This is a genomic window from Streptomyces sp. NPDC057271 (genome assembly GCF_042668715.1).
Lineage (GTDB): Bacteria > Actinomycetota > Actinomycetes > Streptomycetales > Streptomycetaceae > Streptomyces.
Map to the genome: position 1 here is coordinate 60,864 of NZ_JBHUYJ010000015.1, position 43,194 is coordinate 104,057.

41 protein-coding genes and 1 pseudogene are annotated in these 43,194 nt (G+C 71.6%); 30 read left to right on the forward strand and 12 right to left on the reverse strand.

What is annotated here, in order from left to right; genetic code table 11:
• Positions 1 to 250: 250 nt before the first annotated feature.
• The 5 genes from dop to prcA all read left to right on the forward strand — a co-directional run bounded on the left by dop (position 251) and on the right by prcA (position 4,343).
• Positions 251 to 1,762 (forward strand): depupylase/deamidase Dop, encoded by a 1,512-nt coding sequence (gene dop, locus ACFUJR_RS10395; RefSeq protein WP_383169260.1) that lies wholly within the window; start codon positions 251 to 253, stop codon positions 1,760 to 1,762.
• 136 nt (positions 1,763 to 1,898) lie between these two features.
• On the forward strand, positions 1,899 to 2,111 hold the full coding sequence (locus ACFUJR_RS10400) for a ubiquitin-like protein Pup (protein WP_383169262.1): 213 nt from the start codon (positions 1,899 to 1,901) through the stop codon (positions 2,109 to 2,111).
• Positions 2,112 to 2,511: 400 nt separating this feature from the next.
• Positions 2,512 to 2,745 (forward strand): endonuclease VII domain-containing protein, encoded by a 234-nt coding sequence (locus ACFUJR_RS10405; RefSeq protein WP_383169264.1) that lies wholly within the window; start codon positions 2,512 to 2,514, stop codon positions 2,743 to 2,745.
• The gene (gene prcB, locus ACFUJR_RS10410; protein ID WP_383169266.1) at positions 2,697 to 3,536 is read left to right on the forward strand and encodes a proteasome subunit beta; all 840 of its coding nucleotides are present in this window, start codon (positions 2,697 to 2,699) and stop codon (positions 3,534 to 3,536) included. Before ACFUJR_RS10405 ends, prcB begins: the two co-directional genes overlap by 49 nt.
• Before the next feature lie 45 nt (positions 3,537 to 3,581).
• Positions 3,582 to 4,343: a proteasome subunit alpha gene (gene prcA / locus ACFUJR_RS10415; protein WP_383169268.1), complete on the forward strand. Its 762-nt coding sequence runs from the start codon at positions 3,582 to 3,584 to the stop codon at positions 4,341 to 4,343.
• A gap of 260 nt (positions 4,344 to 4,603) precedes the next feature.
• On the opposite strand, the gene ACFUJR_RS10420 is transcribed toward prcA, so the two are convergent.
• Positions 4,604 to 5,620 (reverse strand): LacI family DNA-binding transcriptional regulator, encoded by a 1,017-nt coding sequence (locus ACFUJR_RS10420; RefSeq protein WP_383169270.1) that lies wholly within the window; start codon positions 5,618 to 5,620, stop codon positions 4,604 to 4,606.
• 125 nt (positions 5,621 to 5,745) lie between these two features.
• Here ACFUJR_RS10420 and ACFUJR_RS10425 point away from each other — a divergent pair, with 125 nt between their 5' ends.
• The 14 genes and pseudogenes from ACFUJR_RS10425 to ACFUJR_RS10490 all read left to right on the forward strand — a co-directional run bounded on the left by ACFUJR_RS10425 (position 5,746) and on the right by ACFUJR_RS10490 (position 20,911).
• Positions 5,746 to 7,068, forward strand: coding sequence for an MFS transporter (locus ACFUJR_RS10425; RefSeq protein ID WP_383169272.1), 1,323 nt, complete (start codon positions 5,746 to 5,748; stop codon positions 7,066 to 7,068).
• A gap of 9 nt (positions 7,069 to 7,077) precedes the next feature.
• Complete coding sequence (gene pafA / locus ACFUJR_RS10430; protein WP_383169274.1) at positions 7,078 to 8,439, forward strand: Pup--protein ligase; 1,362 nt, start codon at positions 7,078 to 7,080, stop codon at positions 8,437 to 8,439.
• A gap of 118 nt (positions 8,440 to 8,557) precedes the next feature.
• Positions 8,558 to 9,496, forward strand: a complete 939-nt coding sequence (locus ACFUJR_RS10435) for an FKBP-type peptidyl-prolyl cis-trans isomerase (RefSeq protein ID WP_383169276.1) — start codon at positions 8,558 to 8,560, stop codon at positions 9,494 to 9,496.
• A 60-nt stretch (positions 9,497 to 9,556) separates the two neighbouring features.
• Positions 9,557 to 9,937 (forward strand): FKBP-type peptidyl-prolyl cis-trans isomerase, encoded by a 381-nt coding sequence (locus tag ACFUJR_RS10440; RefSeq protein WP_383169278.1) that lies wholly within the window; start codon positions 9,557 to 9,559, stop codon positions 9,935 to 9,937.
• A 127-nt stretch (positions 9,938 to 10,064) separates the two neighbouring features.
• Positions 10,065 to 11,021 (forward strand): helix-turn-helix transcriptional regulator, encoded by a 957-nt coding sequence (locus ACFUJR_RS10445; RefSeq protein WP_383169280.1) that lies wholly within the window; start codon positions 10,065 to 10,067, stop codon positions 11,019 to 11,021.
• A gap of 17 nt (positions 11,022 to 11,038) precedes the next feature.
• On the forward strand, positions 11,039 to 11,995 hold the full coding sequence (locus ACFUJR_RS10450) for a helix-turn-helix transcriptional regulator (protein WP_383169282.1): 957 nt from the start codon (positions 11,039 to 11,041) through the stop codon (positions 11,993 to 11,995).
• A 143-nt stretch (positions 11,996 to 12,138) separates the two neighbouring features.
• Entirely contained in the window at positions 12,139 to 12,378 is a 240-nt protein-coding gene (locus tag ACFUJR_RS10455) for a hypothetical protein (RefSeq protein ID WP_383169284.1), read from the forward strand.
• Between the two features lie 70 nt (positions 12,379 to 12,448).
• Positions 12,449 to 12,646: a hypothetical protein gene (locus tag ACFUJR_RS10460; RefSeq protein WP_383169286.1), complete on the forward strand. Its 198-nt coding sequence runs from the start codon at positions 12,449 to 12,451 to the stop codon at positions 12,644 to 12,646.
• Between the two features lie 254 nt (positions 12,647 to 12,900).
• A complete protein-coding gene (tatA, locus tag ACFUJR_RS10465; protein ID WP_383169288.1) occupies positions 12,901 to 13,182 on the forward strand; it encodes a Sec-independent protein translocase subunit TatA in 282 nt (93 codons plus the stop codon).
• A 107-nt stretch (positions 13,183 to 13,289) separates the two neighbouring features.
• The gene (gene tatC / locus ACFUJR_RS10470; protein WP_383169331.1) at positions 13,290 to 14,201 is read left to right on the forward strand and encodes a twin-arginine translocase subunit TatC; all 912 of its coding nucleotides are present in this window, start codon (positions 13,290 to 13,292) and stop codon (positions 14,199 to 14,201) included.
• Between the two features lie 43 nt (positions 14,202 to 14,244).
• Positions 14,245 to 15,159: a diacylglycerol kinase gene (locus tag ACFUJR_RS10475; RefSeq protein ID WP_383169290.1), complete on the forward strand. Its 915-nt coding sequence runs from the start codon at positions 14,245 to 14,247 to the stop codon at positions 15,157 to 15,159.
• Between the two features lie 44 nt (positions 15,160 to 15,203).
• Positions 15,204 to 18,032, forward strand: a complete 2,829-nt coding sequence (locus ACFUJR_RS10480; RefSeq protein ID WP_383169292.1) for a DEAD/DEAH box helicase — start codon at positions 15,204 to 15,206, stop codon at positions 18,030 to 18,032.
• Positions 18,033 to 18,358: 326 nt separating this feature from the next.
• Complete coding sequence (locus tag ACFUJR_RS10485; RefSeq protein ID WP_383169294.1) at positions 18,359 to 19,750, forward strand: cytochrome P450; 1,392 nt, start codon at positions 18,359 to 18,361, stop codon at positions 19,748 to 19,750.
• Between the two features lie 19 nt (positions 19,751 to 19,769).
• Positions 19,770 to 20,911, forward strand: a pseudogene (locus tag ACFUJR_RS10490) (winged helix DNA-binding domain-containing protein).
• A 13-nt stretch (positions 20,912 to 20,924) separates the two neighbouring features.
• On the opposite strand, the gene ACFUJR_RS10495 reads toward ACFUJR_RS10490, so the two are convergent.
• The 3 genes from ACFUJR_RS10495 to ACFUJR_RS10505 are packed head-to-tail and all read right to left on the reverse strand — an operon-like array spanning position 20,925 to position 23,278.
• Positions 20,925 to 21,869, reverse strand: coding sequence for an ADP-ribosylglycohydrolase family protein (locus tag ACFUJR_RS10495; protein ID WP_383169296.1), 945 nt, complete (start codon positions 21,867 to 21,869; stop codon positions 20,925 to 20,927).
• A 60-nt stretch (positions 21,870 to 21,929) separates the two neighbouring features.
• A complete protein-coding gene (locus ACFUJR_RS10500) occupies positions 21,930 to 22,379 on the reverse strand; it encodes an ABA4-like family protein (RefSeq protein ID WP_383169298.1) in 450 nt (149 codons plus the stop codon).
• Positions 22,376 to 23,278: a hypothetical protein gene (locus ACFUJR_RS10505; protein ID WP_383169333.1), complete on the reverse strand. Its 903-nt coding sequence runs from the start codon at positions 23,276 to 23,278 to the stop codon at positions 22,376 to 22,378. The genes ACFUJR_RS10500 and ACFUJR_RS10505 overlap by 4 nt, the downstream gene beginning before the upstream one ends.
• A gap of 177 nt (positions 23,279 to 23,455) precedes the next feature.
• Between ACFUJR_RS10505 and ACFUJR_RS10510 the strand changes: the two genes are divergently transcribed.
• Entirely contained in the window at positions 23,456 to 24,088 is a 633-nt protein-coding gene (locus ACFUJR_RS10510) for a MerR family transcriptional regulator (RefSeq protein WP_383169300.1), read from the forward strand.
• Positions 24,089 to 24,260: 172 nt separating this feature from the next.
• On the opposite strand, the gene ACFUJR_RS10515 is transcribed toward ACFUJR_RS10510, so the two are convergent.
• Together ACFUJR_RS10515 and ACFUJR_RS10520 are read right to left on the reverse strand one after the other, a co-directional pair.
• Positions 24,261 to 25,097: a siderophore-interacting protein gene (locus tag ACFUJR_RS10515; protein ID WP_383169302.1), complete on the reverse strand. Its 837-nt coding sequence runs from the start codon at positions 25,095 to 25,097 to the stop codon at positions 24,261 to 24,263.
• 73 nt (positions 25,098 to 25,170) lie between these two features.
• Positions 25,171 to 26,076, reverse strand: a complete 906-nt coding sequence (locus ACFUJR_RS10520) for a 5'-3' exonuclease H3TH domain-containing protein (RefSeq protein WP_383169335.1) — start codon at positions 26,074 to 26,076, stop codon at positions 25,171 to 25,173.
• 340 nt (positions 26,077 to 26,416) lie between these two features.
• Here ACFUJR_RS10520 and ACFUJR_RS10525 point away from each other — a divergent pair, with 340 nt between their 5' ends.
• From ACFUJR_RS10525 to ACFUJR_RS10540, 4 genes are all read left to right on the forward strand, one after another.
• Positions 26,417 to 27,490: a glycine betaine/L-proline ABC transporter ATP-binding protein gene (locus ACFUJR_RS10525; protein ID WP_383169304.1), complete on the forward strand. Its 1,074-nt coding sequence runs from the start codon at positions 26,417 to 26,419 to the stop codon at positions 27,488 to 27,490.
• Positions 27,483 to 29,288: an ABC transporter permease/substrate binding protein gene (locus tag ACFUJR_RS10530; protein WP_383169306.1), complete on the forward strand. Its 1,806-nt coding sequence runs from the start codon at positions 27,483 to 27,485 to the stop codon at positions 29,286 to 29,288. The genes ACFUJR_RS10525 and ACFUJR_RS10530 overlap by 8 nt, the downstream gene beginning before the upstream one ends.
• A gap of 203 nt (positions 29,289 to 29,491) precedes the next feature.
• Positions 29,492 to 30,043: a helix-turn-helix domain-containing protein gene (locus ACFUJR_RS10535; protein ID WP_383169308.1), complete on the forward strand. Its 552-nt coding sequence runs from the start codon at positions 29,492 to 29,494 to the stop codon at positions 30,041 to 30,043.
• Positions 30,040 to 30,771 (forward strand): helical backbone metal receptor, encoded by a 732-nt coding sequence (locus ACFUJR_RS10540; protein WP_383169310.1) that lies wholly within the window; start codon positions 30,040 to 30,042, stop codon positions 30,769 to 30,771. Before ACFUJR_RS10535 ends, ACFUJR_RS10540 begins: the two co-directional genes overlap by 4 nt.
• Here the strand turns inward: ACFUJR_RS10540 and ACFUJR_RS10545 are convergent.
• Positions 30,698 to 31,855 (reverse strand): TDT family transporter, encoded by a 1,158-nt coding sequence (locus ACFUJR_RS10545; RefSeq protein ID WP_383169312.1) that lies wholly within the window; start codon positions 31,853 to 31,855, stop codon positions 30,698 to 30,700. The genes ACFUJR_RS10540 and ACFUJR_RS10545 overlap by 74 nt on opposite strands.
• 70 nt (positions 31,856 to 31,925) lie before the next feature.
• Here ACFUJR_RS10545 and ACFUJR_RS10550 point away from each other — a divergent pair, with 70 nt between their 5' ends.
• Together ACFUJR_RS10550 and ACFUJR_RS10555 are read left to right on the forward strand one after the other, a co-directional pair.
• Positions 31,926 to 32,861 carry a LysR family transcriptional regulator gene (locus ACFUJR_RS10550; protein WP_383169314.1) on the forward strand — a complete coding sequence of 312 codons (936 nt, stop codon included), beginning with the start codon at positions 31,926 to 31,928 and terminating at the stop codon, positions 32,859 to 32,861.
• Positions 32,862 to 33,011: 150 nt separating this feature from the next.
• A complete protein-coding gene (locus ACFUJR_RS10555; RefSeq protein ID WP_383169316.1) occupies positions 33,012 to 33,629 on the forward strand; it encodes a DUF1707 domain-containing protein in 618 nt (205 codons plus the stop codon).
• A 96-nt stretch (positions 33,630 to 33,725) separates the two neighbouring features.
• On the opposite strand, the gene ACFUJR_RS10560 is transcribed toward ACFUJR_RS10555, so the two are convergent.
• The 3 genes from ACFUJR_RS10560 to ACFUJR_RS10570 form a co-directional block, all read right to left on the reverse strand.
• Positions 33,726 to 34,406 (reverse strand): gamma-glutamyl-gamma-aminobutyrate hydrolase family protein, encoded by a 681-nt coding sequence (locus ACFUJR_RS10560; RefSeq protein WP_383169318.1) that lies wholly within the window; start codon positions 34,404 to 34,406, stop codon positions 33,726 to 33,728.
• Between the two features lie 28 nt (positions 34,407 to 34,434).
• Positions 34,435 to 35,877 (reverse strand): ethanolamine permease, encoded by a 1,443-nt coding sequence (gene eat, locus ACFUJR_RS10565; protein ID WP_383169320.1) that lies wholly within the window; start codon positions 35,875 to 35,877, stop codon positions 34,435 to 34,437.
• A gap of 149 nt (positions 35,878 to 36,026) precedes the next feature.
• Positions 36,027 to 36,755, reverse strand: coding sequence for a FadR/GntR family transcriptional regulator (locus tag ACFUJR_RS10570; RefSeq protein ID WP_383169321.1), 729 nt, complete (start codon positions 36,753 to 36,755; stop codon positions 36,027 to 36,029).
• Positions 36,756 to 36,834: 79 nt separating this feature from the next.
• Here ACFUJR_RS10570 and ACFUJR_RS10575 point away from each other — a divergent pair, with 79 nt between their 5' ends.
• From ACFUJR_RS10575 to ACFUJR_RS10590, 4 genes are read left to right on the forward strand one after another with little or no spacing between them, the layout of a single operon-like run.
• Positions 36,835 to 38,199: a glutamine synthetase family protein gene (locus ACFUJR_RS10575; protein WP_383169323.1), complete on the forward strand. Its 1,365-nt coding sequence runs from the start codon at positions 36,835 to 36,837 to the stop codon at positions 38,197 to 38,199.
• On the forward strand, positions 38,166 to 39,581 hold the full coding sequence (locus ACFUJR_RS10580) for an aldehyde dehydrogenase family protein (RefSeq protein WP_383169336.1): 1,416 nt from the start codon (positions 38,166 to 38,168) through the stop codon (positions 39,579 to 39,581). The genes ACFUJR_RS10575 and ACFUJR_RS10580 overlap by 34 nt, the downstream gene beginning before the upstream one ends.
• Positions 39,578 to 40,360 carry a 3-oxoacyl-ACP reductase gene (locus tag ACFUJR_RS10585; RefSeq protein ID WP_383169325.1) on the forward strand — a complete coding sequence of 261 codons (783 nt, stop codon included), beginning with the start codon at positions 39,578 to 39,580 and terminating at the stop codon, positions 40,358 to 40,360. Before ACFUJR_RS10580 ends, ACFUJR_RS10585 begins: the two co-directional genes overlap by 4 nt.
• Positions 40,361 to 40,390: 30 nt before the next feature.
• Positions 40,391 to 41,308 (forward strand): DUF2510 domain-containing protein, encoded by a 918-nt coding sequence (locus ACFUJR_RS10590; protein WP_383169327.1) that lies wholly within the window; start codon positions 40,391 to 40,393, stop codon positions 41,306 to 41,308.
• A gap of 162 nt (positions 41,309 to 41,470) precedes the next feature.
• Here ACFUJR_RS10590 and ACFUJR_RS10595 read toward each other — a convergent pair whose 3' ends face one another.
• The gene (locus ACFUJR_RS10595; protein WP_383169329.1) at positions 41,471 to 42,673 is read right to left on the reverse strand and encodes an amino acid deaminase/aldolase; all 1,203 of its coding nucleotides are present in this window, start codon (positions 42,671 to 42,673) and stop codon (positions 41,471 to 41,473) included.
• A gap of 333 nt (positions 42,674 to 43,006) precedes the next feature.
• On the reverse strand, positions 43,007 to 43,194 hold a 188-nt coding region (locus tag ACFUJR_RS10600; protein ID WP_383450310.1), incomplete at its 5' end, for a hypothetical protein.

Consider the following 43,194-nt stretch of genomic DNA (forward strand, 5'->3'; position numbering starts at 1 on the left):
GCCACAGAAAAGGGGGGCGAGGACCGCGAACGCTCCATCGAAATGGGGACAAAAACGGGGCGTGCCTTTGGCCCCACCCCCTGGTGGCGGGGACCAGGCCCCAAGGCCCCCAACAGCCGGACGCTTTTCCCCGCATTTTCTCCGCAGGAATGACGTAATCGATCTCCCCACCGGCGTGGAGTCGCTCTAGGCTCGTCGGTACTTGTAGCGCCGCACCCGATGGGGAGCGCCGCCGGGCAAGGAGGGCCGCATGACCGTACGGCGAGTAATGGGCATCGAGACGGAGTACGGGATCTCCGTTCCGGGCCACCCGAACGCCAATGCCATGCTCACCTCGTCCCAGATCGTCAACGCCTACGCGGCGGCGATGCACCGGGCGCGCCGCGCCCGCTGGGATTTCGAGGAGGAGAATCCGCTGCGGGACGCCCGCGGCTTCGACCTCGCCCGCGAGGCCGCCGACTCCAGTCAGCTCACCGACGAGGACATCGGCCTGGCCAATGTGATCCTCACCAACGGAGCCAGGCTCTACGTCGACCACGCCCACCCCGAGTACAGCGCCCCCGAGGTCACCAACCCGCGCGACGCCGTCCTCTGGGACAAGGCCGGCGAACGGATCATGGCGGAGGCCGCCGAGCGGGCCGCCCAGCTCCCCGGCGCCCAGCCCATCCACCTGTACAAGAACAACACCGACAACAAGGGCGCCTCCTACGGCACCCACGAGAACTACCTGATGAAGCGGGAGACGCCCTTCTCGGACATCGTTCGCCACCTCACCCCGTTCTTCGTCTCCCGGCAGGTGGTCACCGGTGCGGGACGGGTCGGCATCGGCCAGGACGGCCGCGAGCACGGCTTCCAGATCAGCCAGCGCGCCGACTACTTCGAGGTCGAGGTCGGCCTGGAGACGACCCTGAAGCGGCCCATCATCAACACCCGCGACGAGCCCCACGCGGACGCCGAGAAGTACCGCCGGCTCCATGTGATCATCGGCGACGCGAACCTCTCGGAGATCTCCACCTACCTCAAGCTGGGCACGACGGCGCTGGTCCTCTCCATGATCGAGGACTCGTTCATCAACGTGGACCTCGCCGTCGACCAGCCCGTCCGCACCCTCCACCAGGTCTCCCACGACCCCGGCCTCCAGTACCTCGTCACGCTGCGCAGCGGCCGGACACTCACCGCGGTCCAGCTCCAGATGGAGTACTTCGAGCTGGCCAGGAAGTACGTGGAGGAGCGCTACGGCGTGGACGCCGACGAGCAGACCAAGGACGTCCTGGTCCGCTGGGAGGACACCCTCAACCGGCTCGAGAACGATCCGATGAGTCTGGCCGGCGAGCTGGACTGGATCGCCAAGCGCGAGGTCATGGAGGGCTACCGGCGGCGTGACGGCCTCGACTGGGACGCGGCGCGGCTGCACCTCGTGGACCTGCAGTACGCCGACGTGCGCCCCGAGAAGGGCCTGTACAACCGCCTGGTGGCCCGGGGGCGCATGAAGCGGCTCCTGGACGAGACCGAGGTCGAGAGGGCGGAGACCAAGCCTCCGGAGGACACCAGGGCCTACTTCCGGGGCCGGTGCCTGGAGCAGTACGCGGACGACGTGGCGGCCGCGTCCTGGGACTCCGTGATCTTCGACCTCCCCGGCCGTGACTCACTTCAGCGGGTGCCGACGCTGGAGCCCCTGCGGGGCACCAGGAACCACGTGAAGGAGCTGCTCGACCGGTGCAGGACGGCGGAGGAACTGGTCCGTGTCCTGTCGGGCGCCTGAAATGGCCGGGCACTGGGAATCATGGGACTAGTGCCCGGACGTTGTAGCAAACTGCGGGGCCGATGTCAGACCTGGCTTGTAGGGTCTGATCTTGAGAGACCCAACCGAGCGGGCCGATTCGAGCGGGGTGAGGGATATGGCGACCAAGGACACCGGCGGCGGACAGCAGAAGGCGACGCGTTCCACGGAGGAGGTCGAGGAGACGACCGCGGAGGGGAGCTCCGACCTCCAGGAACGCCAGGAGAAGCTGAGCGAGGACGTGGACTCCGTCCTGGACGAGATCGACGACGTCCTGGAGGAGAACGCTGAGGATTTCGTGAGGTCGTTCGTTCAGAAGGGTGGACAGTAAAGGTCGATTCCCTTCGAATCGAAGGGCCGGGGTGGGGCGAGTGGCGGAAGGCGTCGAGGCGAAGCGCTGTTCGCGGTGCAAGGAGCACAAACCGCGGGCAGCCTTCGCCGGTAATCGGTCCACGTCCGACGGGCTCCAGGCGTATTGCAAGGAATGCGCTGCCGCTTACTACCGTCAGCGGCAGGAGGCCATGGGACGGGCAGTGCGGGTGAAGGTACCCGTGCCGCAAGGACACAAACGGTGCCCGGACTGTGAGGAGATCAAGCCTCACAGTGAATGGGAGCGCAACAGGACCTCGTCGGACGGATGGTCCAGCTACTGTCGCGATTGCCGTGCAGAGCGGAATCGCATCAGCTATTTCAGGCGCAAGTATGGCCTCAGCCCGACGGAGTTGGATGCGATGATCAAGGAGCAGGTCGGCGTCTGCTGTATCTGCCTCGCCGCTCCTGCCGAGCATGTGGATCACTGTCACGAGACGGGTAGGGTCCGTGGCGTACTGTGCTTCAGCTGCAATGCAGCCCTGGGGCAGTTCAAGGATCGGCCCGACGCCATGAGGCGGGCCGCCGCATACGTGGAGGGACACGCGTGGAAGCCAACACTCGTAGCACCGGGCGTCTACCAGCTGCCTTCCTGACGCCGGGCTCGTCCTCGTTCATCGACTTCCTCTCCGCCCACTCGCCGGAGATGCTCCCGGGCAACCGGCAGCTGCCGGAGGGTGTCGTCGAGGCGCCGCACGGCACGACGATCGTCGCCGTGACCTTCCCCGGTGGAGTCGTGCTCGCCGGTGACCGGCGGGCGACCATGGGCAACATGATCGCGCAGCGCGACATCGAGAAGGTGTTCCCGGCCGACGAGTACTCGGCCGTCGGCATCGCCGGAACCGCCGGTCTCGCCGTCGAGATGGTCAAGCTGTTCCAGCTGGAGCTGGAGCACTTCGAGAAGGTGGAGGGCGCGACGCTCTCCCTGGAGGGCAAGGCGAACCGTCTGTCCACCATGATCCGCGGCAACCTCGGCATGGCCATGCAGGGTCTGGCCGTCGTGCCGCTCTTCGCCGGCTGGGACGAGGGCAAGGAGAAGGGCCGCATCTTCTCCTACGACGTGACCGGCGGCCGCTCCGAGGAGCACGGCTTCGCCGCCACGGGCTCCGGTTCGGTCTTCGCCCGGGGTTCGATGAAGAAGCTGTACCGCCCCGATCTCACGGAGGAGCAGGCCACCACGCTGGTCGTCCAGGCGCTGTACGACGCTGCCGACGACGACTCGGCGACCGGCGGCCCGGACCTGTACCGCCGTATCTTCCCGATCGTCACCGTCATCACCGACGAGGGCTTCCGCAGGCTCACCGAGGAGGAGTCCTCCTCGCTCGCCCGCTCGGTCACCGATCGGCGCCTGGAGCAGCCCGACGGCCCGCGCGCGGCCCTGCTCTGACCACTCGTCGTCCGTAGAATCCCAGAAGAAAGGGACGGGTAGCCGGTGTCGACTCCGTTCTATGTCTCACCCCAGCAGGCCATGGCCGACCGGGCGGAGTACGCCCGCAAGGGCATCGCCCGAGGCCGCAGTCTGGTCGTCCTGCAGTACACCGACGGCATCGTGTTCGTCGGTGAGAACCCGTCCCGCGCGCTGCACAAGTTCAGCGAGATCTACGACCGGATCGGCTTCGCTGCGGCGGGCAAGTACAACGAGTACGAGAACCTCCGCATCGGCGGTGTGCGCTACGCCGATCTGCGGGGCTACACCTACGACCGTGACGATGTGACGGCCCGGGGCCTGGCGAACGTGTACGCCCAGACGCTGGGCACGATCTTCTCCAGCGCCGGCGAGAAGCCGTACGAGGTGGAGCTGGTCGTCGCCGAGGTCGGCGAGGAGCCCGAGGGCGACCAGATCTACCGGCTGCCGCACGACGGCTCGATCGTGGACGAGCACGGCTCGGTCGCGGTCGGCGGCAACGCGGAGCAGATCAGCAGCTTCCTCGACCAGCGGCACCGTGACGGCATGTCGCTCGCCGAGGCGCTGAAGCTGGCCGTGCAGGCCCTCTCGCGGGACACCAACGGCAGCGAGCGGGAGATCCCCGCGGAGCGTCTGGAGGTGGCGGTCCTCGACCGCAAGCGTCCGCAGCAGCGCAAGTTCAAGCGGATCGTCGGGCGTCAGCTGGCGCGCCTCCTGGACGCGGACAACGCGGCGAGTGCCAAGACGGACGAGCCGTCCGACGAGATCGCGGAGGACTCGGAGGGGTAGAACTCCGGAAGAGCACGACGAGACGAAGGCCCCTGGAAACCGCCCCGCCGAGAGCGGCCCGGGGCCTTCGTCGCGCCCGCACCGGGCCGGTCCGGACCGCCCGGCTGGGGCCCGGACCGGCCGTCGTGCCTCGGACCGGCCGGTGGTCGGGATCGGCCGTGCGCGCTCCGGCAGGCCGGCGCGGCCCGGACCGGCCGTCGTGCCCCGGACCGGGCCCGCTTCGACGCCGCTTCGGCTCCGCTCCGGCAGGGCCTGGCCGTTCAGGCTGGGGCGGGGCCGGAGGAGGCTCGGGGGATCAGGGTCACCGGGAGGTCGCCGGGGTCGGGGCTGTCGCCCGCCAGGACGGCCAGGAGGGCGGCCATGCCGCGTTCGCCGATGTGCTCGGCGGGCAGCCGTACGGTCGTGAGTTCCGGCTCCACGGCGGTGGCGAGCGCCAGATCGTCGAAGCCGGTGACCGAGACGTCCTCGGGGACGCGCAGGCCGAGTCGGCGCGCGGCCTTGCAGGCGCCGGCGGCGAGGACGTCGTCGTCGCAGATCAGGGCCGTGGGGTGCGGTCCCGGGCCGGTGAGGGCGCGTTCGGCGGCGGCGCGGGCGCCGTCCACGTCGAGGGGTGCGCGGACCGTCCGTACGTCGGCGTCGCCCAGCGCGTCGGTGAGGGCCGCCGCGCGGACGTCGAACGTCCAGGACGGCACCGCCGAGGCCAGATGGACGAAGCGGCGGTGGCCCAGGGCGCTGAGGTGGGCGGCGACCTGACGCATGCCGTCGGCGATGTCGAGGTTGACGTGGGCGGCCGCGCCGGTGTCGGAGGGGTCGCTGTCGAGCATGACCAGCGGCAGGTCGGTGCCGTGGAAGGCCTTCAGGGCGTCGGCGGCCATGGAAGAGGCGATGATCCCGTCGAGCGCGGCCCGCGCGGAGGCGAAGGGGTCCTTGGCCGGGCCGACGCCGTCGGGGGAGGGGTAGAGCACGACGCCGAAGCCGTGGCGGGCGGCGACCGTGGCGGCGCCGGTGTAGACCCGGGCGAAGAACTCGTTGGTGAGCGCCGGGACGACCAGAAGCGCGGTCCTCGTGCGGCCGAGGCGGAGGTTCCGAGCGGCGAGATTCAGCCGGTATCCGAGCGTGCGGGCGGCCTCGCGCACGGCCTCGGCGGTGCGCTCCGAGACCCGGCCCCGCCACTTGTCGCCGAGGACCAGGGAGACGGTCGCCTGCGACACCCCGGCGGCCCTGGCGACGTCCCGACTGGTGGGTCGCGCCGAGCCGGGGGACTCTGGGGTCTGCACTCGTGCCTCCGCGAGAGGTGGTCCGCTGCCCTCGGGGTGGACCCGTGGGATCCCGCCATGGTACGTATGACCCCGGACGTTATACGTAAAACCTCGGGGGTGGGCACCGGGGGAGAGGAGACGACATGGCCACCGAGGCCAAGGAGAGCCGCGGATATCGCGACATCCTCAGGGCGCCGCACGCGCTGCGGCTGCTCACCGGCACGCTCGTCGGCCGGCTCCCCAACGGCACCGGGCCCATCGCCATCGTGCTCTTCGTCCGCTCCGAGGGCGGCAGCTACAGCCTCGCGGGCGGGCTCACCGCCGCGTACGGCATCGCCACCGCCGTCGGGCAGCCGCTCCTCGGCCGCGCCGTCGACCTGAAGGGGCAGCCGCGCGTCCAGCTCCCCGCCGCGCTCGTCTCCGCCCTCGGCATGATCGTCCTGGCCCTGGCCGGAATCAGCCCCCTCGCGCTCGCCTACGCGGCGGTCGTCGTCGCCGGGCTCTTCACCCCGCCCCTCGAAGGCGGGCTGCGTGCCCTGTGGCCGAGCGTCCTCGGCCGGGAGGACCGGGTCCACCGGGCCTACGCACTGGACGCCGTCGCCCAGGAAGTCATGTTCACCGTCGGCCCCCTGCTGGTGACCCTCCTGGTGGCCCTCTGGTCGCCCGCCGCGGCCCTGTTCGTCCTCAACGTCCTGGGCGTCCTGGGGGCGCTCTCCGTGGTCCTCTCCGAGCCCTCGCGCGCGTGGCGCTCGGAGCCCCGCGAGGCGCACTGGCTCGGCGCCCTGCGCTCGCCCGGCCTCCTGGCCCTGCTCGGCTCGTTCTTCTTCGTCGGGCTCGCCCTCGGTTCCATCACGGTCGCCGGCCTCGCGTACGCCGACGACCGGGGCAACGAATCCGCGTACGGCTGGCTGATGGCCGCCCTCGGCCTCGGCGCGCTGACAGGCGGCGTCCTCTACGGCGCCCGTCGCTGGGCGGGCGCCCCCGAGCGGCGGCTGACGGTCATCGTCGGTCTGCTCGCCCTCGGTTATCTCCCGCTCATGCTCACCCCCGGTGTCCTGCCGATGACCGCCCTCGCGGCGCTCTCCGGCGTCTTCCTCGCCCCCGCCCTCGCCTGCGGCTTCATCGTCGTCGACCGGCACGCCCCGAGCGGCACCGTCACCGAGGCCTTCTCCTGGCTCGTCACGACCTTCGGCGTGGGCGCCGCACTGGGCTCCGCGGTCGCCGGGCCGGTCGTCGAACTCGCCGGAACCACCGCGGGCTTCGCCGTCGCCGGAGCCGGTGGCGCGGTGGCCCTCCTGGTCCTGCTGGCCACCGGCCGGGTGCTCGCGGCGCCCGGACGCGGCACGCGACACGCCGTCAGCGCGGCCACGGGCGGGGCGGGCCACACCGAAAAGAACACGCACTCATCGGAAAATGATCGAAACGGGGCCGTCGAACCCGGTTTCAGCTCAGGCCTTCAGGCGTAATGTTCAGACATGGACCGCCGCATTTTCGGGCTGGAGAACGAGTACGGCGTCACGTGCACGTTCAGGGGACAGCGCCGACTGTCTCCTGACGAAGTGGCGCGCTACCTCTTCCGCCGTGTCGTGTCATGGGGCCGCAGCAGCAATGTCTTCCTGCGGAACGGCGCCCGCCTGTACCTGGACGTGGGTTCGCATCCGGAATACGCAACGCCGGAATGCGACAACGTGACCGAACTGGTCACCCACGACAAGGCCGGCGAGCGCATTCTCGAAGGCCTGCTCGTCGACGCCGAACGCCGCCTGCACGAGGAGGGAATCGCGGGCGACGTCTATCTCTTCAAGAACAACACCGACTCGGCGGGAAACTCCTACGGCTGCCACGAGAACTATCTCGTCGCCCGCCACGGCGAGTTCTCCCGGCTGGCGGACATCCTCATTCCCTTCCTCGTCACCCGACAGCTCATCTGCGGCGCCGGAAAGGTGCTGCAGACCCCGCGTGGCGCGGTCTACTGCGTCTCCCAGCGGGCCGAGCACATCTGGGAGGGCGTCAGCTCCGCGACGACCCGCTCCCGTCCCATCATCAACACCCGTGACGAGCCGCACGCGGACGCCGAGCGCTACCGCCGGCTGCACGTCATCGTCGGCGACTCGAACATGTCCGAGACGACCATGCTGCTCAAGGTCGGCGCCACCGACCTCGTGCTGCGCATGATCGAGGCGGGCACCGTCATGCGCGACCTGACGCTGGAGAACCCGATCCGGGCCATCCGCGAGGTCAGCCACGACATCACCGGCCAGCGCAAGGTCCGCCTCGCCAGCGGCCGAGAGGCCTCCGCCCTGGAGGTCCAGCGCGAGTACTACGAGAAGGCCGCGGACTTCGTCGACCGCAGGGGTATCCGTACGGGCACGGTCGCCCAGGTCCTGGAGCTGTGGGGCCGCGCGCTGGACGCGATCGAGGCCGAGGACCTGGACCGGATCGGCACCGAGATCGACTGGGTCATGAAGTACAAGCTCATCGAGCGGTACCGGGCGAAGAACAACATGACCATGTCGCACCCGCGCGTCGCGCAGATAGACCTCGCGTACCACGACATCCACCGTCGCCGCGGGCTCTACTACCTGCTGGAGCGCAAGGGGCAGGCGGCACGGATCTGCAACGACCTGAAGATCTTCGAGGGCAAGTCCGTGCCCCCGCAGACCACCAGGGCGCGACTGCGCGGCGACTTCATCCGCCGTGCGCAGGAGCAACGACGGGACTTCACCGTCGACTGGGTCCACCTCAAGCTCAACGACCAGGCGCAGCGCACCGTGTTGTGCAAGGACCCCTTCCGGTCCGTCGACGACCGGGTGGAAAAACTGATCGCCGGAATGTAGGACATCGGCGTACGAAGTGCCGCGGCCCCGCGCGATCGACGCGCGGGGCCCTTGGCCTGTCCGGACGGTCCCCTAGAGTGTCGAGCAACTAATGTGCCGTCTGAGATCTGAGGAACACGTGCGCCGACTTGCCGGCCTACTGGTCGTCCCCTTGCTGCTGCTCTCGACCGCGGCCTGCGGCAGCGACGACGGAGGCTCCGATTCCGCCCAGATGAAGAACGGGCTGCCCGCCATTACCGCGGGTGAGAAGTTCGGGGAGAAGCCCACCCTCTCGAAGGGCGAGGGCGACCCGCCCAAGGAGCTCAAGGTCAACGTGATCAGCGAGGGCGACGGTGCGGTCACGAAGAAGGGCGACGCGCTCCAGGTGAACTACCTGGGCCAGGCCTGGGACTCGACCACCCCCTTCGACAACAGCTTCGACCGGGGGACGCCGTTCGACCTGACCCTCGGTGCCGGCCAGGTCATCAAGGGCTGGGACCAGGGCCTCGAGGGCCAGAAGGTCGGCAGCCGTGTCGAGATCGGCATCCCCCCGGAACTCGGCTACGGGGAGCAGGGCCAGGGTGACATCAAGCCCAACGCCACCCTCGTCTTCGTCGTGGACATCCTGAAGTCCACCACGATCCCGAAGTCCGCCGAGGGCACCGAGGTCGCCCAGGACAACAAGGACCTTCCCAAGGTCGGTACGAACACCGACGGCAAGGCCCCCTCGCTCACCGTGCCGAAGGTGGACCCGCCCACCAAGCTCGTCTCCAACTACATCCTGGAGTCCAAGGGCGAGGTCGTGCAGGGCACCGACACGGTCGTCGTGAACTACGTCGCGGCGCTGTGGAAGGACGGCAAGGTCTTCGACTCGACGTACGCGACGGGCAAGACCCAGAACTTCCCGCTGGCACAGCTCACGTTGAAGGGCCTCAAGAACGGGATCACCGGCAAGAAGGTCGGCAGCCGCATCCTGATCGTCGCCCCGCCGTCCGAGGCCTTCGGCGACCAGGAGCAGCAGGGGATTCCGAAGAACTCCACGCTGGTGTTCGCCGTCGACATCCTGGCGAAGATGTAAGACTGTCCCGGTCGCGCACTTCACCGTTGCGCGGTTCATCAGTTTGAGGAGCACACTGCAGTGAGCATCGAGAAGCCCGAGGTCGACTTCCCGGGCGGCGAGCCGCCGGCCGACCTGGAGATCAAGGACATCTGGGAGGGCGACGGCGAGGTGGCCGGCGCCGGCGACTTCGTCAAGGTCCACTACGTGGGTGTGGCCTTCTCCACCGGTGAGGAGTTCGACGCCTCCTGGAACCGCGGCAGCGCGCTGGACTTCCAGCTCGGTGTCGGCCAGGTCATCCAGGGCTGGGACCAGGGCGTGCAGGGCATGAAGGTCGGCGGCCGCCGCCAGCTGGTCATCCCCGCGCACCTCGCCTACGGCGACCGGGGTGCGGGCAGCGCGATCGCCCCCGGCGAGACGCTGATCTTCGTCTGCGACCTGGTCGCGGTCAAGAAGCGCTGACCGGATCCGCTCGAACGAGGGCCCGTGCCTGCCGAGGCACGGGCCCTCGGCTTTTGCCCGGACACCCCGGGGCGGTACGGTCGGATGTCCCCAGAAGTCAATCCGGCAGAAGAGGTGCAGGGCGTCGATGGCGATTGCCAAGGCCGAGCGGCTGATGAATCTGGCCCTCTGCCTGCTCGGGACCCGCAGACCGCTCAGCAAGCGCGAGTTGCGCGGCTCCATCGAGGCCTACATGGAAGCCGGAACCGACGACTCCTTCAACCGGATGTTCGAGCGCGACAAGGATGATCTGCGCGAGCTCGGCCTGGTCATCGAGACCGTCGAGAACCTGGAGGGCGAGACCGGCTACCTGGCCCGCCGCGACTCCAACCGGCTCCCCCCGATCACCCTCGACGCCGAGGAGGCCGCGGCGCTCGGCCTGGCCGCCAGGGTCTGGCAGCAGGCCCGCCTCGCCGGTGCCGCCAGCGGCGCCCTGCAGAAGCTCCGCGCGGCCGGCATGCCCGAGGCCGAGGACTCGTACGACGCCCAGCACAGCGCGCTCGAACCGCGCATCCCGGTGCACGAGGCCGCCTTCGAGCCCCTGATGCTGGCCTGCCGCGACCGCCGCCCGGTCGTCTTCGACTACCGCAAGGCGACGGCGGCCCGCCCCGAGACCCGCCAGGTCGAGCCGTGGACCCTGGAGTGCTGGCGCGGCCACTGGTACCTGGCCGGCTGGGACCGCGACCGTGGTGCCGAGAGGGTCTTCCGCCTCTCCCGTATCACCGGCAAGGTCCGCTCCCGGGCCGGCGCCTTCACCGCGCCCGTGCCCGACGTGGTCACCGTCCGCGAGACCGTGGAGAGCTGGGCCGGCGAGAGCGCCACCCGCTCCGCCCGCATCCGCCTGCGTGCCGGTTGCGGCTACCCGCTGCGGGCCCGCGCCCAGTCCGTGCACGAGGGCGCGGACGGCTGGGACGAGCTGGAGATTCCGTACGGGCACGGCCTGGACGCCTGGCTCGTGGAGTTCGGTCCCGATGTCGTCGTCATCGAGCCCGCGGATCTGCGGGCCGACGTGGTGGACCGGCTGCGCGCCGTGGCCAAGGGCTGAAGGGGGAGACGTACAGCATGGCTGCGAACGCGATCGACCAGACGAGGCGGATGCTCTCCCTCGTCACCTACCTGCGGGAACGGCCCGGCGCGCATGTCGCCGACGTGGCCCGCGCCTTCGGGATCACCGAGGACGAGCTGATCTCGGACCTCGACGTGCTGCCGATGTGCGGCACGAGCTTCCGCGGCGGCGACCTGCTCGACATCGACACCGACGGTGACCGGATCTGGTGGCACAACCCGGACGATGTGGCCGAGCCGCTGCGCCTCGCCGCGGACGAGGCGACGGCGCTGCTGGTCGCCGCGCGGGCCGTGGCGACGCTGCCCGGGCTGCGGGAGAGCGACCGGGAGGCCCTGCTGCGGGCCACCGCCAAGCTGGAGACGGCGGCCGGTGAGGTCGCCGGGGCGAGCGCGCGGCTCTCGGTCACCTTCGAGTCCGAGGGCGGTGTCTTCGCCGAGGTGGACCGGGCGATCTCGGAGCGCCGGCGGCTGTGGGTGCGGTACTACTCGCCCGCCCGTGACGAGCTGACCGAGCGCGAGGTGGACCCGATCCGGCTCTTCGCCGTCGGGCACACCTACATGGAGGCGTGGTGCCGGCTCTCCGAGGCGCGCCGCACCTTCCGTCTCGACCGGGTCGCCGAGATCCGGATCCTGGACGAGCACGCCGCGCCGCCGGAGCTCGAACTCCGGGATCTGTCGGAAGGGCTCGTCCAGCCGTCCGCGGAGGACCCGGAGGTCGTCGTCGAGGTGGGACCCGGTGGCCGCTGGGTCGCGGAGTACTACCCGCACGACCGGGCCGAGGAGCTGCCCGACGGCGGGCTGCGCATCACGCTGCGCACTCCGACTCCCGCCTCGTTGCGGCGGCTGGCGCTGCGGCTCGGCAGCGACGGGCGGATCGTGTCCCCACAGGACCTCGCCGACAGTGCGAGAGAGGCGGCGTCCGCGGCACTCGCCGCGTACGAGGGCCAGGAGTAAGGCAGGGGAGTGTGACATTCCCCGCCGAGTCGACGCAGTTGCCGGGGGAGGGTGAAGACGTGGTGGTGGGGGACGCGGGACCGAGTACAGGCAAGCGAGAGCGCGGGACGAGAGGTACGAGGGAAATGTCCGTGATGCACGGAATGACGGCTTCGATCGCACCGGTCTTCTTCAAGGCCGCCTGCCCGGACTGTCGTGCCTGCTTCGAACTCTCCGCTGGCGCCCTGCGTCTCGCCATCGGCGCCAGCCGCCGTACCACCTTCTACTCGTTCACCTGCCCCGAGTGCGGCAGCTCCGTCCGCAAGCCCGCGGGTGAGCGGATCGTCGAACTCCTCACCGGCGGCGGCGTCCGCACCCTGCGGCTGCACTCCTCCACCGTCTGACGCCCTGCCCGGCGGTCGTCCCGTGCCTCGCCGGACCGCTCGGCATCCGGACAGCGTCTAGGCTCGGCACATGTTCTGGCCCATGCTCGCCATCGCACTCGGCTTCCTCGGTATCGCCGTCCTCGGCATCCTCGCCATCAGGGTCTTCCTCGAAGCCCAGCGACTCGGCCGCGAAGTGGCCCGCACCACCGAGCGCATCAACCGTGCCGCCGAAGACCTCGAACGCGCCGCCACCGACCTCGGCCAGACCGGCGGGGCGCTGCGCTAGCACACGGAATCCGTGCCGTGCGGCAGCGCTCTGCGGGCGCGGGTGGTGGTCTCCTCGCCTGCGGCAGCGCGGGGTACGCTGCTGATCGCGGCCCAGATTCATGAGGTGCGGGTCGCAAACGGGTGTACGCACGGGGATTGCCCTGCGTTTACTCGTGCGCGTTACGATCGCTGACGGTCGGGTTCGGACACCAGTCCGGGCGGCGGCCGCCAGACCAGCACCACGCCGCCTCGATGAGAAGGTAGACCACGCTTATGTTCCGTCAGATCGGCCCTCTCGAGATCAGCCTGATCCTCCTTGTCATCGTGCTGCTCTTCGGAGCCAAGAAGCTGCCCGAGATGGCCCGTTCCCTCGGCAAGTCGGCGCGCATCCTGAAGAGCGAGGCCAAGGCGATGAAGTCGGAGGGCCAGCAGCCCGCCCCCGCCGACCCGCCGGCCGAGCAGCCCCCGGCCGCGCAGCGCACCATCAAGGCCTCCCCTGGCGACGTCACCTCCGCCCGGCCCGTGACCGAGCCCTCGGACACCACCCAGCGCTGACCCCGCTCGACCCCCAAGGCCGCTGCACGACGGCCTGCCGCACGAGATGAGGACGTGGGTTGCTCAAGCCTGCCCGCACGAAGAAGGAGAAGGACCCCGAGGGGCGGATGCCGCTCGTGGAGCACCTGCGCGAGCTGCGCAACCGGGTCGCCAAGGCGATGCTCGCGGTCGTCGTGACCTCGGTGGTGGCCGCGTTCTTCAGCCAGCAGCTGATGGACTTCCTCTCCTCGCCCGTCCCGAAGTGCCCGCCCGGCACCTCGATCGCCGACAACACCGGCGGGCGCTGCGTCGTCATCGCGTACCAGACCGTGCTGTCACCGTTCACCTCGACGGTGAAGGTGGTCATGCTGGCGGGTGTCATCGCGGCCTCTCCGGTCTGGCTGTACCAGCTGTGGGCGTTCGTCGCGCCCGGCCTGCACAAGAGTGAGAAGCGCTACGCGTACTACTTCGCCGCCGTCGCCGTGCCGCTCTTCGCCGCCGGCGCCTACGTCGCGTACCTGATCATGCCGGTCAGCGTGAAGGTCCTGATCAGCATCACGCCCGAGGTCGCCTCGAACTTCGTCTCCCTCGACGACATCCTGGACTTCACCACGCGCATGGTGCTCGTCTTCGGACTCGCCTTCGAACTGCCCCTGCTGCTGATCATGCTCAACTTCGCCGGCGTCGTGACCGGCAAGCGCATGGCGGGCTGGTGGCGCGGCGTGATCATGGGCGTCTTCGTCTTCGGTGCGATCGCCACCCCGTCGACCGACCCCTTCGGCATGATCGCCCTCTCCGGGCCGATCATCGTCCTCTACTTCATCGCCGTCGGCATCGCGATCCTGAACGACCGGCGCCGCGCCCGGAAGGACCCGGACGCCGAGCTCGACGACGACGAGGCCTCCAGCCTCGACCTCACCCCCGAGGCCGTCGGAGCCGTCGAAACGGTCAGCGCCGCCCGCGCCCTGCGCGAGCAGTCCGCCGGCGAGGCCGACGGCGGAAGGTCGCTCCGTCCCGGCGGTTACGACGACATCACCTGATCTTGTAGGGTCCTGCCCCCAGCTCCGTCCGGGGGGGACCCCCATGACCCGCGAGATCAGCCTCCTCGTGAACCCCACCGCGGGTCGCGGCCGGGGCGCGCACGCCGCGCGACCCGCCGCTCGCGCCTTCGAGGACGCCGGATTCACCGTCCGCACCCTCCTCGGCGCCGACGCCGACGACGCCCTGCGGCGCGCCCGCGAGGCCGTCGTGGGCGGAACCGGCGCGCTCGTCGCCGTAGGCGGCGACGGCATGGTCTCCCTCGCCCTGCAGGCCGTGGCCGGGACCCGTACTCCGCTCGGTGTGGTCGCCGTCGGCACCGGAAACGACTTCGCCCGCGCCCTCGGCCTGCCCCTGCGTGCGCCGACGGCCGCGGGCCGGCTCGCCGCCGAGCTGCTCCAGGGCGAGGCCGGGCGCGACATCGACCTGGGCAGGGTCGGCGACCGGTGGTTCGGCACCGTCCTCGCCTCCGGCTTCGACTCCCGGGTCAACGACCGCGGCAACCGTATGCGGCTGCCCGTCGGCCGCTTCAGGTACGACCTCGCGATGATCGCCGAGCTCGCCGCCTTCCGGCCCGTCCCGTACCGCCTCACCTTCGACGACGGCACCGAGCGGCAGGTCGAGGCCACGCTCGTCGCGGTCGGCAACGGCACCTCGTACGGCGGCGGCATGCGGATCTGCGCGGGGGCGAGCATGGACGACGGGCTCTTCGACGTCACCGTCGTCGGCGACTGCAGGCGTACGACGCTGATCAAGGTCTTCCCGCGGGTCTACCGGGGCACCCACCTCGACCACCCCGCGGTCACCGTCCACCGCGTCCGCTCCCTCACTCTCGACGCGCCTGACGTCACCGGATACGCCGACGGCGAGCCGCTCGGACCGCTTCCGCTGACCGCCGACTGCGTGCCCGGAGCGCTGCGGGTCCTGGCGCCTCCGGCCGGGTCTTCGGTCCCTCATTAAAGATCGCGTCACTGTCAGAGGTGGCGGGTAGGCTCGACAGCAAGATGACAGAGGACCTCACACCAGCCGAAGCGTACGCAGCTGCCCGGGCCCGCAACGCCGAGCAGGCCACGGCGCTGGCCCCCTTCCGCGAGATGTACGAGTTCGGTCTGGATCCCTTCCAGATCGAGGCCTGCCAGGCACTCGAAGCGGGCAAAGGCGTGCTCGTCGCCGCGCCCACCGGCTCGGGCAAGACCATCGTCGGCGAGTTCGCCGTCCACCTCGCCCTGCTCCAGGGGCGCAAGTGCTTCTACACGACACCGATCAAGGCGCTGTCGAACCAGAAGTACGCCGACCTCGTGAAGCGGTACGGCCCGGGCAAGGTCGGCCTCCTCACCGGCGACAACAGCGTCAACGGGGACGCCCCGATCATCGTCATGACCACCGAGGTCCTCCGCAACATGCTGTACGCGGGGTCCCAGGCGCTCAGCGGCCTCGGCTACGTGGTCATGGACGAGGTGCACTACCTCTCGGACCGCTTCCGCGGCGCGGTCTGGGAGGAAGTGATCATCCATCTCCCCGAGTCGGTGACTCTCGTGTCACTCTCCGCGACCGTCTCCAACGCCGAGGAGTTCGGCGACTGGCTCGACACCGTCCGGGGCGACACCGAGGTCATCGTCTCCGAGAGCCGTCCCGTGCCGCTCTGGCAGCACGTCCTGGCCGGCCGCCGGATGTACGACCTCTTCGAGGAGGAGACCGACCACGGCGGCCGCGGCGCGGCGCGCCGCGAGGTCAACCCCGACCTGCTGCGCCTGGCCCGCACGGAGAACTCCCGTACGTACAACCCGCGTGAGCGGCGCCGCGGCAAGATGGTCCGCGAGGCCGACCGCGAGCGCGAGCGCCGTCAGCGCTCCCGTATCTGGACGCCCGGACGGCCCGAGGTCATCGACCGCCTCGACGCCGAAGGACTCCTTCCCGCCATCACCTTCATCTTCAGCCGGGCCGGCTGCGAGGCCGCCGTCCAGCAGTGCCTCTACGCGGGCCTGCGGCTCAACAACGACGAGGCGCGGCAGCGGGTCCGCGAGATCGTCGAGGAGCGCACGGCCGCGATCCCGTCCGAGGACCTCCACGTCCTCGGGTACTACGAGTGGCTGGAAGGCCTGGAGCGCGGCATCGCCGCCCACCACGCCGGCATGCTGCCCACGTTCAAGGAGGTCGTGGAGGAGCTGTTCGTCCGCGGTCTCGTCAAGGCGGTCTTCGCGACCGAGACCCTCGCGCTGGGCATCAACATGCCCGCCCGGTCCGTGGTTCTGGAGAAGCTCGTCAAGTGGAACGGCGAGCAGCACGCCGACATCACCCCCGGCGAGTACACCCAGCTCACCGGACGCGCCGGCCGCCGCGGCATCGACGTCGAAGGCCACGCGGTCGTTCTCTGGCAGCGCGGTCTGGACCCGGGCCACCTCGCCGGACTCGCGGGCACGCGTACGTATCCGCTGCGCTCCAGTTTCAAGCCGTCGTACAACATGGCCGTCAACCTGGTCGACCAGTTCGGCGCCCACCGCTCGCGCGAGCTCCTGGAGACGTCGTTCGCGCAGTTCCAGGCAGACAGGTCGGTCGTCGGCATCTCCCGCCAGGTCCAGAAGAACGAAGAGGGCCTGGAGGGCTACCGGGAGGGCATGACCTGCCACCTCGGGGACTTCGAGGAGTACGCGCGACTGCGCCGCGACCTCAAGGACCGCGAGACCGAACTGGCCAAGCAGGGCGCCGCGCAGCGGCGGGCGGCCGCCGCCGCCTCCCTGGAGAAGCTGAAGCCGGGCGACGTCATCCACGTGCCCACGGGCAAGTTCGCCGGACTGGCCCTCGTCCTCGACCCGGGGATCCCGGCGGGGCGGACCAACGGCCACCGCGGCTTCGAGTCCCACGACGGGCCGCGCCCGCTCGTGCTCACGGCCGAACGGCAGGTCAAGCGGCTCGCGTCGATCGACTTCCCGGTACCGGTCGAGGCCATGGAGCGCATGAGGATCCCCAAGTCCTTCAACCCGCGCTCCCCGCAGTCCCGCCGGGATCTCGCCTCCGCGCTGCGCACCAAGGCGGGCCACCTCCACCCCGAGCGGCACCACAGGCAGCGTGCCGCCGCGGCCGACGACCGCGAGATCAGCCGGCTCCGTACCGAGCTGCGCGCGCACCCCTGTCACGGCTGCGACGAGCGTGAGGACCACGCCCGTTGGGCCGAGCGCTACCACCGGCTGGAGCGTGACACCCGGCAGCTCGAACGGCGCATCGAAGGCCGGACCAACACGATCGCCCGCACCTTCGACCGGATCGTCGCGCTCCTCACCGAGCTCGACTATCTGCGCGGCGACGAGGTCACCGGCAACGGCAAGCGGCTCGCCCGGCTCTACGGCGAACTCGACCTGCTGGCGAGCGAGTGCCTGCGCGACGGGGTGTGGGAGGGTCTGACCCCGCCGGAACTGGCGGCGTGCGTCTCGGCGTTGGTGTACGAGGCACGTCAGTCCGACGACGCCGTGGCGCCGAAGCTCCCCACCGGGAAGGCCAAGGCCGCGCTCGGCGAGATGGTGCGGATCTGGGGGCGTCTCGACGCCCTGGAGGAAGAGTTCAAGATCAATCAGGCGGAAGGGGTGGGACAGCGCGAGCCCGACCTCGGCTTCGCCTGGGCCGCCTATCAGTGGGCGTCCGACAAGGGGCTCGACGAGGTCCTGCGGGAGGCGGAGATGCCCGCCGGTGACTTCGTGCGCTGGTGCAAGCAGGTCATCGACGTCCTGGGGCAGATCGCGGCCGCGGCGCCGAAGGAGAACAGCACCGTCGCCAAGAACGCGCGCAAGGCGGTGGAGTCGCTGCTGAGGGGAGTCGTGGCGTACAGCTCGGTGGGCTGACGCTTCGCTTCCGAACCCGCCTGCAGGGGCCCGTGGCCGCCGCCACGGGCCTCTCGGCGTGCGCGAGGCGTGCGTCGGGCGTGCCCTTGGCGTGTCCCCGTCCCACGTGCTCTCCGCGTGCCCACGTGCTCTCGGCGTGTCCGCGTGTTCCTGGCGTTCGAGGGCTGCCGTCGGGCTGACCGAGGGTTTCTTTCCCGACGGCGCGGTATTCGTCCGGCAGGGGCGGAGTTGTCCACAGGGGCGTTGTCCACAGGGGTGGCGGAGTGTCAGGCCTCTCCGATTCCATGGACTCACACACCGGGCAACACCGCTGGGAGGGGACGCACGTGACCACGCAAGCCGGTTCGGCCGCCGTCGAGGAGACGGCCGGCGGACACCCGATCGTGCCGGGGCCACGAGGTGTACCGCTGCTCGGGAACCTTCCGGAGTTCGGCAAGGACCCGCTCGCCTTCTTCGAGCGGCTGCGCGAGCGCGGTGACGTCGTCAGCTGGCGCTTCGGACGCGGCCCGGCACTCTTCATCGCGCATCCCGACACCATCGGTGAACTCCTCACCCAGGTCGAGAGCACCTTCGACCAGCCCGACCTCGGCATAGCCTTCCGCACGCTGCTGGGGAACGGAGTCGTGGTCGCCAAGGGCGCCGACTGGCGCCGCAAGCGCTCCCTCGTCCAGCCCTCCGTCCGGCCCAAGCAGGTGCGTTCCTACGCAGCCACGATGGCCGAGTGCGCCGTCGGCCTGGCCGACCGGTGGAGCGACGGACAGCGCATCGACATCAAGAAGGAGATGGCCGCCCTCACCCAACTGATCGCCGTCCGGACCATCTTCGGCGTGGACACCGCCGCCGACGCGGAGTCCATCGGCCGTGCCATGGATGTCGCCCAGAAGGAGATCGGCGCCGAATTCAGCGGCATCGGAGCCCTGTTGCCCGACTGGGTGCCCACACCGGGAAGGGCGCGTATCAAGCGCGCCACCGCCGTCATCGACGCCGAGGTCGCCCGGGTGGTAGCCCGCCACCGCGATGGCGATGGCGACGGCGACCGGCCCGACCTCCTCAGCCGGCTCCTCGCCGCCCAGGACGAGACCGGCGCGCACCTCTCAGACCAGGAGATCCGCGACGAGACCGTCACCCTCTACATCGGCGGACACGAGACCACCAGTTCCACCCTCGTCTGGGCCTGGCATCTGCTTTCCGGCAGTTCCCGGGTGCGGGACGCACTGGGGGAGGAGCTGGACCGGGTCCTCGGTGACCGTGAGCCGGGCTTCGACGACTACGCCCAGCTGACGTACGCGCAGGCCGTCGTGAAGGAGACGCTCCGGCTCTACCCGACCATCTGGCTCCTCACCGGTGTGGCCCGGGAGGGCGCGAAGCTCGGCGGGATGCCGATAGCGCCCGGGACGCGGGTGTGGAGCAGCCAGTGGGCCACGCACCGGGACGGGCGCTGGTTCGGCGATCCGGACGAGTTCCGCCCGGAGCGTTGGGGCACGGTGGAGGGCGAGGTCGGGGACGACATACCCGAGTACGCGTGGTTCCCGTTCGGCGGCGGGCCCCGGGTGTGCCTCGGGACGCGGTTCGCGATGGTCGAGGCCGTCCTGATCCTCGCTGTCCTCGCCCGTCGGTTCCGGCTCGACCTCGACCCCGGCGAGATACGCCCCGTGCCGAGCCTGACCCTCCAGCCCGACCGGGAGGTCCTCGCCACGGTCCGGACGCGCCGCCCGTGAGGTGCGGGATGATTTCCGCATGAAGATCAGCGCCCGGGGGCTCAACCGGTCGACCCTCGCCCGGCAGTTGCTGCTCCGTCGGGAGAACGTCGGTGCCGCCGACGCGGTACGGAGGGTGGTCGCGCTGCAGGCCCAGCAGCCGGCTTCGCCGTATCTGGCCCTGTGGAACAGGATCGCCGGGTTCGACCCGTCCGAACTCGACGAGGCCTTCGCGCACGGGACGGTCGTCAAGACGACCCTCATGCGGATCACGCTGCATGCCGTCCACGCCGACGACTACCAGGCCTTCCGTACGGCCCTGCACCCCGTACTGAGGGCCGGGCGGCTCGGTGACCGTTTCACGGTCTCGGGTCTGACCCCGCGGACGCCGACACGCTCGTCCCGGAGCTGCTGGCCTTCGCGGACCGGCCCCGGACGAACGCGGAGTACGAGGCCTGGCTGGAGCAACGGGTCGGGACCGCGCCGAAGTCCGGGGCCTGGTGGGGGCTGCGGCACTACACGCCGTTGCTGCACGCGCCCACCGCGCCACCGTGGTCGTTCGGGGAGCGGCCGTCGTACGTCGCACCCCCGGACCCGCCGGCGCCGCCGACGCCGGAGGTGTCCGACGCCGCGCTGGGGACGCTGGCCCTGCGCTATCTCGCCGGGTTCGGGCCCGCGTCCGCGGCGGACGTGGCGCAGTTCGCGATGGTCCAGCGGGCCAGGGTCAGGAGGGTGCTGACGGCGCTGGGCGACGAGCTGGTACGGGTGGAGGGACCGGACGGGGAAGAACTGTTCGACGTGCCGGGCGCGCCCCGCCCGGACGAGGACACGCCCGCTCCTCCCCGGCTGATGGCCATGTGGGACAGCACGCTGCTGGCCTACGCCGACCGCAGCCGGGTCATCCCACCCGACTACCGGCCGGTGGTCATCCGCAGGAACGGAGACGTGCTGCCGACCCTGCTGGTCGACGGCCATGTCGCCGGGGTGTGGCGTCCCGCGGAGGGAGGGATCGAGGCGACGGCGTTCCACGGTCTTCCGGACGAGGTCTGGGAGGGGCTCGCGGCCGAGGCCCGGTCGCTGACGTCGTTCCTCGCCGCGCGCGAACCACGGGTCTACAGCCGCTACGCCCACTGGTGGAGCAGGCTGCCGGCAGGAGAGAGACGGGTCCTGCCGGGCGCGTGAGGTGCGGACCCGATCACCGGGTACGAGGGACCGGGACGGTGGCGAGGGCGGTGGCCAGGCCGCGGAGGTCGTCGGCTCGGAGGACCCGGTCGCCGAAGCCGGGGAGCGGGACATGGAGGGGGTCCGTCCAGCGGGACGGGATCGCGGCGGGGCCGTGGACCGCGCCCGCGAGGAGGCCGGTGACCGCCGCGACGGTGTCCGTGTCGCCGCCGAGGTCGATCGCCGCCGCCATCGCCTCCTCGAAGGTGCCGGTCGTGCGCAGGGCCCAGACGGCCGACCCGAGGCAGGGCCAGACCGCCCCGTTGAACTCCGTCGCGTCGTCCGGATGCCAGCCGGGCGCAAGGACGGTGGCCCAGCGTTCCCGCTGAGCCGGGGCGACGGCTTCGAGGGCGGCGGGCAGGGCGGAGAGCGGGTCGTCGCCGAGGAGGGCGACGCGGACGAGTTCGTGGAGGACGGCCGTGCCCTCCCAGGCGGCCTCGTCGCCGTGGGTGAGCGCGGCGATGCGGCGGGCGGCGGCCATGGTGGCCTCGCACCCCGCAGCGGCGAAGTGGACGGCCGACGTCGAGGCCCGCATCAGCGAACCGTTGCCTGCCGCACGCCCGTTGACCTGGAAATGGCGGGCGGCCGCGGTGTCCCAGGGATCGCCGCTGCCGAGGACGTCCTCGGTCTGGAGTCCGATGTCCTTGGGTTCGGCCGCCGCCCAGGCCACGAACCGGGCGAAGACGTCCGGCAGATCGAGGCCACCCCGTTCGAGCAGCGACTCCCCGACCAGGACGGCCATCTGGGTGTCGTCGGTGGCCTCACCGGGGTCCCAGCCGCCGCCCCCGCACATCTCACCCCGCTCCGAGGGGAACCGTTCCCGGTACACCCCCGGCAGCCCGAACTCGAAGGGAGCGCCGAGCGCGTCCCCGACGGCGGAGCCGAGCACGGCCCCCACGGCCCGGTCGATGGTTCGCATCGGACCAGCCTAAGAGTGCGCGGGCCGGCATGTCCGGATGGAGGACCTCGGTGCAGCGGGTCAGGCGGTGTGGGGCGCCGGCACGGGGTGTGTGGGCTTCCTCTTTGCCGCCCGCAGCACCAGGAACACGAGCACTCCGAAGGGGGAGAGCAGGATCGTGAGGACGAGCAGCGGCCCCATCACCAGCGGCGAGATGTCCCGCAGGCGGGCCTCTCGGTACATCCACTGGCCGACCAGCAGATCCCAGGCGATGACCTGGGCCCAGACCGCTCCGGCCCCGTTCGCCAAAGCCGTGAGTTCCCGGAAGCGGTCGAGGTCCGGGCTGCTGACCGCCGCCCACAGCTCGGGGAAGACCGGGAGCGCCAGGGCGAGATAGACCGCCAGGATCGGCACGACGGTCAGCGGCGAGGCCGCGAGCCGCTCGGTCACGCGCCACCGGGGCGCGAAGATCATGAGCAGCCAGACGGGCGCGGCGAGGTAGAAGCTGAGGTCGAAGAGGAAGCCGGTCATGAGGCGAACTCCTTTGTGGTGGGGGCGGTCACGGTGGGGGTCGGGGTGCGCAGGGCCGCCCACGTCCCGGCCGCGGCGAGGAGCGCGATCGCGCCGGCCGCCGAGAGAGTGGCGCCGTCCGGGTCCAGCAGCGCCTGGCCGCGCACCGCCTGCCAGGTGACGAGGACGAAGAGCGCCGCGTACGTCCCCGAGGCCACGAACGTCAGCCGCAGGCGTACCCGTTCGTCGCGCAGCCGCGCGAACCTCGGGGCGAGCGTGACGAGCAGGAGCAGCACGAGCGGGATCGCCTGGAGGGCGTGCATGCCGAAGAAGTGGGCGATGCGCAGATCGCCGCCGGTCGTGGACCAGCCGGTCAGGGCCATCGAGGGACCGCCGTCCGGGACGCCGACACTGTGCGCGCCCACCACTCCCGCGTCGCCCCCGACCGCGAGCTGCTCGGGCGTGGGGCGCGTCATCACGAACCCGATCGCGGCGCCCACCAGGGCGATCAGGGCGGCGAGGCGCACGGCCCAGGCGGTGGCGCGGTCCAGGATCCGCGCGCGCAGCAGCAGGATCGCGATGACCAGCGCGGCCAGCCACAGGAGGGCGACGGTGGCGCCCATGACCCGGAAGACGGCTGAGTCGAAGGGCGTCTCGTGGTTGAAGTGGCTCTGCCGGCCGCGGATCGCCTGCATCGTGATCAGTACCACCTCGATGAGACTCGTCACGGCCACCGCCGTCCCCGCCCACCAGCCGACCCGGCGGCCGTGGGGGAGCAGGGTGAGCATCCAGGCGAGCGTCGTGCAGTACGCGACGAACGACACCGCGAACTTGAACGGCTTCGTCCAGATCGGCACACCGACCAGGATCCGGTCGTCGAAGAGCACCCCGCCGAAGGCGACGACGGCGAGTAACGCCATGGACGCGGAGAACCAGACCAGGGGCCGGTGGAGGTCGTGCAGACGCGGAAAGGATGAGGACATGGGTACCCCCGTGATGTACGGATAGCAATACTCTCTGCTATCTGATAGCGCCACTATCTAGGATGGAGAGGTCGCTCGGCAAGTCCGGAGCGAAACGGGAAAGGTGAACGCAGAGTGCGCATCGGAGAATTGAGTCGCCGCACCGGGGTGTCGGTGCCGACGATCAAGTACTACCTACGGGAAGGGCTGCTGCCGGCCGGGGAGTTGACGAGCCCCAACCAGGCTTCGTACGACGAGACGCACGAGCGGCGCCTTCGCCTGATCCGCGCGCTTCTGGATGTCGGCGGACTGTCGATCGCCGGGATCCGCGAGGTGCTCGCGGCGATCGAGGACCGCGAACGGCCCGTGCACAGGATGCTGGGCGCGGCGGCGGACCGCGTGGTGCCGCGCTATACGGAGGAGCCGGGTGAAGGCGTCGTCGTGGCCCGCAAGGCCGTCGCCGACCTGATCGCCCGGCGCGGCTGGGGCACGTCCCCGGAGAGCCCGGCGGCGGAGGCGCTCGCGGTCGCCCTGGCGGCGCTGACGGAGGTCGGCCACGGAGGGTTCGCCCAGGTGCTCGACACGTACGCGGAGGCGGCGGAGCAGGTGGCCCGGGCGGACCTGGAGTACGTCGCGGGCAACGTGGAGCGGGAGGAGCTCGTCGAGAGCGTCGTGGTGGGGACGGTGCTGGGGGACGCGATGTTCGCGGCGCTGCGGAGGCTGGCGCACGTGGACGCGTCGGGAAAGGTCTTCGGCACGGGTGGGTGACCGCACACCGTGAAGGTGTCAGGCGCTTCGGCGCCGGGCGCCGCGCTGCGACGGTGCGGGTGCCGCCCTCACGGGGCGCGCCCGTAGCCCTCCGCGTGAAGTCCGGGAAGGCCCCAGGCCCCGGACCCGAAGCTGAGGGGCGGGGCGCCGTCCGCCCCGCCCGCTCCGGCGGTCAGTTCTCCTGCTCGCGCTCCACCTGGTCGTTCCAATCGCGCTTGATCGCGCGCCAGGCCTCGTCCGTCTTGCCCAGGCGCCAGTAGCCCGAGATCGAAAGGCGCTCACGGGCGACCTGGCGGTCCAGGCGCAGATGGCGGCGGAGCTCCTTCACGAAGCCTGCCTCGCCGTGGACGAAGGCGTGGACGTCGCCCGCCGGGAACTCCAGCGCGCGAACCGCCTGCAGCAGGGCCTCGCCCGTCGGACGGTCGCCTCGGTGCAGCCAGGTCACCTCGACGCCGCCCGCCGTCGCGAACTTCTGCTCCTCCGAGGCGTCCGCGACCTCCAGGAACGCGTGGACCGTCGAGCCCTCCGGCAGCCGCTCCAGGGCCACCGCGATCGCCGGCAGCGCGCTCTCGTCGCCGACCAGGAGGTGCCAGTCGGCCTCGGTGTCCGGCGCGTAGCCGCCGCCCGGGCCCAGGAAGCGGATCGTCTCGCCCGCGACGGCCCGCGCGGCCCAGGGCCCGGCCAGACCCTCGTCGCCGTGGACCACGAAGTCGACGGCCAGCTCGCGGTGGACCGGGTCCCAGCTCCGTACCGTGTACGTCCGCGTGGTCGGCCACTGCTCGCGCGGGAACTCCGCACGGATGCGCTCCATGTCGAACGGCTCCGGGTAGCGCACGCCCTCGGGCGCGAAGAGCAGCTTCACGTAGTGGTCGGCGTACTCGCCCACGGTGAAGGCGTCCAGGCCCTCTCCGCCCAGCACGACCCGCACCATGTGCGGCGTGATCCGCTCCGTGCGCACCACCCGCGCCTCGTGGGCCTGCGGTGCCTTGCGCGCGGGCTGCTCTGCCACGACGGTCTCCCTGACTCGGCGAACTTAGGTATACCTAAGCTAGCATCCCGGGTGGCCGTCGGCCCACCGCGGCTCAGCGCGCCAGCACGGGAAGCAGCCGCCCGACCGCCCCGCCGAGCCCCCACCGCGTCACCAGCTCCGCCACCGCCTCGGGGTCGCGCGGCGAGACCGGCAGGGCCGGGTCGAACTCCGGCAGCGGGACGTCCCCGGCCACGCGGACCACCGTCGGGGCCACGTCCAGATAGGCCGCCGCCTCCACGATCCCGCGCCGCTTGGCCGGGGTCAGCTTCGACGTACGGTCCACGGCTGCCGTCCGCACCCCCGCCAGATCGCCGTACTCCGTGATCAGCTGCGCGGCCGTCTTCTCGCCGATGCCCTTCACCCCGGGCAGTCCGTCGCTCGCGTCACCGCGCAGCGCCGCGAAGTCGGCGTACTGGTCCGCCCGCACCCCGTACTTCGTACGGATCATCTCTTCGTCGACCAGATCGCAGTCGCCCACGCCCTTGCGCGGATACAGCACGCGCACGCCCCGCTCGTCGTCCACCAGCTGGAACAGGTCCCGGTCGCCCGTGACGATGTCCACCGGCCCCTTCGACTGCCCGGCCAGCGTCCCGATGACGTCGTCCGCCTCGTACCCCGCGACCCCGACCCGGGCGATACCGAGGGCGTCGAGCACGGCCTCGATCACCGGCACCTGCGGGGCGAGCGTGTCCGGGACCTCCTCCTCGTCCGGCCCGGTCTCCGTCACCACGGCGACCCGGTGCGCCTTGTACGAGGGGATCAGGTCCACCCGCCACTGCGGGCGCCAGTCGGCGTCCATGCAGGCGACCAGGTCGTCGGGGTGGTGGTCCTGGACGAGCCGGGTGATGAAGTCGAGCAGGCCGCGCACGGCGTTGACGGGCGTGCCGTCCGGAGCCCGGACCGAGTCCGGCACGCCGAAGTACGCGCGGAAGTACAGAGAGGCGGTGTCGAGGAGCATCAGGCGTCGGGTCACACCCCGATCATGCCGCACCCCTCTGACAGCGGCCCCACGCGACGAGCGGCATCCCCCCGACGAGCGGCATCCCCCCGACGAGCGGCCTCCCCCCCGACCCCGTCTCCCGTGACCCCCGTCACCTTCGCGTTTGAGGTGTGAAGCCCCGGGCAGGCGGGGGCCCGGAGCGGACCCGGTCCGGCTGCTCGCCTGCGAAGCGCCGGACGTCACGGGAGTCGCGGGCCGAGACCGCCCCGCTCCACGGCCCGGCTGCGGGGGCAGCGGGCCCCCGAGGACGACGTCCGAGGGGGCGGGCCGTCTTTTCGTTTCGACGCGTGAGGTGTATGTGTCCAGGCTCCAGGCCGATCACCTGTACAAGGTGTTCGGCAGACGACCCGACGAAGCCGTGAGGAAGCTCGCCAACGGCGCGGACCGCGACGAGCTCCGCGTCGACGGCACGACCGCGGCGGTGATCGACGCTTCCTTCGCCGTCGACCCCGGTCAGATCTTCGTGGTGATGGGTCTGTCCGGATCCGGCAAGTCCACCCTTCTGCGCATGCTCAACGGCCTGCTCGAGCCCACCGCGGGCCGCGTGCTGTTCGACGGCACGGACCTCACCGCGCTCAGCCCCCGCGATCTGCGCACCGTGCGGTCCACGAAGATCAGCATGGTCTTCCAGCACTTCGCCCTCTTCCCGCACCGCAGCGTCCTCGAGAACGCCGCGTACGGCCTGGAGGTCCAGGGCGTCCCGCGCGCCGAGCGCGAGACCCGGGCCGCCGAGGCCCTGGGGCTGTGCGGACTCGCCGGCTGGGAGAAGTCCTGGCCCGACGAACTCTCCGGCGGCATGCAGCAGCGCGTGGGCCTCGCCCGCGCGCTCGCCACCGACGCCGACCTGCTCCTCATGGACGAGTCGTTCAGCGCCCTCGACCCGCTGATCCGCCGCGACATGCAGGACCAGCTCCTCGAACTGCAGAAGCGGCTGAAGAAGACCATCGTCTTCATCACCCACGACCTCAACGAAGCCATGCGCCTCGGCGACCGCATCGCGGTGATGCGCGACGGCCGGATCGTCCAGCTCGGCAGCGCCGAGGACATCCTGATCCGTCCCGCCAACGACTACGTCGCCTCCTTCATCCAGGACGTCGACCGCTCGCGCGTGCTCACGGCCGCCGCCGTGATGACCGAGCCCGACCACCCGCGGCCCGACGGCTGCGACTGCGAGACCGTCGGCCCCGACACTCCCGTCGCCGAGCTGTGCGCCGTCAGCGCCCGCGTCCCGCACGCGGTGGCCGTCAAGGACGCCGACGGCACCGTCCTCGGTGTCGTACCGCAGTCCCGGCTGATCGGCTTCATCGGGGACGAGCAGCGCCCGCCCGTTGCCTGCACCACCGGCGCGAAGGAGGTGGCCACCCATGCCTAGGCTCCCTCTCGGCCAGTGGGTCGACAGCTCCGTCGACTGGCTCCAGGCCCAGCTCTCGTGGCTCTTCGACGCGATCACCACCGTCGTCACCGGTCTCTACGACGGGATCGACGCGGTCCTCTCGGCCCCCGAGCCGCTGCTCTTCGCCGGCATGCTCGCCGTCGTCGCCTGGTGGCTGCGCGGGCTCACCGCCGGTGCGCTCGCCTTCGCGGGCTTCGCGCTCGTCGACTCCGTCGAGCTGTGGGACGACGCCATGTCGACCCTCTCGCTGGTGCTCGTCGCCACCCTCGTGACCCTCGTGATCGCCGTACCGCTCGGCATCTGGGCGGCCCGCTCCAAGACCGTCAGCGCCGTGCTCCGCCCGGTCCTGGACTTCATGCAGACCATGCCCGCCATGGTCTACCTGATCCCCGGCATCATCTTCTTCGGCGTCGGCGTGGTCCCCGGCATCATCGCCACCATCGTCTTCGCCCTGCCGCCCGGCGTGCGGATGACCGAACTCGGCATCCGCCAGGTCGACGGCGAACTCGTCGAGGCGGCCGAGGCGTTCGGTACCACCCCGCGCAACACGCTGCTGCGCGTGCAGCTCCCGCTCGCCCTGCCCACGATCATGGCCGGCATCAACCAGGTCATCATGCTCGGCCTGTCCATGGTCGTCATCGCCGGCATGGTCGGCGGCGGCGGGCTCGGCGGCGCGGTCTACCGCGCCATCGGCAACGTCGACATCGGCCTGGGCTTCGAGGCCGGCATCTCCATCGTCATCCTCGCCATGTACCTCGACCGGATGACCGGCGCGCTGGGCCGCCAGGTCTCGCCGCTCGGCCGCCGGGCGCTCGCCAAGGCCCGGGCCGTGAGCGCCGCGCGCGCCGGCGCGAAGCTCTGGGGCCACCGCCCGCAGCCCGTCACCGCACTCGTGGGCGTGGTCGTCCTCGCGCTCGTCGCGGGCGGCATGGGCTTCCTCGGCGGCGGCGCGGCGTCGACGACGGCCGGCGGCAAGGACATCGGACACGGCAAGAAGATCACCATGGGCTACATCCCGTGGGACGAGGGCATCGCCTCCACCTTCCTCTGGAAGGAACTGCTCGAACGGCGCGGCTACGAGGTCGACGCCAAGCAGCTGGAGGCCGGCGCCCTCTACACGGGCATGGCGGGCGGCCAGATCGACTTCGAGACCGACTCCTGGCTCCCGGTCACGCACGCCCAGTACTGGGAGAAGTACCGGAACAAGCTGGAGGACCTCGGCTCCTGGTACGGCCCGACCTCGCTGGAGCTGTCCGTGCCGTCCTACATGAAGGGAATCGACTCGCTCGACGACCTCAAGGGCAGGAGCGGCCGGTTCAAGGGCCGGATCATCGGCATCGAGCCGAGCGCCGGAATGATGGGCATCCTCAAGGACAAGGTCCTCGACGCGTACGGCCTCAAGGGCGAGTACAAGGTCGTCGACGGCTCCACGCCCGGCATGCTCGCCGAGCTGAAGCGCGCGTACGACAAGAGGGAACCGGTCGTCGTGACGCTCTGGTCGCCGCACTGGGCCTACTCGGCGTACGACCTGAAGAAGCTCAAGGACCCCCAGGGGACCTGGGGCAAGGGCGACGGCGTCCACACCCTCGCCCGCAAGGGTTTCACCGCCGACCACCCCGAGGTCGGTGCCTGGCTGAAGAATTTCGAGCTGACCGAGAAGCAGCTCACGGACCTCGAAGCCGCCATCCAGGAGACCGGCAAGGGCAAGGAACAGGAAGCCGTCCGCGGCTGGCTGGACGAGAACCCCGGTCTCGCCGAGAAGCTGGCCCCGCAGTAGGGCCGGCGAGGTAGGCCCGAGGGCCGCAGCGGGAATCCCGGGGGCCCTGGCGGGAATCCCGGCTCCCGGCCGCACAGGGGTGGTCGCCGAACGTGTTCGGCGGCCACTCCTTTTCGCCACGACGCGAAACCCCGCGCCAAAGCTGCGTAAGGTTCAGGTAACCGACCAGTACGCGGCACCGAGGCACGAGGGAGGGAGCGGACGTGGACGAGAAGGACTCACCACGCGTGGGCGCGGCCGTCAAGAGGCGCCGCAGGGCCCTCCAGCTGACCCTGGCCGTCGTCGCCTCGCGCAGCGGACTGTCCGTGCCCTTCCTCAGCCAGATCGAGAACGAGCGGGCCCGCCCCAGCGACCGCTCCCTCTCCCTCGTCGCAGGCGCCCTGGAGACCACGGCCGCCGACCTCCTCGCCGCGGCCGAGGCGGCCCGCACCGTCGACGTCGTCCGGGCCGACGAGCACCCCCACGCGATGCCCGCCGGCGTGCGGACCCTCGTCCGCGGCCGGCACCAGCTGCACGCGCTGGAGTTCACCGGCGAGCGGGACGCGGGCCGTGAATTCCAGCACCGCAACGACGAGTTGCTGTTCGTCGCCGACGGCGCCGCGGAGGTCGAGGCCGAAGGCCGGGCGTACCGGCTCGAGCGCGGCGACACGCTCTACCTCTCCGGAGGCGTACGGCACCGCTGGCGCGCCACCGAGCCCGGCACCCGCCTCCTCGTCGTCGCCGTCGCCGAGCACATCGAGGCCGACGACACATGAGCCCGGCGGCCCGTGTCGTCTCCCTCGTCCCCTCGCTGACCGAGGCCGTCGCCGTCACCGCACCCGGCCTGCTCGTCGGCGCCACCGACTGGTGCAGCCACCCGTCGGACCTCGACGTCGCGCGGATCGGGGGCACCAAGAACCCCGACGTCGCGGCCGTCGTCGCGCTCCGCCCCGACCTGGTGATCGCCAACGAGGAGGAGAACCGCGCCCCCGACCTGGACGCCCTGCGCGCCGCAGGGATCGAGGTCCTGGTCACCGAGGTCCGTACGCTCGACCAGGCGTTCGGCGAGCTGGACCGCGTGCTGCGGGCCTGCGGCATCCCGGACCGGCCGCGCTGGCTGGACGAGGCGGAGGAGGCGTGGGCGGCCGTCGGGGTCCCAGGCCCGCCGCTGACGGCCGTCGTGCCGATCTGGCGCCGGCCCTGGATGGTCCTCGGCCGGGACACCTTCGCCGGTGACCTGCTCGCCCGCCTCGGGGTACGGCAGGTGTACGCGGCGCACACCGAGCGCTACCCGCGCGTCCCGATCGACGAGCTCCGGGCGGCGGGCGCCGACCTGGTGGTCCTGCCGGACGAGCCGTACCGCTTCACGCGCGACGACGGTCCCGAGGCGTTCCCCGGGACCGCCGCCGCACTCGTCAGCGGGCGTCATCTCACGTGGTACGGGCCGTCACTGGCCGAGGCGCCACGGGTCCTCGCCCGGGAGCTGCGAGCAGCGCACCGCTGAACAGCCCGCGCAGGGTGTGGAATCCGGCCACCAGCCAGGCCGCGACGAGGAAGACGTACAGCGCGATCGCGAGCCAGCGGTACACGGCGAGGCCGGTGTGCTGGGCGAGCCCCTCCGCGCCCGTCACGCAGGTGCCGACCGGGAAGGTGAAGGCCCACCAGGTCATCGCGAATCCCATGCCGCGACGGCGGGCCCGCACCACCATCGCGCCGGCCAGCGCCAGCCACAGCAGGGCGAAGCCCATGACAGGGACGCCGTAGAGGACGGCGAAGGCGGCGAAGCCGTGCGCGTACGGAGCGGGTAGCACGCCCGGCGCGACGTCGGCGAACTTGTTCGCGGCGGTGGTCGACTGGCCCAGCGGGCCGAGGACCAGGAAGAGCGTCGGGGTGAGCGCGAGCGGCAGCGGGCCGCTGGTCACCAGGCGGCCGAAGACCAGCGGCAGCATGACGAGCGTCGCGAGCAGGCTGATGCCGAACATGGCGTAGCAGGCGATCAGCAGGGTCTGCTGGGGCTGCCCGGCGGGCAGGTGGGGCAGGAGCAGCGGGCCGACCGCCGCGGAGACCATGGGCGCGACGACGGGCAGCAGCCACACGGGGGAGGCGCCCTCGATCCTGTGGTGCACCACCATCAGGTACGGGATCGTCACGGCGGCGGCCAGGCCGATCACCGTGCCCGCGGTGAACAGGACCGTGTCGAGGGCGACGGACGCGGGAACGCCGATCCAGTCCCGGCCGACGATCGGCGCGCCGGCGCCGACCGCGAGCAGCGCCATCGACAGACAGCCGTAGAACGGGGCCACGGCCGGGTCCATGAGATGCTCCCTGGCCCGGTCGCGGTGGTGGATCCAGTGCGCGGCACGGGCGGTGAGCAGGGTGAGCAGCATCGCGGCGGAGAGGGCCCAGACGGCCGTGCAGGCGGTCCGCAGACCGGGGACGTGCACGGGGAGCGTCGCTCCCGCGTTGGCGACGATGGCGGTGCCCATCACCGCGGCGTACCAGTTGGGGCCGAGGTGACGGACCGAGGCCGCCCGTACGCCGGGGGTGGTGGCGAGAGGGGCCGGAAACGAAGGTGCGAGTGTTGCCATGGCCCCAGATTCGCGCGGCAGCGCGGGCCCGACCAGGGATCTTGCCGCTATGACGTCATAAGCTGTCTTTATGAGCAGTGAGCCGAGTCAGACCGTACCCCTGTCCCACCGGGTGCCCGACCTCGGCGCGCTCGAACTGCTCCTGGCCGTCGCCCGCCACGGCAGCCTGGGGCGGGCCGCCCGCGAGGTGGGCATCACCCAGCCCGCGGCGAGCAGCCGGATCCGGTCGATGGAGCGGCAGCTGGGGGTCGCCCTGGTGGACCGTTCGCCGCGCGGCTCACGGCTCACGGACGCGGGGGCGCTGGTGACGGACTGGGCGCGGCGGATCGTCGAGGCGGCGGAGGCCTTCGACGCGGGGGCGCAGGCGCTGCGGGGACGGCGGGACTCACGGCTGCGGGTGGCCGCGTCGATGACGATCGCCGAGTACCTGCTGCCGGGTTGGCTGATCGCGCTGCGGGGGGACCGGCCGGACACGGCCGTGTCGCTGATGGCGGGGAACTCGGCGGCGGTCGCGGAGCGGCTGCTCGCGGACGAGGCGGACCTGGGGTTCGTGGAGGGGCTCGCCGTGCCCGAGGGCCTGGACGGGGCGGTCGTCGCCCGCGACCGGCTCGTCGTGGTCGCCGCGCCGTCCCATGTGTGGGCCCGCCGCCGCCGGCCGCTCGACCCGGGGGAGCTGGCGGCGACCCCGCTGATCCTGCGCGAGCGGGGGTCGGGGACCCGCCAGGTCCTCGACTCCGCGCTCTCCGCGCACGGCGGGCTCGCGCAGCCGCTGCTCGAACTCGCCTCCACGACGGCCGTGAAGGCGGCGGCGGTCAGCGGGGCGGGGCCGGCCGTGCTGAGCGAACTCGCGATCGCGGAGGAGCTGGCGTCCCGCCGCCTGGTCGAGGTCCCGGTGGACGGCGTCCTGCTCCGCCGCGACCTCCGCGCGGTCTGGCCCACGGGCCACCGCCCCACGGGCCCTGCCCGGGACCTCCTGTCCCTGACGAGGGCGACGCCGACGGGGTGAAGGTGCCGGGCGGGCGGCGGACGAACGGGGCCGGTGCTGTGGGATGCCTGCGGGCGCGTGGTGGTGAGGGCGCGATTCCCGCGCCCCTGAGCCGTGTTGGAGATGTACGGATCGAGTCCGCCCGGTCCGCCGGCTGCTTATCCTTGTCGCATGACTGCCCAGCCATCGGAGCCCTCTCCGCGACCCGCTCGATCAGGAAGGCTCCGCGCCTCTCACGACGACCGGGAAGCGGTGGTGGAGCAGCTGCGCGACGCGGCGGCCGAGGGGCGAATCGATTTCGACGAGCTTGACGAGCGCCTGGAGCAGGCGCTGAAGGCCAAGACCCACGCCGAGTTGGCCGTCCTGACCGCCGACCTGCCGAAGCCGGTCTCCGCTGCGAGCCTGCCGCCGCTGGTGCTCAAGGGGGGCGTCAACGGCGCGTCCCGGGGCCCTGAGCGCTGGGAGGTTCCCGGGCGCGTGGTCGCTCACGGAGACGTGGGGGGTGTGAAGGTCGACTTCACCCGGGTCGAGTGTCGTCTCCCCGAGGTCGCGGTGGAGGCGTACGGGGAGACATCAGGTGTCACGATCGTCATCCCCGACAGCTGGGCCGCGGACACCAGCGGCATGGACCCAGGCTTCGGCGGCCTGACCGACAGGACGACTCCCGCCCGGCTTCCGGGGACTCCGCTGATCCGGCTCACCGGGTCCGGCGGCTTGGGGGGAGTGGTCATCCGCCACCCCAACCGCTGGGAACGGCGCAAGCTGCACAGGAACCCGACACAGGGCTAGGGCGTCGCGGGTCCGGCGCCGCGCCCCCAGGGGCCTCCGCAAGGGGTGCGGCGGCCCGCCCGCGGAGCGCGCACCCCCGCGCCGCCGAGGGGCCCCTCAGACCGACGCCGCCGCGACAAGACCCCGCATCACCCGCAGGTCCTCGCCCATCTCCGGGTGCCACTGGACGCCCAGGGCCCAGGCCGGGGCGGGAAGTTCGATCGCCTCGACGGTGCCGTCCTCCGCGTACGCCGAGGGGGACAGGTCCGCGCCCAGACGGTCCACCGCCTGGTGATGATAGGTGGGGACCGAGACGAGTTCCGGGGCCAGGGAGGCGTACAGCGTGCCGGGGACCGGCTTCACCGAGTGGCGGCCGATCACGCCGACCGACTCCACATGGCCGTCCAGGTGCTGGACCAGCGTGCCGCCGAGCGCCACGTTCAGCAGCTGCATGCCCCGGCAGATGCCCAGCACCGGCGTGCCGGAGGCGAGCGCCGCCTTGATCAGGGCCAGCTCCCACGCGTCCCTGGCCCGGGCCGGAGGGCCGGTACGGGGGTCGGGCTCGGCCCCGTACCGTACCGGCTCGACATCCGCCCCGCCCGCGACCACCAGACCGTCGATCCGCGCCACCACCGACGCGGCGACGGACGGGTCGTCCGGCGGGAGCATCGTCGCGAGGCCGCCGCTCGCCTGCACCAGACGCGGGTACGGCGCGGGCAGCAGCGCCGCGGGCATGTCCCACACGCCCCAACGGGCCTGGTCCAGATAGGTCGTCACGCCGATGAGCGGCTTGGACACGGAGCACTCCTCCTGATGACAGTGGTGGTCAGTCGCGTTCGAGTTCGGCCTCGGCCGCCGCCAGCGCCGCGAACTCCTCCTCCGGCGCCTTGGCCACCAGATGCTTCCGACTGTAGAACGCGAAGTAGGCGAGGGCGATCACATAGACCCCCAGCGCGATCAACGCCGCGTCCTTGTCGACGAGGAAGGTCGCCACCAGCGCCGACAGGGCCAGGGCGAACGCCACGGACGAGGTCACGACGCCGCCGGGGGTCCGGTACGGCCGCGGCAGATGCGGCTCGCGGCGCCGCAGAACGATGTGCGAGAGCGCCATCAGGGCGTACGAGATGGTCGCGCCGAACACCGCGATGTTCAGCATCCGCGCGCCGTTCCCGGTCCCCGCGGCCAGCGCGAAGCCGATCGCGCCGGGGATGAGCAGACCCAGGTAGGGCGACTTGCGGCGGCTGGTCAGCGAGAGGAAGCGCGGCAGGTAGCCGGCCCGGGAGAGCGCGAAGAGCTGGCGCGAGCCGGCGTAGATCAACGAGAAGAACGAGGCCACGAGCCCGGCGAGCCCCGCGTAGTTCACGAACCGGCTGAGCGTCGTCGGGTCCCCGTCGCCCTGCAGCGCCACGACCAGCGGGTTCCCCGCCTCCTGGATGGCGGCCGAGCCGCGCGCCCCGGTCGCGGCGACGAACGTCATCACGGCGAGCAGCACCAGGATGCCCATCGAGACCGCGAGCGCCCTGGGCATCGAGCGGACCGGGTCCTTGGCCTCCTCCGCGGCGAGCGGAACGCCCTCGACGCCGAGGAAGAACCACATGCCGAAGGGGAACGCGGCCCAGATCCCGAGGAGTCCGTACGGCAGCCAGGAGGTGGAGCCGAGGGCCTCGGTGTCGACCGGGATGTCGTTCAGCCCGTCGACGTGGAAGTCGCTGAGCGCGCCCAGCGCGAAGATGACCAGGGCCGCGACCGCGATCGCCGTCACGATCAGGCTGAAGCGGAGAGCCTCGCCCACGCCCCAGAGGTGGATGCCGATGAAGATCACGAAGCAGGCCAGGTAGACCGGCCACCCGGACTCCAGGCCGAAGAGGCCGAGCGATTCGACGTAGTCGCCGATGAAGATGGAGATCGCGGCGGGGGCGAGGATGTACTCGATGAGGATCGCGGTGCCCGTGAGAAAGCCGCCCCAGGTGCCGAGCGCCCGCCGCGCGAAGCCGTAACCGCCGCCCGCGGTGGGCAGGATGGCGGAGAGTTCGGCGAGCGCGAAGACGAGACAGGCGTACATCGCGCCCATCAGGACGGTCGCGATCGCCAGTCCGCCGAAGCCGCCCTTGGAGAGGCCGATGTTCCAGCCGGAGAAGTCGCCGGAGACGACATAGGCGACGCCGAGGCCCGTGAGCAGCAGCCAGCCGGCGCTGCCACGGCGCAGCGCCCGGCGTTCGAGGTAGTCGTCCGGTGCCGTCTTGTTCCCGGTGGTGTCTTCGAGCGTCATGGCAGCGTCAGCTCCCGCGTCGGGCCCAATGGATTGGTGCCATACCTTTGCGCCGCCCCGGCTGGAACGCAACCCCCGTGCGTTACTTTCGGGTTACGCGCGGTCCGGCCTCCGCGTCCCGTCGAGCGCGGCCGGCCCCGACGCCCCCCTCACGTCAGGAAGCCGCGCAGCAGCGCCGCCGTGCCCCCGCAGTGTTCGCGCATCACCTCGCGGGCCCCGTCCGCGTCGCCGTCCAGGACCGCCTCCACCAGGGCCGTGTGCTGGTGCTGGGAGTGCTCCAGGTTCCGTACGAGCAGCGGGATGCAGTCCAGGAGGTCGTTCACCGTCGCCCGCACGGCGGCGTACTGCGCCGTGAGCGTCGGAGAGCCGGAGAGCTCGGCCAGCGTGAGGTGGAGCAGCGTGTCCTGGCGCCGGTAGTCGTCGAGCGTGGCGTCGTGCGTGGCCGCGAGGGCCGTACGGAGCCGCTCCGCGCCCGCGTCGTTCAGGCCGTGCGCCGCGCACAGCCCTGCCGCGCCGACCTCCAGGACCTCCCGGAACCGCAGGGTGTCCTCCATGTCGACGGAGGCGATCCGGCGCCGCAGCTCGTCCTCGTCGGCCGTCTGCGGCCGGTGCAGCACGAACGTTCCGCCGTACCGCCCGCGCCGGCTCTCCACGAGGCCCTGCTCCTGGAGGACCTTCAGCACCTCGCGCAGGGTGACCCGGCTGATCCCCATGCGGTCGGCCAGCTCCCGCTCGGCGGGCAGCCGGCCGCCGCCGGGGACGAGTCCGAGCCGTACCACCTGGAGGATCTGCTCCAGTGCCTCCTCGAAACCGTTGCCCGCCCGGACCGGCCGCAGCACGGGCGTCAGCCGGTCCGCCGATTCACTCGTACTGGACACGTTCCCGTTTCCCCTTCCCAAGCAATGGTCTTCGGCAATACCTTATGGCTTCCGGCTGACCCAAGGAGGAGTACATCCCGTGGCAGACCGCAAAGCCCCGCTCTCCGTCGAGGAGCTACGCTCCCTCGTCGCCAGCGGTGAGATCGACACGGTCGTCCTCGCCTTCCCCGACATGCAGGGACGGCTCCAGGGCAAGCGGTTCGCCGCACCGTTCTTCCTCGACGACGTCCTCGACCACGGCACCGAGGGCTGCAACTATCTCCTGGCCGTCGACGCCGAGATGAACACGGTCGACGGATACGCGATGTCCTCCTGGGACCGCGGCTACGGCGACTTCGCCATGCGCCCCGACCTCTCCACCCTGCGGCGCGTGCCGTGGAACGAGGGTACGGCGATGCTCATCGCCGACCTCGCCTGGAACGACGGCTCGCCCGTCGTCGCCGCGCCCCGCCAGATCCTCCGTCGCCAGCTGGAACGGCTCGCCGAACACGGCTACACCGCCCATGTCGGCACGGAGCTCGAGTTCATCGTCTTCAAGGACACCTACGAGCAGGCCTGGGACGCGAACTACCGCGGCCTGACCCCGGTCAACCAGTACAACGTCGACTACTCGGTCCTGGGCACCGGCCGCGTCGAGCCCCTCCTGCGGCGGATCCGCAACGAGATGGCCGGCGCGGGCCTGACCGTCGAGTCCGCCAAGGGCGAGTGCAACCCGGGCCAGCACGAGATCGCCTTCAAGTACGACGAGGCGCTCGTCACCTGCGACCAGCACGCCGTCTACAAGACGGGTGCCAAGGAGATCGCCGCCCAGGAGGGCGTCTCGCTCACCTTCATGGCGAAGTACAACGAGCGCGAGGGCAACTCCTGCCACATCCACCTCTCCCTCCAGGACGCCGACGGGCGCAACGTCATGGCCGGCGACGGACCCGCCGGCATGTCGGAGATCATGCGCCACTTCCTGGCCGGCCAGCTCGCCGCCCTGCGTGACTTCTCCCTTCTCTACGCCCCCAACATCAACTCCTACAAGCGCTTCCAGCCCGGCTCCTTCGCCCCCACCGCCGTCGCCTGGGGCGTCGACAACCGCACCTGTTCCCTGCGCGTGGTCGGCCACGGCCGCTCGATGCGCTTCGAGAACCGCCTCCCCGGAGGGGACGTCAACCCCCACCTCGCCGTCGCGGGCCTGGTCGCCGCAGGTCTGTACGGCATCGAGCAGGGGCTCGAACTGCCCGCCGCCTGCGACGGCAACGCCTACGCGGCCGACCACGCCCACGTCCCCACCACCCTGCGCGAGGCCGCCGAGCTCTGGGAGACCAGCCCCATCGCCAAGGCCGCCTTCGGCGACGAGGTCGTCGCGCACTACCGCAACATGGCCCGCGTCGAACTCGACGCCTACGACGCCGCGGTGACCGACTGGGAGCTGCGCCGCTCCTTCGAACGCATGTGAGGAACGAGTTGCCGCACGAACTGCTTGTCCTGAACCCGGCGACCGAGGAGCTCGTCGCCACCGTCCCCGCCGCCACACCGCAGGACGTCGACGCCGCCGTCGTACGGGCGACCGAGGCCCAGCGCGGATGGGCCGCCGCGGCCCCCGCCGACCGCGCCCGGCTGCTGCGCCGGTTCGCCGCCGTCGTCGACGCCCACACCGAGGAACTGGCCTTCCTCGAAGTCCGCCAGGCCGGCCACACCCTCGGCAACGCCCGCTGGGAGGCGGGCAACGTCCGCGATCTGCTCGACTACGCGGCCGGCGGAGTGGAGCGGCTGAGCGGCCGGCAGATCCCCGTCGCCGGCGGCCTCGACATCACGATCCTCGAACCCCTCGGCGTCGTCGGCGTGATCGCGCCCTGGAACTTCCCCATGCCGATCGCCGCCTGGGCCACCGCCCCGGCCCTCGCCGCCGGCAACGCGGTGATCCTGAAGCCCGCCGAGACCACCCCGCTCACGGCTCTCCGGCTCGCCGAACTCGCCCTGGAGGCCGGCCTCCCAGAGAATCTCTTCCAGGTCCTTCCCGGCGAGGGGGCCGTCGCGGGCAACGCGCTCGTCGAGCACCCCGGCATCGCCAAGATCGTCTTCACCGGCTCGACGAGGGTCGGCAAGAGCATCATGGCGAAGTGCGCCGACCAGGTGAAGCGAGTGACGCTCGAACTCGGCGGCAAGAGCCCCAACATCGTCTTCGCCGACGCGGACATCGAGGCCGCCGCGGCGGCCGCTCCCATGTCCTTCCTCGACAACAGCGGCCAGGACTGCTGCGCCCGCACCCGTATCCTCGTCCAGCGCAGCGCGTACGACCGCTTCCTCGAGCTCCTCACCCCCGCCGTCGAGGAGATCGTCGTCGGAGACCCCGCCGACGAGAAGACCCAGATGGGCCCGCTGATCTCCAAGGCCCAGCTGGAGCGCGTACGGGCGTACGTCCCCGACTCCCTCCCCGGCATCCGCGGAAAGGCCCCCGAGGGCCCCGGCTTCTGGTTCCCGCCGACCGTCCTCACCGGCATCGCCGAGGACGCGCCCTGCGCCGTCGAGGAGGTCTTCGGGCCGGTGGCCGTCGTCCTGCCCTTCGAGGACGAGGCGGACGCCGTACGGCTCGCCAACGCCACCGACTACGGCCTCTCCGGCTCGATCTGGACCCGTGACGTCGGCCGCGCCCTGCGCGTCTCGTGCGCCGTCCGGGCCGGCAACCTCTCCGTCAACTCCCACTCCAGCGTCCGCTACTGGACCCCCTTCGGCGGCTACCAGCAGTCCGGTCTCGGCCGGGAGCTCGGCCCCGACGCACTGACCGCCTTCACCGAAACCAAGAACGTCTTCATCAGCACGGAGGGCCCCGCACTGTGAGCAACGAGACCATCTGCCGCCGCCTCGTCGGCCGCACCGCCGTCATCACCGGCGCCGGCAGCGGCATCGGCCTGGCCACCGCCCGCCGCCTCGCCTCCGAAGGCGCCAACGTCGTCTGCGGCGACATCGACGAGACCGCCGGCAAGGCCGCCGCCGAGGAGGTCGGCGGCACCTTCGTACAGGTCGACGTCACCGACCCCGAGGAGGTCGAGGCGCTCTTCAGGACCGCGTTCGACACCTACGGCTCCGTCGACATCGCCTTCAACAACGCGGGCATCTCGCCGCCCGACGACGACTCCATCCTCACCACCGGTCTCGAAGCGTGGAAGCGCGTCCAGGACGTCAACCTCACCTCCGTGTACCTGTGCTGCAAGGCCGCGCTGCCCTACATGCAGCGACAGGGCCGCGGCTCCATCATCAACACCGCGTCGTTCGTCGCCGTCATGGGCGCGGCCACCAGCCAGATCTCGTACACCGCCTCCAAGGGCGGGGTGCTGGCCATGTCCCGCGAACTGGGCGTGCAGTTCGCCCGCGAGGGCATCCGGGTCAACGCGCTCTGCCCGGGACCGGTCAACACCCCGCTCCTGCGGGAGCTGTTCGCCAAGGACCCGGAGCGCGCCGCGCGCCGACTGGTGCACATCCCCGTGGGCCGGTTCGCCGAGGCCGAGGAGATCGCCGCCGCCGTGGCCTTCCTTGCCAGCGACGACTCCTCCTTCGTCAACGCCACCGACTTCCTCGTCGACGGCGGCATCTCGGGCGCGTACGTGACCCCGCTGTAGGGCCTGTCACGCGGGCTCTAGGCTTGCGGGATGACCATGACGACGCCTCCCGGCTGGTACCCGGACCCGGCCGTGCCCACGGTCGAACGATGGTGGGACGGTACGAACTGGACCGCCCACACCCGGCAGGCCCCGGCCGCGCCCACGGTCGTCTCGCCGGCTCTGCCCGTACGCGGCGGCGGGCGGAGCCGGGCCGTCGTCCTCGGCGCGATCGCGGTGGCCGTGGTCGCGGCGGTCGTCGCGGGCGTGGTCGTGTTCGGTGGCGACGACCCTGAGGACCCGCCCACGGCGGGTCCGACGGCGGCCACGAGCACTCCCTCCGCGCCGTCCTCCTCCTCCACCACGGGCGGCGCGCCCGCCGAGGAGGAGGACGAGAACCCCACCCAGGTCGTGGACCAGCTCAACGGCATCACGCTTCCGGTCCTCAAGGGCTGGGAGAAGCCGGAGTACATGTCGGGCACGGTGCCGACGGTCGCGACCGCCGGCACCTATCCGTGTCCGGCCGTGGCCAACCGCGACTGCCGTCACGGCACGGTCTCCTCCCACACGGTGTCCGGGACCGACGCCACCACCCCCGAGGCGGTCGCCAAGGAGGACATCGCCCTGGCCGCCGAGGCCGCCTACGAGTCGGACGTCCTCGACAACCGCCTCTACGGCGGGATCCTCTCCCACAAGCTCGTCGCCGCCCGTCCCGCCGTCGTCGCCGGGCGCACCGGCTACCTGGTCCGCTGGCAGGTCGTCACCGCCAAGGGCCCGGGCGGGTACGTCCAGTCACTGGCCTTCCCCTCCCCGACGGGCAGCGAGTCCCCGGTCGTCGTGCGCTTCGCCTTCGACGCGGGTCCGGACGGGCCGTCGCTCGCCACGATGGACGCGGTCGCGCAAGGGATCCGGCCCATCGGCAGCGACACCAACGGGGGAGTGGGCAGCTCGATCACCCCGGGCGCGTAAGCGAACGCGGGGACCCGTTTCGCCAGACACGAGCGTCGCGGCGGTCCGGTCCTGCGGACGTGGGCGTCGTGCCGCCCGGTCCCACAGGCGGGAGCGGGCGCCGTCCGTTCTACAGGAGCGTGGCGTCCGGTCCCACAGGCGAGAAGCGGGCGCCGTCCGGTCCTACAGGAACGTGCGGCCCTCGCCCCGGTACGTCGGAACCGTCGCCGTGATCCGGTCACCCTCGATCAGCTGCAGGCTGTCGAACCGCTCGCACAGCTCACCGGCCTTCGCGTGCCGGAACCACACCCTGTCCCCGATGAGGAGATCGTCGGCCGCCGAGCCGACCAGCGGCGTCTGCACCTCGCCCGGACCCTCCTGCGGGTCGTACCGCAGCCCTTCCGGCAGGTACGGGACGGGCAGCCGGTCCACGCCCGCCGCGCCGGACGCCGGGTAACCGCCGCCGAGCACGGTCACCACGCCGACGCCGGGGCGGCGCACGACGGGCTGGGCGAAGAGGGCGGCCGGACGCCCTGTGAAGGACGTGTAGTTGTCGAACAGGCGCGGCACGTAGAGCCCCGAGCCGGCGGCGATCTCCGTCACCGCCTCCTCGGCCGCCGTGTGCTGCACACTGCCCGTACCGCCGCCGTTGACGAACTCCAGGTCCGGTGCCACCGCCCGGACCGCGCGGACCACGGCCGCGCGCCGGGACTCCAGCTCCCTGCGGGCGGCCGACTGCATGAGCCGGATCGCCCGGGACCGCAGCGGCCGTCCGGCGACCGAGTCCCCCACTCCGGCGACATGCCCTTCGTACGCCATGATCCCGACCAGCCGGAAGCCAGGCCTGCGGGCGATCGAGCGGGCCAGCTCGGCGAGCTGCGCGGGCTCGCGCAGCGGGGAGCGGAGCGCTCCTATCCGCACCCGGCCGCCCAGCAGCCGGAGCGAGGTGTCCAGCTCCAGGCAGACCCTGATCTCCTCGCCGCCGCCCGCGCGTGCCGCGTCGATCAGGTCCAGCTGCGCCGGGTCGTCGACCATCACCGTCACGGCGCCGGCGAGCTTCGGGTCGTTCGCCAGCTCGCCGAACGAGGTCCGGTCGGCGGACGGGTAGGCGAGCAGGACGTCCTCGAACCCGGCGCGCGCCAGCCACAGCGACTCGTCGAGGGTGAACGACATGATCCCCGCGAACCCCTCGCGCGCCAGGACCCGCTCGAGCAGCGCACGGCACCGCACGGACTTGCTCGCCACCCGGATCGGCTTGCCGCCGGCCCGCCGTACGAGATCGTCGGCGTTGGCGTCGAAGGCCTCCAGATCGACGATGGCGACGGGCGCGTCGAGGTGGACGGTGGCCCGGTCGTACCGGGCCCGGTCGGCGGCGCGGGGAGTCATGGCCCGAGCTTGCCAGACGGGTTTACGGGTGGGTAGCCCCTGAGTTCCCGTGCGGAGGGGAACAGCCCGTAGAGTGGCGGGCATTGCGAGGGCAGGAACCACGACGGAACGACCAGGGGGCGGGGATGAGCACCGACGCGCACCAGCCCGCCTCCCGCATCAGCGAGGCCCTGTTCCCGCCCGCGAGGCCGGCGCCCGACGGCGCGCCGCCGGGCGTCCCCGGCCCCGCCTCGCCGGACCGCGCTCCGGCGGCCCGCCCGGAGACCGCCGCACCGGCCGCCCCGACCGTCGCGGGCCCGCCCGGATTCCCGCCGCGCCCGACGGAACCCCCCGTCACCGACCCGCCCGCACCACCCGCGCGCCCCGCATCCGCACCACCCGAGCGTCCCGCACCACCGGCACCTGCGCGCCCCGCGCCGCCCGCTCCCGCGCGCCCCGCACCACCGGCGTTCGCGCGCCCCGCACCGCCCACGCCTGCCCGTCCTGCATCCACGCCGCCCGCGCGCCCCGCACCACCGGCG

Bases quoted from the DNA above. Each gene is read 5' to 3' on its own strand.
- dop (WP_383169260.1), top strand. From the start codon at position 251: ATGACCGTACGGCGAGTAATGGGCATCGAGACGGAGTACGGGATCTCC.
- ACFUJR_RS10400 (WP_383169262.1), top strand. From the start codon at position 1,899: ATGGCGACCAAGGACACCGGCGGCGGACAGCAGAAGGCGACGCGTTCC.
- ACFUJR_RS10405 (WP_383169264.1), top strand. From the start codon at position 2,512: ATGATCAAGGAGCAGGTCGGCGTCTGCTGTATCTGCCTCGCCGCTCCT.
- ACFUJR_RS10425 (WP_383169272.1), top strand. From the start codon at position 5,746: ATGGCCACCGAGGCCAAGGAGAGCCGCGGATATCGCGACATCCTCAGG.
- pafA (WP_383169274.1), top strand. From the start codon at position 7,078: ATGGACCGCCGCATTTTCGGGCTGGAGAACGAGTACGGCGTCACGTGC.
- ACFUJR_RS10445 (WP_383169280.1), top strand. From the start codon at position 10,065: ATGGCGATTGCCAAGGCCGAGCGGCTGATGAATCTGGCCCTCTGCCTG.
- ACFUJR_RS10450 (WP_383169282.1), top strand. From the start codon at position 11,039: ATGGCTGCGAACGCGATCGACCAGACGAGGCGGATGCTCTCCCTCGTC.
- ACFUJR_RS10455 (WP_383169284.1), top strand. From the start codon at position 12,139: ATGACGGCTTCGATCGCACCGGTCTTCTTCAAGGCCGCCTGCCCGGAC.
- ACFUJR_RS10460 (WP_383169286.1), top strand. From the start codon at position 12,449: ATGTTCTGGCCCATGCTCGCCATCGCACTCGGCTTCCTCGGTATCGCC.
- tatA (WP_383169288.1), top strand. From the start codon at position 12,901: ATGTTCCGTCAGATCGGCCCTCTCGAGATCAGCCTGATCCTCCTTGTC.
- tatC (WP_383169331.1), top strand. From the start codon at position 13,290: ATGCCGCTCGTGGAGCACCTGCGCGAGCTGCGCAACCGGGTCGCCAAG.
- ACFUJR_RS10475 (WP_383169290.1), top strand. From the start codon at position 14,245: ATGACCCGCGAGATCAGCCTCCTCGTGAACCCCACCGCGGGTCGCGGC.
- ACFUJR_RS10480 (WP_383169292.1), top strand. From the start codon at position 15,204: ATGACAGAGGACCTCACACCAGCCGAAGCGTACGCAGCTGCCCGGGCC.
- ACFUJR_RS10495 (WP_383169296.1), bottom strand. From the start codon at position 21,869: ATGCGAACCATCGACCGGGCCGTGGGGGCCGTGCTCGGCTCCGCCGTC.
- ACFUJR_RS10500 (WP_383169298.1), bottom strand. From the start codon at position 22,379: ATGACCGGCTTCCTCTTCGACCTCAGCTTCTACCTCGCCGCGCCCGTC.
- ACFUJR_RS10505 (WP_383169333.1), bottom strand. From the start codon at position 23,278: ATGGCGTTACTCGCCGTCGTCGCCTTCGGCGGGGTGCTCTTCGACGAC.
- ACFUJR_RS10520 (WP_383169335.1), bottom strand. From the start codon at position 26,076: ATGCTCCTCGACACCGCCTCTCTGTACTTCCGCGCGTACTTCGGCGTG.
- ACFUJR_RS10530 (WP_383169306.1), top strand. From the start codon at position 27,483: ATGCCTAGGCTCCCTCTCGGCCAGTGGGTCGACAGCTCCGTCGACTGG.
- ACFUJR_RS10540 (WP_383169310.1), top strand. From the start codon at position 30,040: ATGAGCCCGGCGGCCCGTGTCGTCTCCCTCGTCCCCTCGCTGACCGAG.
- ACFUJR_RS10545 (WP_383169312.1), bottom strand. From the start codon at position 31,855: ATGGCAACACTCGCACCTTCGTTTCCGGCCCCTCTCGCCACCACCCCC.
- ACFUJR_RS10550 (WP_383169314.1), top strand. From the start codon at position 31,926: ATGAGCAGTGAGCCGAGTCAGACCGTACCCCTGTCCCACCGGGTGCCC.
- ACFUJR_RS10555 (WP_383169316.1), top strand. From the start codon at position 33,012: ATGACTGCCCAGCCATCGGAGCCCTCTCCGCGACCCGCTCGATCAGGA.
- eat (WP_383169320.1), bottom strand. From the start codon at position 35,877: ATGACGCTCGAAGACACCACCGGGAACAAGACGGCACCGGACGACTAC.
- ACFUJR_RS10590 (WP_383169327.1), top strand. From the start codon at position 40,391: ATGACCATGACGACGCCTCCCGGCTGGTACCCGGACCCGGCCGTGCCC.
- ACFUJR_RS10595 (WP_383169329.1), bottom strand. From the start codon at position 42,673: ATGACTCCCCGCGCCGCCGACCGGGCCCGGTACGACCGGGCCACCGTC.